At 69.2% G+C, this 56,784-nt stretch carries 50 protein-coding genes and 1 pseudogene (2 of these 51 running past the window's edge); 21 read left to right on the top strand and 30 right to left on the bottom strand.

Annotation, left to right across the window (positions count from 1 at the left end):
- On the top strand, positions 1-374 hold the 3' portion of the coding sequence (locus ASD21_RS17495) for an AmpG family muropeptide MFS transporter (protein WP_056444124.1). Its footprint begins 979 nt before the window's first position; 374 of the gene's 1,353 nt are visible here — the last part of the coding sequence; the start codon falls outside the window, past its left edge; it ends in the stop codon at positions 372-374.
- Here ASD21_RS17495 and ASD21_RS17490 read toward each other — a convergent pair.
- The 4 genes from ASD21_RS17490 to rlmN form a co-directional block, all read right to left on the bottom strand.
- Entirely contained in the window at positions 371-1,210 is an 840-nt protein-coding gene (locus tag ASD21_RS17490; protein ID WP_056444121.1) for a S1 family peptidase, read from the bottom strand. The two genes, ASD21_RS17495 and ASD21_RS17490, sit on opposite strands and share 4 nt — an antisense overlap.
- Before the next feature lie 24 nt (positions 1,211-1,234).
- On the bottom strand, positions 1,235-1,663 hold the full coding sequence (locus ASD21_RS17485) for a DUF350 domain-containing protein (protein ID WP_056444118.1): 429 nt from the start codon (positions 1,661-1,663) through the stop codon (positions 1,235-1,237).
- Between the two features lie 103 nt (positions 1,664-1,766).
- The gene (locus ASD21_RS17480) at positions 1,767-2,180 is read right to left on the bottom strand and encodes a hypothetical protein (protein WP_056444115.1); all 414 of its coding nucleotides are present in this window, start codon (positions 2,178-2,180) and stop codon (positions 1,767-1,769) included.
- A complete protein-coding gene (gene rlmN, locus ASD21_RS17475; protein ID WP_056444112.1) occupies positions 2,181-3,398 on the bottom strand; it encodes a 23S rRNA (adenine(2503)-C(2))-methyltransferase RlmN in 1,218 nt (405 codons plus the stop codon).
- Between the two features lie 208 nt (positions 3,399-3,606).
- Here rlmN and ASD21_RS17470 point away from each other — a divergent pair, with 208 nt between their 5' ends.
- Positions 3,607-5,283 carry a TadE/TadG family type IV pilus assembly protein gene (locus ASD21_RS17470; protein ID WP_235524909.1) on the top strand — a complete coding sequence of 559 codons (1,677 nt, stop codon included), beginning with the start codon at positions 3,607-3,609 and terminating at the stop codon, positions 5,281-5,283.
- A gap of 119 nt (positions 5,284-5,402) precedes the next feature.
- Here the strand turns inward: ASD21_RS17470 and ASD21_RS17465 are convergent, their stop codons facing one another.
- Positions 5,403-6,338 carry an isopenicillin N synthase family dioxygenase gene (locus ASD21_RS17465; protein ID WP_056444106.1) on the bottom strand — a complete coding sequence of 312 codons (936 nt, stop codon included), beginning with the start codon at positions 6,336-6,338 and terminating at the stop codon, positions 5,403-5,405.
- 223 nt (positions 6,339-6,561) lie between these two features.
- On the opposite strand from ASD21_RS17465, the gene ASD21_RS17460 reads away from it, so the two are divergent.
- Both ASD21_RS17460 and ASD21_RS25270 read left to right on the top strand, forming a co-directional pair.
- On the top strand, positions 6,562-7,236 hold the full coding sequence (locus ASD21_RS17460) for an OmpA family protein (protein WP_056444102.1): 675 nt from the start codon (positions 6,562-6,564) through the stop codon (positions 7,234-7,236).
- Between the two features lie 527 nt (positions 7,237-7,763).
- Positions 7,764-7,837, top strand: a pseudogene (locus tag ASD21_RS25270) (hypothetical protein); the annotation flags it as partial.
- A gap of 480 nt (positions 7,838-8,317) precedes the next feature.
- Here ASD21_RS25270 and ASD21_RS17455 read toward each other — a convergent pair.
- Positions 8,318-9,868: a YifB family Mg chelatase-like AAA ATPase gene (locus ASD21_RS17455; protein WP_056444099.1), complete on the bottom strand. Its 1,551-nt coding sequence runs from the start codon at positions 9,866-9,868 to the stop codon at positions 8,318-8,320.
- A gap of 130 nt (positions 9,869-9,998) precedes the next feature.
- The gene (gene gshB, locus ASD21_RS17450) at positions 9,999-10,946 is read right to left on the bottom strand and encodes a glutathione synthase (protein WP_056444096.1); all 948 of its coding nucleotides are present in this window, start codon (positions 10,944-10,946) and stop codon (positions 9,999-10,001) included.
- A 198-nt stretch (positions 10,947-11,144) separates the two neighbouring features.
- Here gshB and ASD21_RS17445 point away from each other — a divergent pair, with 198 nt between their 5' ends.
- The gene (locus ASD21_RS17445) at positions 11,145-12,152 is read left to right on the top strand and encodes a zinc-dependent alcohol dehydrogenase family protein (protein WP_056444093.1); all 1,008 of its coding nucleotides are present in this window, start codon (positions 11,145-11,147) and stop codon (positions 12,150-12,152) included.
- Between the two features lie 3 nt (positions 12,153-12,155).
- Here ASD21_RS17445 and ASD21_RS17440 read toward each other — a convergent pair whose 3' ends face one another.
- The 5 genes from ASD21_RS17440 to rdgB all read right to left on the bottom strand — a co-directional run bounded on the left by ASD21_RS17440 (position 12,156) and on the right by rdgB (position 16,200).
- A complete protein-coding gene (locus ASD21_RS17440; protein ID WP_056444090.1) occupies positions 12,156-12,971 on the bottom strand; it encodes a SirB1 family protein in 816 nt (271 codons plus the stop codon).
- Entirely contained in the window at positions 12,968-13,363 is a 396-nt protein-coding gene (locus tag ASD21_RS17435; RefSeq protein ID WP_056444086.1) for a YraN family protein, read from the bottom strand. Before ASD21_RS17435 ends, ASD21_RS17440 begins: the two co-directional genes overlap by 4 nt.
- Positions 13,360-14,229 (bottom strand): 16S rRNA (cytidine(1402)-2'-O)-methyltransferase, encoded by an 870-nt coding sequence (rsmI, locus tag ASD21_RS17430; protein WP_056444082.1) that lies wholly within the window; start codon positions 14,227-14,229, stop codon positions 13,360-13,362. The genes ASD21_RS17435 and rsmI overlap by 4 nt, the downstream gene beginning before the upstream one ends.
- Positions 14,230-14,313: 84 nt before the next feature.
- Positions 14,314-15,462, bottom strand: a complete 1,149-nt coding sequence (gene hemW / locus ASD21_RS17425; RefSeq protein WP_056444079.1) for a radical SAM family heme chaperone HemW — start codon at positions 15,460-15,462, stop codon at positions 14,314-14,316.
- Between the two features lie 132 nt (positions 15,463-15,594).
- Positions 15,595-16,200 (bottom strand): RdgB/HAM1 family non-canonical purine NTP pyrophosphatase, encoded by a 606-nt coding sequence (gene rdgB, locus ASD21_RS17420; protein WP_056444076.1) that lies wholly within the window; start codon positions 16,198-16,200, stop codon positions 15,595-15,597.
- Between the two features lie 457 nt (positions 16,201-16,657).
- On the opposite strand from rdgB, the gene ASD21_RS17415 reads away from it, so the two are divergent.
- Together ASD21_RS17415 and ASD21_RS17410 are read left to right on the top strand one after the other, a co-directional pair.
- A complete protein-coding gene (locus tag ASD21_RS17415; RefSeq protein ID WP_056444072.1) occupies positions 16,658-17,191 on the top strand; it encodes a DUF2975 domain-containing protein in 534 nt (177 codons plus the stop codon).
- A gap of 22 nt (positions 17,192-17,213) precedes the next feature.
- Entirely contained in the window at positions 17,214-17,444 is a 231-nt protein-coding gene (locus ASD21_RS17410) for a helix-turn-helix domain-containing protein (RefSeq protein ID WP_056444069.1), read from the top strand.
- 24 nt (positions 17,445-17,468) lie between these two features.
- Here the strand turns inward: ASD21_RS17410 and ASD21_RS17405 are convergent, their stop codons facing one another.
- The gene (locus tag ASD21_RS17405; protein WP_056444066.1) at positions 17,469-18,098 is read right to left on the bottom strand and encodes a glutathione S-transferase family protein; all 630 of its coding nucleotides are present in this window, start codon (positions 18,096-18,098) and stop codon (positions 17,469-17,471) included.
- 157 nt (positions 18,099-18,255) lie between these two features.
- Between ASD21_RS17405 and ASD21_RS17400 the strand changes: the two genes are divergently transcribed.
- Positions 18,256-18,756: a winged helix-turn-helix transcriptional regulator gene (locus tag ASD21_RS17400; RefSeq protein ID WP_056444065.1), complete on the top strand. Its 501-nt coding sequence runs from the start codon at positions 18,256-18,258 to the stop codon at positions 18,754-18,756.
- Positions 18,757-18,801: 45 nt separating this feature from the next.
- On the opposite strand, the gene rph is transcribed toward ASD21_RS17400, so the two are convergent.
- Complete coding sequence (gene rph, locus ASD21_RS17395) at positions 18,802-19,518, bottom strand: ribonuclease PH (RefSeq protein WP_056444062.1); 717 nt, start codon at positions 19,516-19,518, stop codon at positions 18,802-18,804.
- Positions 19,519-19,652: 134 nt separating this feature from the next.
- On the opposite strand from rph, the gene hrcA reads away from it, so the two are divergent.
- Together hrcA and grpE are read left to right on the top strand one after the other, a co-directional pair.
- Positions 19,653-20,729, top strand: a complete 1,077-nt coding sequence (hrcA, locus tag ASD21_RS17390; protein WP_056444060.1) for a heat-inducible transcriptional repressor HrcA — start codon at positions 19,653-19,655, stop codon at positions 20,727-20,729.
- 11 nt (positions 20,730-20,740) lie between these two features.
- Positions 20,741-21,361, top strand: a complete 621-nt coding sequence (gene grpE / locus ASD21_RS17385; RefSeq protein ID WP_056444058.1) for a nucleotide exchange factor GrpE — start codon at positions 20,741-20,743, stop codon at positions 21,359-21,361.
- A 169-nt stretch (positions 21,362-21,530) separates the two neighbouring features.
- Here the strand turns inward: grpE and ASD21_RS17380 are convergent, their stop codons facing one another.
- Positions 21,531-22,001, bottom strand: coding sequence for a low molecular weight protein-tyrosine-phosphatase (locus tag ASD21_RS17380; RefSeq protein ID WP_056444055.1), 471 nt, complete (start codon positions 21,999-22,001; stop codon positions 21,531-21,533).
- Between the two features lie 97 nt (positions 22,002-22,098).
- On the opposite strand from ASD21_RS17380, the gene msrA reads away from it, so the two are divergent.
- The 4 genes from msrA (at position 22,099) to ASD21_RS17365 (ending at position 25,986) form a co-directional block, all read left to right on the top strand.
- Positions 22,099-22,617 carry a peptide-methionine (S)-S-oxide reductase MsrA gene (msrA, locus tag ASD21_RS17375; RefSeq protein WP_056444052.1) on the top strand — a complete coding sequence of 173 codons (519 nt, stop codon included), beginning with the start codon at positions 22,099-22,101 and terminating at the stop codon, positions 22,615-22,617.
- Between the two features lie 278 nt (positions 22,618-22,895).
- Complete coding sequence (gene dnaN, locus ASD21_RS17370; RefSeq protein WP_056444050.1) at positions 22,896-24,014, top strand: DNA polymerase III subunit beta; 1,119 nt, start codon at positions 22,896-22,898, stop codon at positions 24,012-24,014.
- A 1,140-nt stretch (positions 24,015-25,154) separates the two neighbouring features.
- The gene (locus ASD21_RS25265) at positions 25,155-25,397 is read left to right on the top strand and encodes a DUF6980 family protein (protein WP_082554827.1); all 243 of its coding nucleotides are present in this window, start codon (positions 25,155-25,157) and stop codon (positions 25,395-25,397) included.
- A gap of 85 nt (positions 25,398-25,482) precedes the next feature.
- Entirely contained in the window at positions 25,483-25,986 is a 504-nt protein-coding gene (locus ASD21_RS17365; RefSeq protein ID WP_235524908.1) for a YcxB family protein, read from the top strand.
- A gap of 74 nt (positions 25,987-26,060) precedes the next feature.
- On the opposite strand, the gene ASD21_RS25075 is transcribed toward ASD21_RS17365, so the two are convergent.
- The gene (locus ASD21_RS25075; protein WP_268760907.1) at positions 26,061-26,189 is read right to left on the bottom strand and encodes a hypothetical protein; all 129 of its coding nucleotides are present in this window, start codon (positions 26,187-26,189) and stop codon (positions 26,061-26,063) included.
- 180 nt (positions 26,190-26,369) lie between these two features.
- On the opposite strand from ASD21_RS25075, the gene ASD21_RS17360 reads away from it, so the two are divergent.
- The 4 genes from ASD21_RS17360 to gyrB all read left to right on the top strand — a co-directional run bounded on the left by ASD21_RS17360 (position 26,370) and on the right by gyrB (position 31,405).
- Positions 26,370-26,726: a VOC family protein gene (locus ASD21_RS17360; RefSeq protein ID WP_056444044.1), complete on the top strand. Its 357-nt coding sequence runs from the start codon at positions 26,370-26,372 to the stop codon at positions 26,724-26,726.
- A 52-nt stretch (positions 26,727-26,778) separates the two neighbouring features.
- Positions 26,779-27,528, top strand: a complete 750-nt coding sequence (locus ASD21_RS17355) for an SDR family NAD(P)-dependent oxidoreductase (protein ID WP_056444041.1) — start codon at positions 26,779-26,781, stop codon at positions 27,526-27,528.
- A gap of 209 nt (positions 27,529-27,737) precedes the next feature.
- Positions 27,738-28,916 (top strand): DNA replication/repair protein RecF, encoded by a 1,179-nt coding sequence (recF, locus tag ASD21_RS17350; protein WP_056444038.1) that lies wholly within the window; start codon positions 27,738-27,740, stop codon positions 28,914-28,916.
- Positions 28,917-28,984: 68 nt separating this feature from the next.
- Entirely contained in the window at positions 28,985-31,405 is a 2,421-nt protein-coding gene (gyrB, locus tag ASD21_RS17345; protein ID WP_056444205.1) for a DNA topoisomerase (ATP-hydrolyzing) subunit B, read from the top strand.
- 150 nt (positions 31,406-31,555) lie between these two features.
- On the opposite strand, the gene ASD21_RS17340 is transcribed toward gyrB, so the two are convergent.
- Together ASD21_RS17340 and ASD21_RS17335 are read right to left on the bottom strand one after the other, a co-directional pair.
- On the bottom strand, positions 31,556-32,572 hold the full coding sequence (locus tag ASD21_RS17340; RefSeq protein WP_056444034.1) for a hypothetical protein: 1,017 nt from the start codon (positions 32,570-32,572) through the stop codon (positions 31,556-31,558).
- Positions 32,573-32,850: 278 nt separating this feature from the next.
- The gene (locus ASD21_RS17335; protein ID WP_056444031.1) at positions 32,851-34,131 is read right to left on the bottom strand and encodes an Nramp family divalent metal transporter; all 1,281 of its coding nucleotides are present in this window, start codon (positions 34,129-34,131) and stop codon (positions 32,851-32,853) included.
- Between the two features lie 167 nt (positions 34,132-34,298).
- Between ASD21_RS17335 and ASD21_RS17330 the strand changes: the two genes are divergently transcribed.
- Positions 34,299-35,261 (top strand): bifunctional helix-turn-helix transcriptional regulator/GNAT family N-acetyltransferase, encoded by a 963-nt coding sequence (locus tag ASD21_RS17330; protein ID WP_056444203.1) that lies wholly within the window; start codon positions 34,299-34,301, stop codon positions 35,259-35,261.
- Here ASD21_RS17330 and ybaK read toward each other — a convergent pair.
- From ybaK to ASD21_RS17290, 8 genes are all read right to left on the bottom strand, one after another.
- A complete protein-coding gene (gene ybaK, locus ASD21_RS17325; protein ID WP_056444028.1) occupies positions 35,258-35,731 on the bottom strand; it encodes a Cys-tRNA(Pro) deacylase in 474 nt (157 codons plus the stop codon). The two genes, ASD21_RS17330 and ybaK, sit on opposite strands and share 4 nt — an antisense overlap.
- A 138-nt stretch (positions 35,732-35,869) precedes the next feature.
- On the bottom strand, positions 35,870-38,365 hold the full coding sequence (locus tag ASD21_RS17320) for a glycoside hydrolase family 3 protein (RefSeq protein ID WP_056444026.1): 2,496 nt from the start codon (positions 38,363-38,365) through the stop codon (positions 35,870-35,872).
- 396 nt (positions 38,366-38,761) lie between these two features.
- Complete coding sequence (locus ASD21_RS17315) at positions 38,762-40,285, bottom strand: tryptophan halogenase family protein (RefSeq protein WP_056444023.1); 1,524 nt, start codon at positions 40,283-40,285, stop codon at positions 38,762-38,764.
- 134 nt (positions 40,286-40,419) lie between these two features.
- Positions 40,420-43,371 carry a TonB-dependent receptor gene (locus ASD21_RS17310; protein ID WP_056444020.1) on the bottom strand — a complete coding sequence of 984 codons (2,952 nt, stop codon included), beginning with the start codon at positions 43,369-43,371 and terminating at the stop codon, positions 40,420-40,422.
- 213 nt (positions 43,372-43,584) lie between these two features.
- Positions 43,585-44,331, bottom strand: coding sequence for an SGNH/GDSL hydrolase family protein (locus tag ASD21_RS17305; protein WP_056444017.1), 747 nt, complete (start codon positions 44,329-44,331; stop codon positions 43,585-43,587).
- Positions 44,331-47,783, bottom strand: a complete 3,453-nt coding sequence (locus ASD21_RS17300) for a glycoside hydrolase family 2 (protein WP_056444015.1) — start codon at positions 47,781-47,783, stop codon at positions 44,331-44,333. The genes ASD21_RS17305 and ASD21_RS17300 overlap by 1 nt, the downstream gene beginning before the upstream one ends.
- A 59-nt stretch (positions 47,784-47,842) precedes the next feature.
- Positions 47,843-49,360, bottom strand: a complete 1,518-nt coding sequence (locus tag ASD21_RS17295; RefSeq protein ID WP_056444012.1) for a carboxylesterase/lipase family protein — start codon at positions 49,358-49,360, stop codon at positions 47,843-47,845.
- Positions 49,347-50,285 (bottom strand): ROK family protein, encoded by a 939-nt coding sequence (locus tag ASD21_RS17290; protein WP_056444010.1) that lies wholly within the window; start codon positions 50,283-50,285, stop codon positions 49,347-49,349. The genes ASD21_RS17295 and ASD21_RS17290 overlap by 14 nt, the downstream gene beginning before the upstream one ends.
- Before the next feature lie 183 nt (positions 50,286-50,468).
- Here ASD21_RS17290 and ASD21_RS17285 point away from each other — a divergent pair, with 183 nt between their 5' ends.
- Positions 50,469-51,692 (top strand): ROK family transcriptional regulator, encoded by a 1,224-nt coding sequence (locus ASD21_RS17285; protein WP_056444007.1) that lies wholly within the window; start codon positions 50,469-50,471, stop codon positions 51,690-51,692.
- Positions 51,693-51,707: 15 nt separating this feature from the next.
- Here ASD21_RS17285 and ASD21_RS17280 read toward each other — a convergent pair whose 3' ends face one another.
- The 3 genes from ASD21_RS17280 to ASD21_RS17270 form a co-directional block, all read right to left on the bottom strand.
- A complete protein-coding gene (locus ASD21_RS17280; RefSeq protein WP_056444004.1) occupies positions 51,708-53,303 on the bottom strand; it encodes a flavin monoamine oxidase family protein in 1,596 nt (531 codons plus the stop codon).
- Between the two features lie 223 nt (positions 53,304-53,526).
- Entirely contained in the window at positions 53,527-54,561 is a 1,035-nt protein-coding gene (locus ASD21_RS17275) for an aldo/keto reductase (protein WP_056444001.1), read from the bottom strand.
- 18 nt (positions 54,562-54,579) lie between these two features.
- On the bottom strand, positions 54,580-55,749 hold the full coding sequence (locus ASD21_RS17270) for an MFS transporter (RefSeq protein ID WP_056443998.1): 1,170 nt from the start codon (positions 55,747-55,749) through the stop codon (positions 54,580-54,582).
- Positions 55,750-55,850: 101 nt separating this feature from the next.
- Between ASD21_RS17270 and ASD21_RS17265 the strand changes: the two genes are divergently transcribed.
- Positions 55,851-56,783, top strand: coding sequence for a LysR family transcriptional regulator (locus tag ASD21_RS17265; protein WP_056443994.1), 933 nt, complete (start codon positions 55,851-55,853; stop codon positions 56,781-56,783).
- On the opposite strand, the gene ASD21_RS17260 is transcribed toward ASD21_RS17265, so the two are convergent.
- Positions 56,767-56,784: the final stretch of a cupin domain-containing protein gene (locus ASD21_RS17260; protein ID WP_056443993.1), read on the bottom strand. The gene runs 465 nt beyond the window's last position; only the last 18 of its 483 coding nucleotides appear in the window; its start codon lies beyond the right edge, outside the window; its stop codon occupies positions 56,767-56,769. The genes ASD21_RS17265 and ASD21_RS17260 overlap by 17 nt on opposite strands.

Below are 56,784 nucleotides of genomic sequence, written 5' to 3'. Positions count from 1 at the left end.
CCGCCTTCGCCCTGTTGACGGTCAGCAAAGGCCATGTGGGCGTATTCAGCGCGGTGATGGCGGCCGACAACTTCGCCATGAGCTTTGCCGGCGTCGCCTTGGTCTCCTACATGTCCAGCCTGACCAGCCTGGGTTATACGGCGACCCAGTACGCCCTGCTGTCCTCGACCTACGCCATGCTGGGCAAGTTCCTGAAGGGATTCTCCGGCGCGGTCGTCGAAAGCCTCAGCGCCAGCCACGGCCTGATGGCGGCCTATGCGATCTTCTTCGTCGGTGCTGGCCTGGTCGGGGTCCCAGCCCTGATTCTGTTCATCATCCTGTCGATGCGCCAGACCGCCTCGGCCAAGCGGGCGGCGGCGGCCGAGAGCGCCTAAAGCTCGGCCTTCAGGCAGACCACCTGCGCCACCCGCAGGTCGCGACGCAGGCCGTCGGCGACGCGGCCGTAGTTCTCGGTGGTGATCGCCTCGCCCAGGGCGAAGCTGGCCGGACGGCGGCGACCCTGCTTGAGCAGGTCCTCGACCGTCTCCTGGGCCGTCGTGTAGATCCGGCCCCGGCGCGGCGACTCCGCGACCGTCACGCCGATCACCCGCCCGGCGCTGTCCAGGGCCGGCGCGCCCGACAGGCCCGACAGCGTGCCCTTCAGGTTGTCGGTGCGGCCGACCTCGGCCCAGACCAGCACCGGCTCGATCCGTGCCCCGCGCCCTCGGATCACCAGGTTCTCGCGGCCCAGCAGACGCGAGGTCACCTCGCCGGGATGGCCCTGCGGGAAGCCCGGATGATAGGCCCGCTCACCGCGCCGGGGCGGCTCGGCCACGGCGCGCAACGGCACGGCCGGGGCCCCGCCCTCGGTGGTCAGGATGGCCGCGTCGCCGGCGGGATCCAGGGTGATGCGGGCCGCCACGCCCCGGCCGTCGGCCACGACGATCGCCGCCTCGCGGCAGCCGTCGACCACGTGCCGGGCGGTCAGCCACGAGCCGCCATCATCGACCGAGAAGGCCGTGCCGCTGCCCGGCTGGCCCTTGTCGGGCACCTGGACGACGATGGACGGGTCGAACGGCGAGGCGGGACCCAGCGGCAGGCCGACATCGCCCGGCACCGGCGGCGGCGGCGGCGGGGCGTCGGAACGCTCCTGCCGGCCGATGGCGACGACCAGCAGGGCGCTGACCACCGCCCCGTAGATCAGCCAGTCCGGGAGTTTGGGGAAATGCACCGGATCCGTCCCCGCTCGCCCGTCTCAGCCCGCCACGGCGGCGGCGAGGATCAGGGCCGTGGCGATCTTGGCCCCGACCAGCAGGGCCGCGGCGGCGACCTCGCCCTCGTTGATGCGCTCGGGCAAGCCCTTGAGCAGCATGTCGGTGATCCGGAAGACCAGCAGCTGGACGGCGATGGTCGAGACGCCCCACAGCACGATCTCCAGCGGCGAGACCGAGGCCGACAGCGAGGTGGCCAGCGGAATGGCCAAGCCGACCATCACCCCGCCCAGCGACAGGGCGGCCGCGGCGTTGCCTTCGCGGATCAGCTTGATCTCCTTGTGCGGGGTCAGCAGGGCGTAGAGCGCGGTGCCTACCACCAGCATCACCAGGGTGATGGCGGCGTGCATCAGGGTGAGCGGCAAGCCGCTGGCGAAGGCCTGGATCTCGGGCGACTGAAGCTGTGGCGGCATGGAAGCGGTAAACCCCGAAACTTGAGGGACGCATTGCTAGCACGGGATCGAGCGCCGTGCGTAGAGGGCTCGTCGGCGAGCGTGGAGGCGTGTGGTCGCAGGGCTATTGAGCGAAGCTCACGACCGACCAGCCGTAGGACCGGATCCGCCAGGCGTCGCCTTCAAGCACCAGCACGAACGACCAGCCGCCGTGCTCGTCGAACCGCTTGCCGTCGCGGACGCCGGTCCAGCGGGTGGGCAGGGAGAAATAGGCGGTGTCACCGGTGCGGACGAAGTCCTGTGGCGGGCCGAAGGTGTGGCGCAGATCGGTGATCGCGCCCACATGCCGGGCCATCAGGCCCCGCCAGTGATCCAGGCCGTCCTGGCCGGTGAACACGTGCGGCGGAAAGTTCTCGAGGATGACCAGATCGCCCGTCGAGAACACGCCGTGCAGGACGCCTTGGTCGGCCGTCTCGAGGAACCGCGCGAGCGTCTCGGGGCCGGCCATCATCGCGGCGTCCGGCGCGACGGCCGACATCTAGGCCGCCGCCTCGTCCTCGTCGTCGTCCAGCACGCCGGCCATGGCCGCCATCGACAGCTTGCGCATCGCCGAGGCGCGGACCTTCTCGCTCTCGCTCTTCAGCTGGCCGCAGGCGGCGAGGATGTCGCGGCCCCGCGGCGTGCGGATCGGCGAGGAGTAGCCGGCGCGGTTGAGGATCGCGGCGAAGCTCTCGATCGCCGCCCAGTCGGAGCACTGATAGTCCGTGCCCGGCCAGGGGTTGAACGGGATCAGGTTGACCTTGGCCGGGATGCCCTTGATCAATTTGACCAGGGCGCGGGCCTCGTCGGGGCTGTCGTTGACGCCCTTCAGCATCACATATTCGAACGTCACCCGGCGGGCGTTGCTGAGACCCGGATAGGCGCGGATCCCGGCCATCAGCTGGTCCAGCGGATACTTCTTGTTCAGCGGCACCAGCACGTCGCGCAGGGCGTCGTTGGTGGCGTGCAGGCTGATCGCCAGCATGGCCTGGGTCTTCTCGCCCAGGGCCTCCAGCTGCGGAACCACGCCCGAGGTCGAGACCGTGATCCGGCGACGCGAGATGGCGATGCCCTCGTTGTCGCTGATGATCTCGATGGCGTCGGCCACCTGGCCCATGTTGTAGAGCGGCTCGCCCATGCCCATGAACACGATGTTGCTCAGCAGGCGGTCTTCCTTGTCGGACGGCCATTCGGCCAGGTCGTCCTTGGCGATCTGCACCTGGGCGACGATCTCGGCGGCCGTCAGGTTGCGGACCAGGGCCTGGGTGCCGGTATGGCAGAAGCTGCAGTTCAGGGTGCAGCCGACCTGGCTGGAGACGCACAGCGCCCCGACCCGTCCAACGGACGGGATGTAGACCGTTTCGACCTCGATGCCCGGGGCCATGCGGATCAGCCACTTGCGGGTGCCGTCCTTGGACACCTGGCGTTCGACCACCTCGGGGCGGGCGATCGTGAACCGTTCGGCCAGCCGAGCGCGGGTCTCCTTGGCCACGTCGCTCATCTGGGCGAAGTCGGTGACGCCGCGATGGTGCACCCAGCGGAAGATCTGGGTGGCGCGCATCTTGGCCTTGCCGTGCTCGACCACGCCGCTCTCGGTCAGGGCGGCGACCATCTGCGGTCGGGTCAGGCCTGACAGGTTGATCGGCGGCTTGGGGGCGTCGGCCCCCTCCCTTGAAGGAGAGTGAGCCATGCGCGACAGGTCGAGGGTGACGCTCAAGGGGCGGTCCGGAGGCAAGACATTTCAGGGATCGAGGCGGGGATATAGCAGCTCTCGCGGCTTTTTCCAAAGAGACCGGGCGTCGCGCCCCCTCGGTCGAGGGCTGGCGGCCATGGATTTCCGGATGCGACGATTAAGCATCGTCGTTTGCGGCCCGTTCACCGTCCTTGGCGATAATGCCCGATCTCTGGGGAGTCGGGCCTTGCTCATGACCATGTGGAAACGCCTTGCGGCGCGTCTTCGCGACGACGAGCGCGGGGCCATCGCCGTGCAGTTCGCGCTACTGATGATCCCCATCGCCATCCTGACCTTCGGCCTGATCGATCTGAGCCGCACCAGCGTCCAGAAGCGCCAGCTGCAGGACGCCCTCGACGCCGCGACCCTGATGGCAGCCCGGTCGACCGCGACCACCGACGCCGCCCTGGACACCGTCGGCGACGCCGCCCTGGCCACCGAGATGGCCGGCCTGGGCGTGCCCCTCACCCGCGCGAACTCGACCTTCGCCCTGGGCCCGAACAACACCGTGGTCGGCGCCATCCAGAACGTCACGATCAAGCCGATCATCTCCAACCTCTGGAGCAGCGGCGACACGCACGTCGCCGCCGGCTCCACCGTGATGCGCTCGGTGAACAAGCTGGAAGTGGCCCTGGTGCTCGACAACACCGGTTCGATGGGCAGCACCCTGGGCTCGGGGACCAAGAAGATCGACGCCCTGATCGACGCCTCCAAGTCGCTGGTCGACGTGCTGGCCGCCGCCGCGGCCCGGGCCACCGAGACCGACGCGGTGAAGATCAGCGTCGTGCCGTTTTCGATGACCGTGAACGTCGGCTCGACCTATCAGAACCAGACCAGCTGGCTGGCTGGCAAGATGCCGACCACCGGCTACGGCGCGGATGTGTTCGCGACCAACCAGAACCGCTTCACCCTGCTGTCGAACCTGGGCCTGACCTGGGCCGGGTGCGTCGAAAGCCGACCCGCGCCCTACGATGTCACCGACGACGCGCCCAACACCTCGGCGCCCGCCTCGATGTTCGTGCCGTTCTTCGCGCCGGACGAACCCGACGACAATACGGTCGGCGTCAACCAGTCCAGCACGAACCGCTATCGCGACGCCCGGACCGTCAGCAATCCCGGCAACCCGATCATGAACAACTGGCTGCCGGACGGGGTCTCGCCCAGCGGCACCCTGGCGACCGCCTGGGCCACCCGTTCGACTCCGATCGCCAAGTACGGCGCGAGCAACAAGAGCAAGGTGCTCAGCCAGGCCAAAACCGGCACCACCTACGGCCCCAACGCCGGCTGCGGCCTGACCAGCCTGATGCGCCTGACCAATGTCCGCGCCACCACCCAGCGCGACGCCGTCAAGACCAAGCTCGGTCAGATGATCGCCAACGGCAACACCAACGTCGCCATGGGCCTGGCCTGGGGCTGGCACACCCTGTCGAACAACGCGCCCTTCGCCGACGGCGTCAATCCGACCACCACCGACGGCAAGAAGACCACCAAGGTGATCGTGCTGCTGACCGACGGCGACAACACCAACGACACCTACGCCAACCCCAACAACTCGATCTATACGGGCTATGGCTATATCGCTCAGGGCCGCCTGAAGAACGCCAGCGGGACGGCCCTGACGGCCGGCTCCACGGCCACCAACCGCCGAGACGCGATCGACTACCGCGAAAAGCTGCTGTGCGAAAACGCCAAGGCCGAAGGGGTGGTGATCTACGCCATCGGGGTGGGCGTCTCCAGCCACTCCAAGGCCATCCTGCAGGCGTGCGCCACCAAGCTCGACATGTATTACGACGTGAACGACGCCGACGAGCTGACCTCGGTCTTCAACACCATCGCCGGCTCGATCCAGAACCTGAGGATCACGAAATAGAAAGGCCCGGAGCGCTGCTCCGGGCCTTTCCATGTCTAATTTCCTTCTGACGGCGCCTCGCCGCTGGCTCGTCCCGGAGCGGATGGAGGTCCAGGGCGCCGTCGACGGTCGGCCGCCGGCTAGGCCAGCTTGATCTCCCGCAGACGCTGCTGGAGGAAGGCGTCGGCGGTGATCGGTTCGGGATAGCGGTCCGGATTCTCGTCCGTGATGCAGCTGGGCAGGGTCTTGATCAAATAGTCCGACGCGAAGTGCAGGAAGAACGGCGTCGAATAGCGCGGCACGCCGCGACGTTCCGGCGGCGGATTGACCACCCGGTGGATCGTCGAGGGCAGGACGTGGTTGGTCAGGCGCTCGAGCATGTCGCCGATGTTGCAGACCACGCAGCCGGGCGGCGGGTTGATCGGCAGCCAGTCGCCGTTGCGGTCCAGCAGTTCCAGTCCGCCTTCCTCGGCCCCCATCAGGAGGGTGATGGTGTTGATGTCGCCGTGGGCCCCGGCCCGCACGCCGGTGGCGTCCTTGGGGATCGGCGGATAGTGCAGCAGGCGCAGCACGCTGTTGCCGTCCTTGACCGTCGGATCGAAGAAGTCGCGGCCCAGGTTCAGATAGGTGGCGATGGCCTTGAGCACCCGCACGCCCAGGCTGTCGAGCGCGCCGTACAGCCAGCCGACATTGTGGTGGAAGCTGGGGATCTCGGCCGGCCAGACGTTGTCGGCCATGGTGGCGCGGAACGGATGGCCCGGCGGCAGGTCGCGGCCGACGTGCCAGAATTCCTTCAGGTCGTAGTGGGTCGCGCCCTTGGCGGTCTCGATGCCGAACGGGATGTAGCCGCGCGCCCCGCCCTTGCCGAGCGCGTACTGCTTCTTGGTCTCCTCGGGCAGGGCGAAGAAGGCCTTGGCGTCGGCGATGGCCGCGTCGATGCGCGCCTGGGGCATGTCGTGGTCCGAGATCACCGCGAACCCGTAGCGCTGGAACGACGCGCCCAGCTCGTGGGCGAACCTGTCGAAATCCTTCGAATACAGGGTGAACGAGACGGGTTCGATAGCGGATGCGGACACGGGCTGGAGCCTCGACGTTAGCCAGATGGGAAATTAGTAAGACCGGACTTACTACACCGCCCAGGACCAAAGCGCCAAGAGCGGGTGCGAAGCCTCTGTTCATCGCCGGGTCATCGGCCGTATTGGAACTTGACCATGGACGGGGCGTTCTGCCGGCCAAGGATCGCACGCGATGGTGTGGGATCAAGATCACCTGAACGGGTTCGCGAGGAAATAACCGACCATGATTAAGAAGACCGCCGCCAGCGTCGCCGTGATGGCCGCCCTGGCCTTGGCCGCCTGCACCACCACCGATCCCAACACCGGCATGCCCGTCCGCAACAACACCGGCACGGGGGCCCTGGCGGGCGCCGGCGTCGGGGCGGTGCTCGGCTATCTGACCAACACCAACAAGGGCGAACAGGGCCGCAAGAACGCCCTGATCGGCGCGGGCGTCGGCGCCCTGGCCGGCGGCGCCGTGGGCAATTACATGGACCGTCAGCAGGCCGACTTCCGCCGCGGCCTGGAAGGCTCGGGCGTGATGATCCGCCGCGACGGCGACCAGATCGTGCTGATCATGCCCAGCGACGTGACCTTCGCGGTCGACAAGTCCGAGGTCCAGCCGCAGTTCACCCGCGTGCTCGACGACGTGGCCCGCACGCTGAACGCCTATCCCCAGACGACCATCGACGTGGTCGGCCACGCCGACGCCAGCGGCCCGGACGACTACAACCAAACCCTGTCGGAGCGCCGCGCCAGCGCGGTGGCCGGCTATCTGACCGGTCCCGGCAAGGTGCTGGCTGACCGCGTCTTCGTCGCCGGCCAGGGCGAGCGTCAGCCGATCGCCTCCAACGACACCGCCGAAGGCCGCGCCCAGAACCGCCGGGTGGAGATCATCCTGCGGCCGCTGACGAAGTAGGATGCCTCGGCCCTCCCTCGCGGGGGAGGGCCGAGTTGCGGCGATCGCTTGCCCCCTACGGACCGCTTCGCGGTCGTCTTCCCCCACAGGGGGAAGAGGTGCGCGGTGCGGCGTCCTCCGCCCCCTATGGGGGCGGACAGACCGCGAAGCGGTCAGGTGGGGGCAAGTGTTCGCGGGCACGGCTTCGCAGGCTCATGCGATCTCTCGCTGAGCTATCGGAAAGGGTCGCGGAGCGCCGGACGACGTCCGGAGTTTGAAAAACAATACCGTTTCGACGAAGCCCGATCGCTCCGCGCCATCGTTATCCGGAAGCCCGCGACGCTGAGCCCTGTTAGGGCCTCGCCGCCTTGAAGCCTCCGACGGGCGGGCCAGGTCAACGACACCCGGTCCCGGACCGCGAACGTGTCACCGTCCGCCTGCGGCGCCATCGACCCCCGCGCCCGACCGTTTTCGTGTTCCGGGCTCGGCGAGCATCTCGCGAACGCGAGGTTTGGCCTGTCCCTACACACGCGGACAGCCCATCGATGACGCGACCCGCTCGATCGCCCCCCGCCGCCGCATCGGTCGCTGGCCATGCGCCCTTTCCCTGCGACGAGGTGGGACAAGGATACGGGCGGTTTGGAGGGTGAGGACCAAATCGGGTCGAGGCCATGCGCCCTTTCCCTGCGACGAGGTGGGACAAGGATACGGGCGGTTTGGAGGGTGAGGACCAAATCGGGTCGAGAAAGTTCAGGGCGTTGAAATCGCTGGGGTTTGTTGGCTGAACGCAGAGCGTAGACGGCTCAGCCGGGGACATGCTCCCACGGCAAGGTCTCGGCCAATCGCCCTCGGAGCGCGGGATGAGTGCGTGTCCCCAACGACATCCACGGCGTCAAGCCGCGATCCTGGACAAACCAAGCTCAGCGGATCGGTTGGGGACACGCACTCACCCCGAGCGCTCCACGAACCTGCCGAGGTCTTGCCGTGAGAGCATGTCCCCGACTGTAGTGCGCCCCCGCGCGAAATCGGACAGGGCGTCACCCCTCTCCCTCCCACGCCTACGGCGCGGGTCCCTCCCTCTCCCCTCCGGGAGAGGGTTTCTCTAGAACGCCCCCTCGCCCGTCGCCGCGCCCAGCGCGTTGGTCCGCCGATGGGCCAGCGCCTCGGCGACGTGCACCCGGCGGACGTTGGCCGCGCCCTCCAGGTCGGCGATGGTGCGGGCCAGGCGCAGCACGCGGGTCCAGCCGCGGGCGCTGATCTGGCCGGCCTCGGCGGCGCGGGCCAGCAGGCCGCGTCCGGCCTCGTCGAGATCGGCGATCTTCTCCAGATAGCGGCCCTCGGCGCGGCCGTTCAGGGCCTCGGCCCCGATCGGCGCGCCCTCGATCGCCTCCGCCCGCTCGACCTGCAGCCGACGGGCCCGCGCCACCCGGGCAGCGGCCTCGGCGGTGCCTTCGGACGGCGGCGGCAGGGCCAGGTCGGCGGCGGTGACGGCGGGCATGTCGACGGCCAGGTCGATGCGGTCCATCAGCGGCCCGCTGACCCGGCCCTGATAGTCGCGGAGGCAGCGCGGGGCCTTGCCGCAGGCCCCGCGCCCGGCCCCGCCATGGCCGCAGCGGCAGGGGTTCATCGCCGCCACCAGCTGCACCCGGGCCGGATAGCGGACATGGGCGTTGGCCCGGGCCACCATCACCTCGCCGGTCTCCAGCGGCCCGCGCAGGCTGTCCAGCGCCTGGACCCCGAACTCGGGCAGTTCGTCCAGGAACAGCACGCCGTTGTGGGCCAACGACACCTCGCCCGGCTTGGCCTTCAGCCCGCCGCCGGTCAGGGCGGCCATCGAGGCGCTGTGGTGCGGGGCGCGATAGGGCCGGGCCCGGGTCAGGGTGCCCTTGGCGATCAGCCCCGCCACCGAATGGACCATCGAGGTCTCCAGCAGTTCGTGCGAGCTCAAGGGCGGCAAGAGCCCCGGCAGGCGCTGGGCCAGCATCGACTTGCCCGAGCCCGGCGGGCCGCAGAACAGCAGGTTGTGCGAGCCGGCGGCGGCGATCTCCAGGGCCCGCTTGGCGTGTTCCTGGCCCTTGACGTCGCGCAGGTCGCGGACCGCCTCGCCCTCGATCACCGGGCCGGGCGCGGGCGCCGACAGGATCTGGCCGCCCCGGAAGTGGTTGATCAACGCCACCAGCGAGCGCGGCGCCAGGATCCGCGTGCCGCCGGCCCAGGCCGCCTCGGGCCCGCAGGCCTCGGGGCAGATCAGGCCCAGGTCCATCGCCCCGGCGGCCATGGCGGCGGGCAGGGCCCCGGCGCAGGCCGCGATCCGTCCGTCCAAGGACAATTCGCCCATCGCCGCCCAGCCGTCGAGGGCGTCGATCGGAATCACGCCCATCGCGGCCATCACCGCCAGGGCGATGGGCAGATCGTAATGGCTGCCCTCCTTGGGCATGTCGGCCGGAGCCAGGTTGGCGACGATGCGCCTTGGCGGCAGGGCCAGGCCCATGCCGGCGAATGCTCCGCGCACCCGCTCCTTGCTCTCGGCCACGGCCTTGTCGCCCAGGCCGACGATGACCATCACCTGCTGACCGCCCGTCAGCTGGACCTCGACGTCGACGCGCCGCGCCTCCACGCCCTCGAACGCCACCGTGACGACCTTTGCGGCCATTGGGTTTTCGCCCCTTTGCCCCACTGTTTTATCCACAAGCCAAGCATGGCCGTTGGAGCGGAGCAAGAACGAAAAACGAACATTTCAGGAAAGTGTGACGATTCAGTCGTCTACAGGTAGGTCCTAATCCTCAGGTGGAACTGAGCTCGGCGATCCGATCCCAGAGGATCTCGGCGGCGTCCGCGCCCCCGAAACGCTTGAGCTGCTGGGCCCCGGTCGGCGAGGTGACGTTGATCTCGGTCAGGTATTCTCCGATCACATCGATGCCGACGAACAGCAGACCGCGCTTCTTCAGTTCCGGGCCGATGATCGCGCAGAGCTCCAGATCGCGCTTGGTCAGCTCCACGGCCTCGGCGCGCCCCCCCACGCGGAGGTTGGAGCGCACCTGGCCGGCGGCCGGCACGCGGTTGACCGCGCCCACCGGCTCGCCGTGGACCAGCAGGATGCGCTTGTCGCCCTTGCTCACGGCCGGGACGAATTTCTGGGCGATCACCTGCTCGCGGCCGATCATGGCGTGCAGTTCCAAAAGGGCGTCCAGATTGGGATCGTCGGCCAGCAGCCGCGCCACCCCCGAACCGCCGCCGCCGTAGAGCGGCTTGAGCACGATGTCGCCGTGCTTGGCCCGGAAGTCGTAGATCGCCTGGTGGTCGCTGGTGATCAGGGTCGGCGGCTGGACGCCCGGGAAATCGGTGACGAACAGCTTCTCGGGCGCGTTGCGCACCTCGGCCGGATTGTTCACGACCAGGGTGTGGGGGTGAACCTTCTCCAGGAAGTGGGTGGCGGTGATGTAGGCCATGTCGAACGGCGGATCCTGGCGCATCAGCACCACGTCGACGTCGTCCTTCATGTCCAGCAGCACGCTCTCGCCCAGCTCGGCGTGGGCGCCCTGGGTCTTGGTCAGCGTCAGGGGCTGGGCGCGGGCGAACACCCGGCCGTCCTCCATCGACAGCTTGTCGGGGGTGTAGAACCACAGCTTGTGGCCCCGGGTCTGGGCTTCCCACATCATCAGGAAGGTGGTGTCGGTTTCGATGTTGATCCCCAGGACGGGATCCATCTGGACGGCGACTCTCAGCGACATGGGGACTCCGGATCGGCTTGGGCGGGGGTCCCGCACGCGATTGCCTAGTTAAGGCGGCGGAGCCCCGAATGCGAGAGGCGACTTGCCCCGTCGACGGGTTGACGTCGCGGCGTCCTTGAAAGGCCGGGCGGCTTCACCCAGGCTCGCTCGCACGAAGATTTCCGGCGCGGACGCAACCGCCCAAGGGAGGCCAAGCCCATGAAAGCCATCCAGATCGCGGCGCCCGCCGGTCTCGACGCCCTGCGGTTTGTCGACCTGCCCGATCCGGGACCGCCGGGGCCAGGCGAGATCCTGGTCCGCCTTCGCGCCAGCTCGCTGAACTATCACGACTATCTGGTGGCGATCGGCGGCATTCCCACCGCCGACGGCCGCATCCCGATGTCCGACGGGGCCGGCGAGGTGCTGGCGGTCGGGGAGGGCGTCAAGGACTTCGCCGTCGGCGACCTGGCGGTCTCGACCTTCTTTCCGCTCTGGCAGGACGGCGACGCGCCGGACGACGGCTTCACGGGCGTGCCGGGCGACGGCGCCGACGGCTACGCCCGGGAGATGGTTGTGGCGCCGGCCACGGCGTTCACCCGGGCGCCCAGGGGCTGGGACGCCGCCGAGGCCGCGACGATCACCTGCGCGGGCGTGACCGCCTGGCGGGGCCTGGTCGGGGACGGCGCGCTCAAGGGCGGCGAGACCGTGCTGGTGCAGGGCACGGGCGGGGTGTCGATCTACGGCCTGCAGATCGCCAAGGCCTTTGGGTGCACGGTGATCGCCACCTCGTCGTCCGACGAAAAGCTGGAGCGGCTCAAGGCGCTGGGGGCCGACAGCCTGATCAACTACAAATCCGAACCCGAATGGGGCAAGGCCGTCCGCAAGCTGACCGACGGTCGCGGCGTGGATCACATCCTGGAGATCGGCGGCGCGGGCACCCTGCCCCAGTCCATCGTCGCGGCGCGCAACGGCGGCCATATCGCCCTGATCGGGGTCCTGGCCGGCGTCGCGGGGCCCGTGCCGACCGTGGCGATCATGGGCAAGCAATTGAAGGTCATCGGCCTGACCGTCGGCAGCCGCCGCCACCAGCTCGACATGATCCGGGCGATCGACGTGGCGGGCTACCGGCCGGTCCTCGACAAGCGTTTCCCGCTCGAACACCTGGCCGACGCCTTCCGCCACCAGGCGTCAAACCGCCATTTCGGCAAGATCGTCGTCGATATCTGACGGTCAGTTGAGTCTGAGCCGCATCCGCTCCCGGGCCGCCCGGGCCGCGATGGTCGCGCCGCCGTCCAGGACCTGGGCGCGCGACAGGGCCTGCAGGGCCCCCGCCAGCGCCCCCTGCCCCTCGCGGGCGGCGGCGACGTCCAGCCAGGGATGGTGGTCGGTGGGATCGAGCAGGGCGCGGCGCAGGGCCGAGCGCTCGGCCCGGGCCCAGTCGCGGGCCTGCTGGGCGCGGGCGAAGATGTTGTTCTGCAGGCGGATCAGCACGGCCCGGTCGGTGATCGGGCTCATCAGCACGTCCAGCTTGGCGGCGACGTCGGGCATCAGGCCGGTGCGCAGGGCCCGGCGCGACAGCTCGGACGGCAGCACGACCCGCCCCTCGCTGAACGGGTCCAGGGCCAGCGGCCCCTCCTCGGTCTCGATGCGCAGCAGGAAGTGGCCCGGGAAGTCGACGCCGTACAGGTCCAGGCCACAGGCGCGGCCGGCGTGCAGGTAGAACACGCCCAGGGTGACGGGCAGGCCCTTGCGCCGCTCGGCCACGGCGATCACGTCGGCGTTGTCGGGATGGTCGTAGGTGATCAGGTCGCCCGACAGCCGCAGGTCGCCGGCCATGGTCTCGGCCAGGGCCTCCTCGGGCGACTCGGCCTTCAGGCGCTCGGTCAGACGGTCGATGGAGGTCTTGGCCATGTCGAGCACGGGGGCCAGGTCACGGTCCGGGTCGTCGTGCACGGCGCAGGCCAGGGCGGCCTCGAACAGCGGAAAGGTCTTGTCCGGACATTCGCCGGCCTCGGTCAGCAGGGCTTCGGCCTCCTCCCGCGTCATTGGCCGTCCACCCAGGCGTTGGGAACGTGACGCGGACGGCGGCCGGGGGCGAGGGCGATCAGGTCCAGGCGGACCACCGCGTCGCGCAGGCCCGCGCGGTGGGCGGCGATGTGCGCGCCGGCGCGACGCAGACGGGCCCGCTGTTCGTAGGTCACCGCTTCCAGCGCGGCCTCCAGACTGGTCCTGCTCTTGACCTCGACAACGGCCAGCACGCCGCCGCGTTGCGCCAGCAGGTCGATCTCGCCCAGCGGCGTGGCCAGGCGGAAGCCGAGAATCCGATAGCCCTTGGCCATCAGCCACAGGGCCGCCACCACCTCGGCGCGGCGTCCCGACAGGCGGGCGGCGATCCCGCGAGCCCGCCTCTCCGGGCGAATGGGGCGGACGACGCTCATCCGGCCTCCTTCATCGCAAGGGCCTGGCGATAGAGGTCCTTGCGCGACAGGCCCAGGGCCTTGGCGACCTCCGAGGCGGCCTCGCCCAGCGGCAGGCGGGTCATGGCGTCGCGCAGGGCGGTCTCGGCGTCGGCGGCGCTGGCGACCTCGTCCTCGCCGGGGCCGACCAGGATGACGATCTCGCCCTTGGGAGCCTCGAAGCGGGGATCGGCGGCCAGCGCGTCCAGGGGCCCGCGGATGCAGGTCTCGTAGAGCTTGGTCAGTTCGCGGGCCACCGCGCCGGGCCGCGGACCGAACACGGCGGCCATGTCGGCCAGGCTGTCGGCCACCCGCGAGGCGCCCTCGTAGAAGATCAGGGTGGCGCGGACATTGGCCAGGTCCTGGAAGAAGGTCCGGCGCGCGGCGGTCTTGGTCGGCGGAAAGCCGGCGAACAGGAAGCGGTCGGTGGGCAGGCCGGCCAGGGTCAGGGCCGCCAGGGCCGCCGAGGCGCCGGGGATCGGGAACACCGGATGGCCGGCCGCGATCGCCGCCTGGGCCAAGCGCAGGCCGGGGTCGGAGACCATCGGCGTGCCGGCGTCCGAGACCAGGGCGATCCGCTCGCCGGCCTCCAGCCGCTCCAGGATGCGCGGCGTCTCGCGGTCGGCGACGTGCTCGTCATAGCGCTGCAGCCGCTTGGAGATGGCGTAGGCGGCCAGAAGCTTTCCGGAAACCCGGGTGTCCTCGGCCAGCAGGACGTCGCAGCCGGCCAGAACGTCCAGGGCCCGCAGGGTGATGTCGCGCAGGTTCCCGATCGGCGTGGCCACCAGGTAAAGCCCGGGGGCCAGCGGCGCGTCGGACAGGGCGGGCGGGGCAAGCTGGCGGCTCAAGGGCTTACACTTTCCGGCGGACTGGGCCGACACGAACTAGGGCGCCGACGACGCGGTTACGCAATTCTGTTGCCGACAGGGTTATCAGGTCGCGAGCGTTCCTGTCAGCCGGTCCAGTACGAGACGCCCCGATCGGGTGGCGCGAAGCCGAATCCTATCGTCGACGAGAAGATCCGCCTCGACCAGTGTTTTCACCTTGGGCGTGTCCGGCGACAGGCCCAGGGCGGCGATCTCGGCGAAGCTCACGCCGTCGTCGATGCGCAGGCCAAGCAGCAATCGCTCCTCGGCCGCCTCCAGCGGGGTGAGGGCCTCGCGCTCGAAGCCGACGCCGGTTTCGGCCACCGCGCGGATGTAGTCGGCGATCCCGCGCCGAGCCGCGGCGGCCAGCTTTCCGCCCTCCAGGCTCAGGCGCCCATGCGCGCCCGGACCGACGCCGACATAGTCGTGGCCGCGCCAGTAGACCAGGTTGTGGCGCGAGCGGGCGGCCTCGCCCCGGGCGTGGTTGGAGACCTCGTAGGCGTCGAAGCCGGCGGCCTCCAGCACGCTCTGGGTGGTCTCGAACAGGGCGGCGGCCAGGTCCTCGTCGGGCACGACCAGCGTCCCGCGTCCCACGGCGCGGTCGAAGGCGGTGCCCGCTTCGATGGTCAGCTGATAGGGCGAGACGTGCTCGGGCCCGTAGGCCAGCAGGTCGGAGAGCTCGGCCGCCCAGGCCTCCGCCGTCTGGCCGGGCCGGGCATAGATCAGGTCGGCCGACAGGCGCGGGAAGGCCTTGGCCGCCACGGCGATCGCCCGCCGGGCCGAGCCGGCGTCGTGATTGCGGCCCAGCAGCTTCAACGCCGCGTCGTCCAGCGCCTGGACCCCCAGCGACAGCCGCGCCACGCCCGCCGCGGCCAGGGCCGCGAAGCGGTCGGTCTCGGCGTCGGTCGGATTGGCCTCGAGGCTGATCTCCAGATCGTCGGCCGGGGTCCACAGCGCCTTGGCGGTCTCGATCACCCGGGCGACCTCCCCGGGATCCATCAGCGAAGGCGTGCCGCCGCCGAAGAAGATCGACAGCAGGTCGCGCGGGCCGGTCAGGGCGCGCTGGGCCTTCAGGTCGGCGACGATGGCGTCGGCCAGCGCCGCCTGCTCGTTGGTCCGCCCCCGGTCGCGCACGACGTTGAAGTCGCAATAGGGGCAGATCCTGGCGCAGTAGGGCCAGTGGACGTAGACGCCGAGGGGAGGAGGCTGGGTCACTTTCCCTCTCCGCTGTCATCCCGGGCGTAGCGGAGCGAAGACCCGGGACCGCCAGAAGCGCATGCGTTCACGCGTCGGTCCCGGATCGGCGCGCTGCGCGCTTGTCCGGGATGACAACGAAATATGGAGAGGTCACTCAAACAGCGCCGCCTTGAGCTTCTCGAACGCCACGGCGCGGTGGCTCATGGCGTCCTTGGCGGCCGGCTCCAGCTCGCCGAAGGTCTGGTCGAAACCGTTCGGGATGAAGATCGGGTCGTAGCCGAACCCCCGGTCGCCGCGTGGCGGGAAGGTCAGGGTCCCGTGGACCTCGCCCTGCACCACCACCGCCGGACCGCCGTTCGGCCAGGCCACGGCCAGGGCGCAGGTGAACCAGGCGGAACGATCCTCGGAAGCCGCCTCTTCGATCCGCTCGGCGACCTTGTCCATGGCCACGGCGAAGTCCTTGGTCGGCCCCGCCCAGCGGGCCGAATAGATGCCCGGCGCGCCGTCCAGCGCGGCGACCGACAGGCCCGAATCGTCGGCCAAGGCGATCTGCCCTGACAGGTCGGCGGCGTGGCGGGCCTTGAGCAGGGCGTTGCCGACGAAAGTCGTCTCGGTCTCGTCCGGCTCGGGCAGGCCCAGCGTCCCGGCCGCCAGCACCTCGAAGCGCCCATCCAGCAGGGCGGCCAGTTCCTTGGCCTTGCCGGGGTTGTGCGTCGCCGCGACGAGCCTCGCGCCAGCTTCCAGCTTCAGCGTCATCGCCTCTCTCCTCTCGGACAATCCCAAATGCGGCTTCTCTACTCCTCCAAGTCGCCCCCCGCCCGCAAGGTTCGCGTGGCGAACCCGCGATGGTGGCCGCGGCGCCACACCCGGGATAATCCGTTCGGTGAGCGCGATCATTACAGAGGTTTAATATCGTTTATCGATAAGCAACATTGGCGCTTCCGAATTCGCTCCCTATGTTCGCGTCATGGGAGACGCGCCATGTCGGCGCGGTTCCGCACTCGACCCGAAGGCCCGCCATGTCCGCCGCCAGACTGTTCCGCATCGTCGACGCCGTCGCCACCCGCCTGGCCACGCTGACGCTGATCGTCGGTCTGCCGCTCGCCGCCGTGACCTTCGCGATCAAGACGTTCTGACCCGGGGTCATGCTCGCCTTTGACCCGCCCCGATCCGCCGGGGCATGGTCGGCGTTTCTGCGTGAGGGGATGAGCGGATGCGCGCCTTGGGGCCTGGCTCGGTATCGAGTTTCCTGAAGATCATTCTCGATGTGATCTATGTGGGTCTGTGGGTCTGGGTCAGCCTGTTGGCGATCTTCACGGTCGCGGTGCTGCTGCTCAGCTTCAATCCCGAACTGATCACCTCGAAACTGCATATCGGCAGCTCGGTCGACGAGCTGATCACCAAGGGGCCGCTGTTCGCGGGCGCCTTGGGCGCCTGGGCGCTGCTCTCGGGAGGCTGGATGGTGATCGTCGAGCGCCTGCGGCGGGTGTTCTCCACCCTGACCGCCGGCGATCCGTTCCATCCCGACAACGTCCGCCGCCTGCGGGTGGTGGGTCTGGTCCTGGCCGCCCTGGAGATCGGCCACTACATCTTCGCCGCTCTGGCCAAGTGGCTGGCGCCGGACACCAAGATCGTCGACGGCTCGTTCAGCCTGAGCGCCTGGTTCCCGGTCCTGGTGGTGTTCGTTCTGGCCGAGGTCTTCCGCGAGGGTGCCCGCCTTCGACGGGAGGCCGAACTGACAATCTGACGACGCGGAGACGAAGAACCCCATGGCCATCCGCGTGCAACTGGACCGCATCCTTCTGGAGCGACGAATGTCGCTGACCGAGCTGTCGGACCGCGTCGGCGTGACGATCGCCAACCTGTCGATCCTCAAGACCGGCAAGGCCCGCGCCGTGCGCTTCACCACGCTGGACGCCCTGTGCCGCGAGCTGGACTGCCAGCCGGGGGACCTGATGACCTATGAGCCCGGGCCGGGGGACGTGCACGAAGAGGACTGAACCTCCTCCTTCCCCCGCGATGCTCTAGCCCCACCATCCCTTTGTAGCCTGGCATGTCTCGAGGGCCCGCTGGAAACCCCCGCGCTCGCGCAGCCGCGTCATGTAGGCCCGCTCTACGTCGCCAAACACGACCCCGACGTTCTTCCGCGCCATCTCCAGCGCATAGCCCACCGAAATGTCCGCCGCGGTGAAGGCGTCCCCAGCCAAATACGGCCCGCGCTCCAGCGCCCGCGTCACCAGGGTCAACCGGGTCGTGAACACGTCCATCGCCTGGCGCGCGCTCCAATTGTCGCGCTCGCTTTCCGGCGCGATGTTCCGGGCGCCCGAAACGAAATAGATCGAGGCGGCGAGCCCGGCTTCACCGAGGTGCAGAAACTGCTGGTAGGCGGGAAAGGCCGCGTCCCGCGCGCCCGGCGCCAGCGCCGTCGGCCCGTAGCGCGCCAGGAGGTACTCCATGATCGCGACGGACTCGACCATCGTGACGTCGCCGTCGCGGAGCGCGGGGATGAATCCGGCGGGATTGATCGCGAGGAACTCGGGGTCGTTCTCGACTCCGGCCAACAGGTCGACGCCCCGCAGCCGGTACGGCAGACCCATCTCCTCCAGCAGCCAAACGACCCGAAAGCCCCTGCCTTCGCCGAAGACTGTGATCATGGCGGACTTCCTTTCAGGCCCCGGCGCGCCCGTGAAAACGGCTCCGACGACCTAGCCGATCCAAGGGGCAAGGCTCGAGGACAGACCGCTTGCACATTGCAAGCGGTTGGAGATTGACCGGCCTGGTCCTAGTTTGCAAGCAGTTAGGAGTCGGTCATTGAGCGAGACGCATCGATCGGGTTGCCCCATCAATCTGACCCTCGAGCTGCTTGGGGACCGATGGAGCCTCATCGTCATCCGCGACATCATGTTCGGCGATCGCCGCCGCTATCGCGAACTCCTCATGCGTTCGGAGGAGGGCATAGCGTCGAACGTCCTGGCCGATCGCCTGAAGCGGCTCCTGGCGGCGGGCCTGCTCACCAAGGCCCGTGATCCCGGCCACCGCCAAAGCGGGCTCTACACCCTGACGGAGCCCGCGATCCAGTTGTTGCCGGTGCTGGCCCAGATGGGGGCCTGGGGCCGCCGGCATGCGCCGGCCTCCAGGGAGCTTTCGATCAGAGCCCAGCTTCTTGAGGAGGGCGGCCCCGCGATGTGGGAGGCGGTGATGACCGAGTTGCGGGCCGCCCATCTGGGCGGCCCGCCGGCAAAGACCTCCGCGCTCCTGCAGCTTCAGGCGGCGTTCGAGGCGATCATGGCCGAAGGCGCGGCCCCTGGCTGATCAGCCCGAAGAGGCGGGCGTCAAGGAGCCGGGGTCGCCGCGGGACTATTTGGAGACCGCTTCGCGCTGCTTCACGAACAGCTCGCCGATCCCCTTTTCCGCCAGGGCGAACAGCTGGTCGAACTCGCCGCGGGTGAAGCCGCGCTTCTCGCCGGTGGCCTGGACCTCGACGATGTCGCCGGCGTCGGTCAGCACGAAGTTGCTGTCGGCCTCGGCGCTGGAGTCCTCCTCGTAGTCGAGGTCGAGCACCGGGGTGTCCTTGAACACGCCGCAGGAAACGGCCGCCACCTGGCCCAGGATCGGGTCGGTCTTCAGCACGCCTTCCTCGATCAGGTAGTTGACCGCGATGCGCAGGGCGACCCAGGCGCCGGTGATGGCGGCGGTGCGGGTGCCGCCGTCGGCCTGGATGACGTCGCAGTCCAGGCTGATCTGGCGTTCGCCCAGGGCCTTCATGTCCACCACGGCCCGCATGGAGCGGCCGATCAGGCGCTGGATTTCCTGGGTGCGGCCGCTCTGCTTGCCCAGGGCGGCCTCGCGCCGGCCGCGGGTGTGGGTGGCGCGGGGCAGCATGCCGTACTCGGCCGTGACCCAGCCGGCGCCCTTGTTGCGCATCCAGCCGGGGACGCTTTCCTCGACCGTGGCGGTGACCAGCACCTTGGTGTGGCCGAAGCTGACCAGGCACGAGCCCTCGGCGTAGCGGTTGACGCCCGTTTCCAGCGTGACTTCGCGCGTTTGGTCTGGGGCGCGTTCGGACGGACGCATGGAAAACTCCGGGGCTTTGCGTGATAGGATGGGGCCGCTTATCCTAGTTAGGACGGTCGTCCAATCCCGTCGAAACCCGAGGGACCTTCCCGAGGGGGCCCTCAGAGACTTGGGCGGGCGCGTTCGAAGGCTAAATGACACAGCTCTTTTCGGGATTTTCCGCGCAGACTCCCAGTCTCACCGACCTGGACGCCCGCGCCCGCGACATCTTCCGACGGGTGGTCGAATCCTATCTGGAAACCGGCGAACCGGTCGGATCGCGGACCATTTCGCGCGGCGGGATGCAGCTGTCGCCGGCTTCGATCCGCAACACCATGCAGGACCTGGCCCAGCTGGGCCTGCTGGACGCCCCCCACACCAGCGCCGGCCGCATCCCGACCCATGCGGGCCTGCGGATGTTCGTCGACGGCCTGCTGGAGGTGGGCGACATCGGCGAGGAGGAGCGGCGGACCATCGAGGCCCGCCTGTTCGCCCACGGCCGCTCGTTCGAGGAGGCGATGGGCGAGGCCAGCGCCATCCTGTCGGGCCTGGCCGGCGGGGCCGGCGTGGTGGTCGCCCCGGTCCGCGAGGGCGGGGTCAAGCACGTGGAGTTCGTGGCCCTGGGCGCTGACCAGGCCTTGGCGATCATGGTGTTCGACGACGGCACGGTCGAGAACCGGTTGATGCGGCGCTCGGCCGGCGTCACCCCCGCCTCGCTGCAGGAGGCCTCCAACTTTCTCAACGCCCGCCTGCGCGGCCGCACCCTGCAAGAGGCCAAGGTCGAGATGGCGGCCGAGCTGGACACCGCCCGGCGTGAACTGGACGCCACGGCGGCGCGTTTGGTCGAGGACGGCCTGGCGGCCTGGAGCGGCGGCGACGGCGACGAGCGCGCCCTGATCGTCCGGGGCCGGGCCAACCTGCTGGCCGACGCCAGCGCCCGGGAAGATCTGGAGCGCGTGCGGCGGCTGTTCGACGACCTGGAGCAGAAGGGCCAGCTGATCGGCCTGCTGGACGACGTTCGCGGCGCCGAGGGCGTGCGCATTTTCATCGGGGCCGAAACGCGACTCTTTTCGCTTTCGGGTTCCTCCTTGATCGCGGCGCCCTATATGACGGGCCGACAGAAGGTGCTGGGAGCGATCGGCGTGATCGGCCCCACCCGCTTAAACTATGCCCGGGTGATCCCGCTGGTGGACTATACCGCCCGCGTGCTCGGCCGGATGATGGACGGATGAGGACTTAAGAGATGACCGACGAACAAACGCCGGCCGAGGACGTGGCCTTCGAGGCCGATGACGCTTCGCAGGAAATCGAGGCGCTGAAGCTGGAAGTGGCGGCCCTGAAGGATCAGGCGCTGCGCTACGCGGCCGAGGCCGAGAACACCAAGCGCCGGGCCGAGCGCGAGTCGAACGACGCGCGCGCCTACGCCATCCAGAAGTTCGCCCGCGACCTGCTGGGCGTGGCCGACAACCTGTCGCGCGCCACGGCCCTGAGCCCGCGCGACTCGCAGGACCCGGCGGTGACCAACTACATCATCGGCGTCGAGATGACCGAGAAGGAGCTGGTGGCGGCCTTCGAACGCAACGGTCTGAAGAAGATCGACCCGAGCAAGGGCGAGAAGTTCGACCCCCACCTGCACCAGGCGGTGATGGAGCAGCCCTCGGACGAGGTCGCCGCCGGCGGCGTCATCCAGGTGCTGCAGGCCGGCTACGAGCTGATGGGCCGCCTGGTCCGTCCCGCCATGGTCGCCGTGGCCGCCAAGGGCTCGACGGGCCCGGGCGCGCCGGCGGAACCCGCCGCGGCGGGACAGAACCCGTACGCCAGCAACGGCGCGGACACCGGCGGTTCGTTCGACACCAAGGCCTAGGGCTCCACCCCAACTTACCAGCCGTCATCCCGGGCCTTGTGCCCGGGACCCCTGGTTCAGCCCGCGCGTGAAGTGCAAGCGGTTCGCCAGCGAACCGCCCCCTCCGCACCTGCGGCGGACAGAGGGGTCCCGGGCACAAGGCCCGGGATGACGATCTGATAGAGAGTGCTCAACCCCCTCCCGCGATCAGATCCGCCAACCCTCGCGCGCCGGCCACGGCGTCCGCCCAGGCGAGGTCGAAGTCCGCGTCGTCGCCGTAGTACGGATCGGCCACGGACTTGCCCCGGCGGCCCTCGACGGCGTCCAGCAGCAACAGCAGCTCGGCCATCGCGTCGGACGGCCGGATCCGCTTCAAGTCGGCCAGGTTGTCCCGATCCAGCGCGACCACGTGCGTGAAGCGGTGGAAATCCTCGGGCCTCACCTGCCGGCCGCGATAGGCCGAGATCTCGACGCCGTGCCGGCGGGCCACCGCCTGGGCCCGGCGGTCGGGCGGATCGCCGACGTGCCAGCCGCCGGTGCCGGCCGAATCGATCTCGACCTCCAGGCCGCGCCGCTCGGCCTCCCGGCGGAAGGCGGCCTCGGCCAGGGGCGAGCGACAGATGTTGCCCAGGCAGACGAACAGGACGGCGACGCGCTTCACGAACAGCCTTTCGACAACGGGCCGCGCCGCTTGCGCGCGCGCCGGACAGGCCCAACATGTAGCCTCGCCCATTCCCCTGACGAAAGGCCGTCTTCCCATGACCACCGAAACCGCGATCCTCGCCGGCGGCTGCTTCTGGGGCGTCCAGGACCTGCTGCGCCGCTATCCGGGCGTGCTGAAGACCCGTGTCGGCTATTCCGGCGGCGACGTGCCCAACGCCACCTACCGCAACCACGGGACCCACGCCGAGGCGATCGAGATCGTCTTCGATCCGGCCGTGATCAGCTATCGCCAGATCCTGGAGTTCTTCTTCCAGATCCACGATCCGACCACCCTGAACCGCCAGGGCAACGACATCGGCCTCAGCTACCGCTCGGCGATCTTCTATGCGGACGAGGCGCAGAAGCGGGTCGCCGAGGAGACGATCCAGGACGTCGACGCCTCGAACCTGTGGCCCGGCAAGGTGGTGACCGAGCTGGCCCCGGTCGGCCCGTTCTGGGAGGCCGAGCCCGAGCACCAGGACTATCTGGAGCGGATCCCCAACGGCTACACCTGCCACTTCATCCGCCCGGGCTGGAAGCTGCCGACCCGCGCCGACCGCGCCGCGGCCGGCTAAGGGCCCGAAAAAACCTCGTCCTTCGACAGGCTCTGGATGGGGTTTTTCCACTGAACCGTCGCCAGATGCAGCCCTCATCCCGAGCTTGTCGAAGGACGAGGGCGGCCCCACGGACGGGCGGCGGCAAATGATCGGCGGCCGGGGCGCCATTTCGTCGCACCCCGTCGCGCGCCCCCTCTTCCCCAGCGGCGCGATTACGCTAATGTCGCAAGTCCATTCATTGCGGGGCCGCGGGGGATTCTCTCTGTCGGCGGCGGCCCTGGGACCTGGACCGAGATATGAAGCTTACCATCGAGCGGGCGGCGCTGCTGAAGGCGCTGGGTCACGTGCAGAGCGTCGTCGAACGCCGCAACACCATCCCGATCCTGTCGAACATCCTGCTGTCGGCCGATCGCGACACCTTGTCGTTCTCGGCCACCGACCTGGACATGGAGATCATCGACGAGGGCCTGGCCCAGATCGACGGGCCCGGCCAGATCACGGCCCCGGCCCACACCCTGTATGAAATCGTCCGCAAGCTGCCCGACGGTTCGGACGTTTCGCTCAGCTTCAGCGGCGACGACCCCCGCCTGGTGATCCAGGCCGGCCGCTCGCGCTTCAACCTGCCGGTCCTGCCGGCCGGCGACTTCCCGGTGATGAGCAGCGACGGCCTGTCGGGCCGCATCTCGGTCGACACCAACGACCTGATGCGGCTGATCGACAAGACCCGTTTCGCGATCTCGACCGAAGAGACCCGCTACTATCTGAACGGCCTCTATCTCCACACCGTCAACGACGGCGGCGTGACCAAGCTGCGCGCCGTGGCCACCGACGGCCACCGCCTGGCCCTGGCCGAGATGGACGCGCCGGAAGGCTCGGCCGGTCTGCCGGGCGTGATCGTGCCGCGCAAGACCATCCAGGAGGCTCGCCGCCTGATGGAATCGGCCGGCGAGCAGGTCGACCTGCAGATCAGCGCCCAGAAGATCCGCTTCGAGTTCGGCCGCGCGGCCCTGACCTCCAAGGTCATCGACGGCGCCTTCCCGGACTATCTGCGCGTCATCCCGCGCGACAACGCCAAGATCCTGACCCTGGACAACGACCTGTTCGCCAAGGCCGTCGACCGCGTGGCCACCATCTCGGCCGAGAAGAGCCGCTCGGTGAAGCTGGCCGTCGAGCCGGGCCGCATCACCCTGACCGTGCGCAACATGGAAGCCGGCCAGGCCGTCGAAGAGGTCGAGGTCGATTACGACGGCGAAGCCTTCGAGATCGGCTTCAACGCCCGCTACCTGCTGGACGTCTGCGGCCAGATCGGCGGCCCGATCGCCGAGTTCCGCTTCGCCGACCCGGCCAGCCCGACCCTGGTGGTCGATCCGACCGACCCTGGCGTCAAATACGTGCTGATGCCGCTGCGGGTGTAGGAGCTCCAGGCTTCGATCCTTTCGACGAAACGGGCGCCCCTCCGCCCCCTCTGGGGCGGACAGACCGCTTCGCGGTCAGGTGGGGGCAAGTGCTCACCGGCACGACCTCTCGTCCTCACGCGGAAACCCGCTGAGCGAATGGGGAGGGTGCGAAGCGCCCGGGCCTCGCCCGGAGGATTGGCAGTTTTGATTACCGTTTCGACGAAGTTCAGGCGCTTCGCGTGGAACCGTTATCCGGAAGCCTTCGGATCGCGGATTTTTAACCCGCTCCGATGGAGGCCCCCGACGGGCGGAGAGTTGGCGCTCTCCGGACCGCCTGGGCGATCCGATGCCTTCACCTACACGGCGCATGACGCCTATGGCGGGGTGTCGGGTTCGGATCGCGGATTTTTAACCCGCTCCGATGGAGGCCCCCGACGGGCGGAGAGTTGGCGCTCTCCGGACCGCCTGGGCGATTTCAGCCCAGGCCTGCCACGTCCGTCGATCCCTCGCCGCCTGGGTTTCGTCCTGTGTTGCAAGGAACCTGCCCAGGACCGTCGCGAAGGCTGTCACTGAAGACCACCGACAAACGCTTCCCGCTCGACCACTCCCGAAAGCCGCATCGGTCGCCGTACGTGCGCCCTCCCCGTGCCTTCAGGTGAGGTCATTATGCGGGCGGTTTGAAAGGTGAGGACCAAATCGGGTCGAGAAAGTTCAGGGCGTTGAAATCGCTGGGGTTCGTTCGCTATGTGCCGAGCATCAACATCGCGAAACCCTCTCCCATGGGGAGAGGGCGGGGCCCGCCGCGTAGCGGTGGGAGGGTGAGGGGGTTCTGAGCCAACCGGCGTGCCGGCAGGGCGCTGAAAACGCGGCGATGTGTGAAACCGGACAAGGCGTCACCCCTCTCCCTCCCACGCCTGCGGCGCGGATCCCTCCCTCTCCCCTCCGGGAGACAATGACCGGCCTCCGGCCGGCCGCCCCGCGGCGGCCCTTCGGGCCGTCATTGACACGGCCAGACGACAGAGCTCCGATCCACCAAGGCTTTAAGGCGCGGCCCCATCCGGGGCGGATGCGGGCTTGCGCCAAGCGGACGTTCCAAACGTCCGAGAAGGGTGGGGAGCGGTCATTGACGTCGGATCGTTTTGGCGATCTTGAAGGGTGATGTCTTGCTGCGACCGAATGGCTTTCGACCTCAACCAAGTATGTGAGTTGCACCGCGATCGCGCAGCGTGCCCGGACGCCATGATCGCCGAGGTTCGTGGTGGCTACGGCCTATATGTTCGGACGGGCGAGAACGGCTACGGTTCAAGTGTCATCGAAATCGGCTTTTGCCCATGGTGCGGAACGGCGTTGGCTCCGATCGGAGAGATCGACCTATCGCTCTTGGCTTCTGACGACGACTAGGCAGTCGTTCGGCGCAAGACCGATCTTAAAAGGGGGATAAATGGAAGCGACAGGGGTTCTCGCCGTCGGGGAAAGCACGGCCGCCATGGCCTACATCAAGGCTCGGTGGGGCGTGTCGCCGCGTCAGATGAAATTCATTCTCGTGGTCTGCATGTTGGCCATCGGCATCCCTGTAGGGGCCTGGGCGTCGGGGTCATGGTCGGCGGCCGCCATGTCGGTCGAGTTCGCCGTTGTCGGCCTGGGCGTGGGCCTAGTGGCGATCCAGTGGCTGGTGGGACCTTCGATGCGAAAGGCCCTCGCCGCGCGCGGACAGCCCTACGAACAGTCGCTGACGCTGCGCGTGACGGCTGAGGCTCTGGTCTATGACTTGGCGGACCTGACGCTGACCGCTCGCTGGCCCTGCGTCACGGACCTCTACCAAACCCGCAAGTACTGGGTTTTCCTGGTGCAAAGCAGCGCCATGGTCCTCCCGCGACGCTTCTTCACAACTCCCGACGCCGAACGCGATTTCATTGCCGAAGCCGCGTCGCGGATGACCGAGGCTGCACGTGCGAGAAGCCCGGACGCGACAAGGCTTGTCGGCGGGTAGCGGAAAGTTCGCCAAAGTCCACAACGGGTCGAAAGCGGCCAAAGCTTTCCGCCGCGAACCTTCCCAGCCCCGCCTCAGGCGACGCCGAGGGCTCGCACGATCAGCCAGAGCACGCCGCAGATGACCGCCCAGCCGGTGGCGATGCCGAGTTCCGGGTGGTTCTGCCACCATTGGCGCTGAGCGCCCAAGGTCTTGAGTCGCATGTGCCCCCTCCCCAGGGTTTTGTTACCGCTATTCATCACCGACGCCGCGAGTCGCGCAAGCAACCTGCGGTGTCACGATATCGTCGCGTGACGGCTTCCCGGCCCTTGCCGACCTCCCCGCGCGTGCTAGCCTCCGTTTCATAAGAAAACGGGAGGAAGCGCGTGGTGAGAGTGAACTACATGACGGTGGGGTCCAACAAACTGGAGGCGGCCAAGGTCTTCTACGACGCCCTGCTGGGATCGATCGGCATGGCGGGGGTCTACGAGCATCCGTCGGGCGGGCGGCTGTATCGCGGCAAGGGCACGGGGCTGTTCGGCGTGCTGGGTCCCCATGACGGCCAACCGGCCTGCGTCGGCAACGGCATGATGGGCGGCTTCGACTTCGAAAGCCGCGAGGAGGTCGACGCCTTCCACGCCAAGGCCATGGAACTGGGCGGGACCTGCGAGGGTCCTCCGGGCGAGCGGATGCCCGGCGCCTATTTCGCCTATTTCCGCGATCTGGATGGCAACAAACTCTGCGGCTACAAGTTCGGCTGAGGCGTCCCCATATCCTCGCCGGACGCGATCGGCGCCGGCGAGGAGATTTCCCATGAGCACGGACATGAACGGCCGCGTGGCCCTGGTCACCGGGGCGTCGTCGGGTTTCGGCGAGGCCGTGGCCCTGGGCTTGGCGCGCGCCGGCGCCAAGGTCGCCCTGGCCGCCCGGCGCGAGGATCGCCTGCGCGACCTGGCCCGGCGCATCACCGCCGAGGGCGGCGAGGCCCACGTCATCGTCGCCGACTTCACCGACGAGCACGCCGCCCAGCGGGCGGTCCGCGAGACCGAGGCGGCGTTCGGCCGGCTCGACATCCTGATCAACAACGCCGGCGTCATGTATCTGGAGCCGGTGGCCACGGCCGATCTCGGCCGCTGGCGGTCGATGCTGGAGCTGAACCTGCTGGGCCTGATCGCCGCCACCCAGGCCGCCCTGCCCGGCATGACCGCCCGCAAGGACGGCCACATCGTCAACATCGCCTCGACCGCCGGCCACGTCTCCAACCCGCTGGCGGCGGCCTATTCGGCCACCAAGTTCGGGGTGGTGGGCTTCTCGGAGTCGCTGCGCAAGGAGGTCCACAAGGACAATATCCGCGTCACGGTGATCTCGCCCGGCATGGCGGCCACCGAACTGCGCGACCATATCGCCGTCGAGGCCATCCAGACCACGCTCAACAAGAACGCCGCCGCCATGCGCCAGCTGACCGCCGAGGACGTCGCCGACGCCATCCTCTACGCCGTCTCGCGCCCGCCCCACGTGACGATCAACGAAATCCTGATGCGCTCGACCGACCAGGAGCGGTAGGGGGCAGCGACCTCGGCGCCCCACATCGTTGTCATCCCGGAAAGCGCGCAGCGCTTGTCCGGGACCCAGGTGAACCGCACCGCATCCGCCCAGCCCCCTGGGTCCCGGACAGCCTCCGCGAGGCTTCCGGGATGACAACCCTCGGGGATCGAAGGGAAGATCGGCCCTCCAGATTTAGACCTGGCCCGCGAATAGGCTAGAACCCCCCGGTGAGCCGCGCCGCCCTGCTTTCCCTGACCCTGACCGACTTCCGCTCGTACGAGCGCGCGACCCTGCGTCCGGAGGGCGCCAGCGTCTATCTGTTCGGGGCCAACGGGGCGGGCAAGACCAACCTGCTGGAGGCCATCAGTCTGCTGTCGCCGGGCAAGGGCCTGCGCGGGGCCAGCCTGACCGAGGTGGGTCGTCGCCAGCCGGGCGAGACGACCGGCCGCGCCTGGGCCGTGGCCGCCGAGGCCCAATCCCCTTCAAGCATGGGCGCCGATGACGAGCCGATCCGGCTGGGCACCGGCGTCGAACTGGCCGGCGCGGCCCGCCGAATCGTCCGCATCGAGGGCGAGACCGTCCCGCCCGGACGCCTGGCCGACCACCTTCGCCCGATCTGGCTGACCCCGGCCCAGGACCGCCTGTTCCTCGAGGCGGCCGGCGAGCGCCGCAAGTTCTTCGACCGCCTGGTGTTCGCCGGCGAGCCCGACCACGCCCGCCACGCCAACGCCTACGACAAGGCCCAGCGCGAGCGCATGCGCCTGCTGACCGACGCCGCCGAAAGCGGCCAGCCGGCCGACACCGTGTGGCTGACCGCGCTGGAGGCCCAGCTGGGCCAGGCCGGCGCCCTGATGTCCGGGGCCCGGGCCCGCACCCTGACGGTTCTGCAGGCCGAGATCGACAGCCGCGGCGACCGCCCCTTCCCGCGCGCCCGCCTGGCCCTGACCGGCGAGTGGGAGAAGATGGCGCTGGAGGGGGTCGAGCCCGCCGAGATCGAGGCCCGGCTCGCCGCCGCCCTGGCCGCCGCCCGGCTCCGTGACGGGGCCGCCGGACGGGCCCTGACCGGTCCGCACCGGGGCGATCTGGCCATCCATCACGTCGACAAGGACCGTCCCGCCGCGGAATGTTCGACCGGCGAGCAGAAAGCGCTGATTCTGAACCTGGTTTTGGCCCAGGCGGCGCGACTTTCGCGTGCGAAAGACGCGCCGAATCCTATATTGTTGCTCGACGAAGTCGCCGCGCATCTCGACCTGAAAAGGCGAGCCGCCTTGGCCGACGAAATCACGGCGCTCGGACTCCAGGCCTTTCTCACGGGCACGGACCAGTCGCTGTTCGACCACCTGAAAGGTCGGGCTCTCGGCGTTCGCGTCAGCGAACTCGGCCTGACCGCATTGGAAGACGTATGACCGAAGAGACCAAGGGCCCCGAGGCCGACAACACCGGCGATCGCCTGACCACCGCGGACGGCTCGGAAATGTCGGCGCCTGAAGTGATGCAGGGCGAGTACAGCGCCGACTCGATCAAGGTGCTCAAGGGCCTGGACGCGGTGCGCAAGCGCCCCGGCATGTACATCGGCGACACGGATGACGGCTCGGGCCTGCACCACATGGTCTACGAGGTGGTCGACAACGCCATCGACGAGGCCCTGGCCGGCCACGCCACCAAGGTCGAGGTGATCCTCAACGCCGACGGCTCGGTGACGGTCACCGACGACGGGCGCGGGATCCCGGTCGACATCCACGAGGGCGAGGGCGTCAGCGCGGCCGAGGTCATCATGACCCAGCTGCACGCGGGCGGTAAGTTCGACCAGAACAGCTACAAGGTCTCGGGCGGCCTGCACGGCGTGGGCGTCTCGGTGGTCAACGCGCTCAGCGACTGGCTGGAGCTGAAGATCCACCGCAACGGCCACAGCTACCAGATGCGCTTCGAGCGCGGCGACGCGGTGACCTCGCTGGCCCAGACCGGCGATTCGCCCGTCCGCGCCGACGGTCCCAAGGCCGGCGAGACCCTGACCGGCACGGAAGTGACCTTCTTCCCGTCGCTGGAAACCTTCGCCTTCATCGAATTCGACCGGAAAACGCTCGAGCACCGGCTGCGCGAACTGGCCTTCCTGAACTCGGGCGTGACGATCTATTTCCGCGATCTGCGCGACGCCGAGCCGTGGGAGGAAAAGCTGCACTACGAGGGCGGCATCGAGGCCTTCGTGCGCCACCTCGACAAGGCCAAGACCCCGCTCCTGAAAACCCCGATCGTCATCCGGGGCAAGAAGGACAAGGTCGAGGTCGACCTGGCCCTGTGGTGGAACGACAGCTACCACGAGCACATGCTGTGCTTCACCAACAACATCCCGCAGCGGGATGGCGGCACGCACTTGTCGGCCTTCCGGGGCGCCCTGACCCGGATCATCACCAACTACGCCGAGAGCTCGGGCATCACGAAGAAGGAAAAGGTCAATGTCGGGGGCGAGGACGCCCGCGAAGGCCTGACCTGCGTGCTGTCGGTCAAGGTGCCGGATCCCAAGTTCAGCTCACAGACCAAGGACAAGCTGGTTTCGTCCGAAGTCCGCCCGGCCGTCGAGGGCCTGGTGCAGGAAGGCCTGGCCACCTGGTTCGAGGAGCATCCGAACGAGGCGAAAGCCATCGTCTCCAAGATCGCCGAGGCCGCCGCCGCCCGTGAGGCCGCGCGCAAGGCCCGCGAACTGACCCGCCGCAAGAGCGCGCTCGACATCACCTCGTTGCCGGGCAAGCTCGCCGACTGCTCCGAGCGTGACCCGGCCAAGTCCGAGATCTTCATCGTCGAGGGCGACTCGGCCGGCGGCTCGGCCAAGCAGGCCCGCAACCGCGACAACCAGGCCGTCCTGCCCCTGCGCGGCAAGATCCTCAACGTCGAGCGGGCGCGGTTCGACAAGATGCTGTCGTCCGACCAGATCGGCACGCTGATCACCGCCCTGGGGGCCGGCATCGGCCGCGACGACTTCAACCCGGACAAGGTGCGCTACCACAAGATCGTGCTGATGACCGACGCCGACGTCGACGGCGCCCACATCCGCACCCTGCTGCTGACCTTCTTCTATCGTCAGATGCCGGAGCTGATCGAGCGCGGCTACATCTACATCGCCCAGCCGCCGCTCTACAAAGCCGCCAAGGGCAAGTCGTCGCGCTACCTGAAGGACGACTTCGAGATGGACGCCTTCCTGGTCGACGAGGGCGTCGAGGGCGCCGAACTCGACCTGCCGTCGGGCGAGCGCCGCACCGGCCAGGACCTGCTGGCCCTGGTCCAGCTGTGCCGCCAGGCCAAGGGCAACATCGACCGCCTGGCCCAGCGCGCGCCGGCCTTCGCCATCGAACAGGGGGCCCTGGCCGGCCTGTTCGGCGAAAACCCCGACATCGCCGCCGCCGCCAAGCGTCTTGATCTGTATGCGGAAGAAGGCGACGGCCCGTGGTCGGGCGAGCGCGGCGACACCGCCTATGTGTTCAAGCGCATCCGCCGCGGCGTCACCGAGAGCGTGGTGCTGGACGACGGCCTGCTGCACGCCGCCGACGCCCGCCGCCTGGCCGAACGGGCCGGCGCCCTGGCCGACGTGTTCTCCGGCGCGGCGATCTTCCGCCGCAAGGACAAGTCGACCACCGTGCGCGGTCCGCTCGACCTGCTGGGCGCGGTGCTCGACGCCGGCCGCAAGGGCCTGTCGATCCAGCGCTACAAGGGCCTGGGCGAGATGAACCCCGACCAGCTGTGGGAGACCACCCTGGACGTGGAAGCCCGCACCCTGCTGCAGGTGCGCGTCAACCACGCCGACGACGCCGACGACATGTTCAGCCGCCTGATGGGCGACCTGGTCGAACCCCGCCGCGAGTTCATCCAGGAAAACGCCCTGGACGCCGAGGTGGACGTTTAACGTTCCTTTTTGATCCGCTCATCCCGGCGAAGGCCGGGACCCAGATGGAATGGCTTTGAGGCTGACGCCAAGAACTCAGAGTCCTTCCAGCCGACCACACCGCTATGGGATCTGGGTCCCGGCCTTCGCCGGGATGAGCGGATTTTATGATCAGTCATCCGTGAAATAGTCGGCGATCGCCGCGTCCACGGACTCCAGCTCGAAGTTCGGCGAGCCGGCGCGTTCCAGGGCGTGGCGGATCTGCCAGGCGCTGCGGCCGACATGGATGCCCATGCCGCGCAGCTCCTCGACGATCGCCGCGCGGGTGGCGTCGTCGACCGACTTGTTGTTCTCCAGCCGCGCCTGGTCCAGCCGCCAGCCGAAATAGCTGTCGGGCGTCAGCTCGATCACCGCGCCCGGGGCCGGCAGCCATTCGTAGATCGCGCAGCGGCGGTCCACGGCCGCGTCGACATAGTTGGCCAGGCAGTTGCGGTAGCGCCGCGCGGCGTCGCGGATCGCCGCCACGCTCTCCAGCGGCCGCAGACGCTCCGTCCCCGGATGGGGCGGCTTGGGCAGCTCGCGGCGGAAGTCGTCGGCCACCAGGTTGAACAGCGTCTTGGCGTTCGGGGCGCGGGTCCAGACGGCGATCCGCTGGGCCAGGACCGCCTCCGGCAGGCGGCGGGCGAGCAGGGCGTGCGCCTCGGCCAGCAGCTTGGCCTGGGCGGCGCTGACCCGCACGGCGACCCCGCCGGCGTCGCGCAGCGGACGCGGCAGGGCGCCCAGGGTCCGCACCTGCAGCGGGTCGATCTGGGCCGCGTGACGCAGGGTCTTGGCCGGCTTGGGATCGGCCAGCAGGGCGACCAGGACGCGATAGTCCTCGGGCGTCCAGGCGATCTCGCCCAGCCGCTCCAACGCCCGGGCCAGACCTTCCGGGGCCGGATCCAGCACCAGCCGCACGGCCTTGCGCAGCGGCGCCTCCAGCAGCAGATCGACGTCGACCGCGGCGTGACGATCGGTTTCCATCGCCAGCATCAGGCAGATCAGGTGCCGCCGCGCGGTCGGGGCGGTGACGAACGGGGTGTGCGGCGCGGGCCACAGGGCGGCCAGCACGTCCGCATAGGCGGGCGCGATCAGGCGCAGCAGGGGCGAGGCGGACTCGGTCGCCTTGGCCAGAACGAGGGTGGTCATCGATAGCTCCCGGCGACAGCCGGGGCGGGCCGTCGCTAGCGGTTGTGTTGGAGACGAAGCGGGCGCGGCTCGCACGACGCGCGCCATCGCACCGGGATCGGTGGCTTGTATGGCTGGGCGGCGTTCAAGGTCATGCGGCGGCGGCTTCTTCCGGAGCGTGGATCGGGAGACGCTGATCTCATGATCCCCCGCCGTCGACAAGGTCGTCGCGACCCGGGAGACGACTTGGCGGCGACCTTGTTGCCGTCACGACACGGTTCGGCGAACGCCGTACGCGCTCAGGCCATGGCCACGAACATCGCCGCCGCGGCGATCGCCATCACCGCCGTGGCCAGCCAGCCGAACAGCTTCAGGGCCGGGCCGGCGACGAAGCGGCCCATCTGGTCGCGGCGCGAGGCGACCAGCATCATCACCACCATCATCGGCACGGCGATCACGCCGTTGATCACCGCGCTCAAGAACAGGGCCTGGATCGGATCGATCTTCATCAGGTCCAGACCGACGCCCAGCAGGGTGGCCGCGCCGATCACCGCATAGAAGCCGACCGCCTCCCAGGGCTTGTTGTCGAGACCGCAGGTCCAGCCCCGGCTCTCGCCCACCGCATAGGCGGCGGATCCGGCCAGGACCGGGATCGACAGCAGGCCGGTGCCGACAATGCCCAGGGTGAACAGCAGGAAGGCGAACCGGCCCGCCGCCGGCTCCAGGGCCTTGGCCGCGTCGGCGGCCGTGGCGATCTCGGTCTTGCCGGCGGCGTGCAGGGTGGCCGCGGTGGCGATCATGATGGCCAGGGCGATCAGGTTCGAGACCGCCATGCCGACGAAGGTGTCCATCCGTATGCGGCGCATCTCGCGCTTGGCCTGCTCGGGCGCCTCGGTCAGGGGGCGGGCCTGGTCGTCGTGATCGACCTCCTCGACCTCCTGGGCGGTCTGCCAGAAGAACAGGTAGGGGCTGATCGTCGTGCCGAAAACGGCGACGATGGTGGTGATCGCCTCCTTGGAGCCCAGCAGCTTCAGATCCGGCAGGAACAGGCCCCGCGCGACCTGCCCCCAGTCGAGCTTCACGACCAGGACCACGGCGACATAGGCGAACAGCACCAGGGTCAGCCATTTGAGGAAGCGGACATAGCGCTTGTACGGAACGAACATCTGCAGCAGCAGCGACACGACCGCGAAGCCGATCGTGAACAGATGCGCGCCGCCGCCCGCCAGCAGCCGAGCGGCCGCCCCCATGGCGGCCAGGTCGGCGCCGATATTGACGGTGTTGGCCGCGAACAGAAGGACGACCAGACCCGTCACGGCGCCGCTGGGGATCACCTCGCCCATGTTGCGAGCCAAGCCCTTGCCGGTGACCCGGCCGATCTCGCCGCTGACCAGCTGGATGGCGCTCATCAACGGATAGGTCAGCAGCAGGGTCCACAGCAGGCCGTAGCCGAACCGCGCCCCGGTCTGGGAATAGGTGGCGATGCCGGACGGATCGTCGTCGGCCGCGCCGGTGACTAGGCCGGGCCCCAACTGCTCGAACAGGGCGATTGACCGGACGCGACGGAGCAACGAGGTCATGGTGCGTCTCTTGCCCATTCACCGGCCTGGGGAGTGGGCTGAAACACCGGCCGGGGCGCTTGGTTCCTGTGTCGCCTGTGGGACGAAGCCCAAAATTCCAGCTTGCCAAACCAGATACATAGCTATGTATATATCTCGACATGTTTGTGACCCCCGAGAGCTCGATCATGACCCCCGACACCCTCGCCGACCTGGGCGTGACCTTCCTGGGCAGCCGGATGAAGCGCCTGGCCGACCGGCTGCAGACCGACGCCGCCGCCACGCTCCAGGCCATGAACCTGCCGATCCAGCCGGCCCAGCAACCGTTCATGGCCGTGCTGCGCCAGCAGGGTCCGCAGACCGTGGGCGGCGTCGCCCAGCATCTGCGGATCAGCCAGCCGACCGCCACCCGCGCCGTCCAGGCCTTGATGGAGCAGGGCCTGATCGACGCCAGCCGCGAGGGGCGGGACCAGCGCCAGAAGCTGCTGTCGCTGAGCGCGGCCGGCGAAGCCTTGATGGACCGGCTGGAGCGCGACCTGTGGCCCAAGGTCGAGGCCGCCGCCGTATCGCTGTGCGGCGGCCGCCACGCCGCCCTGCTGGAGGAGATCACGATGATCGAGACCGAACTTGACCGCCGCTCGCTGGTGGACCGGATCATGGCCCCCGCCGCGGCGCCGGCGATGACCATCCGCGACTTCTCCGACGACCTGGCGCGGGCGTTCCACGACATCAACGCCGCCTGGATCGCGCAGATGTTCGCCCTCGAGGAGAACGACATCACGCTGCTGGAGAACCCGCGCGAACTGATCGTCGACAAGGGCGGGGCGGTGCTGTTCGCGCAGACGCCGGACCTGGGGGTGGTGGGGACCTGCGCCATCATGCGGATGAAGGACGGCTGGTTCGAGCTGACCAAGATGGGCGTCCTGGAGGCCGCGCGCGGCCGCAAGGTGGGCGAGTTCCTGCTGGCGGCGGCGCTGGAGCGGGCCAAGGCCATGGGCGTCGCCGACCGGCTCTACCTGCTGACCAACAGGAAGTGCGGGCCGGCCATCCATCTCTACGAGAAGCTGGGCTTCCAGCACGACGCCGAGATCATGGCGCTGTTCGGCAGCCGGTATGAGCGGTGCGACGTGGCGATGCGGTATCGGGGTTAGGAAGACACCTGAGCCGCGACCGCCTTCAGCACCTCGCGCGCCGCGTTCGGGTCCAGCCGCACCTGCAGGCCGCGCTGGCCGCCGTTGATGTAGACGCGATCGTGGGCCAGGGCGTCGGCCTCGATCACCGCCGGCAGCGGCTTGCGCTGGCCGAACGGGCTGATGCCGCCGACCTTGTAGCCGCTGATCCGCTCGGCGTCGGCGGGCTTCATCATCTGAGCCGACTTGCCGCCGACCGCCGCCGCCAGCTTCTTCATCGCCACCTCGCGGTCGGAGGGCGCGATGACCAGAACCGGCTTGCCGTCGACCAGCGCCATCAGGGTCTTGAGCACCCGGCCAGGATCCTCGCCCAGGGCCGCGGCGGCGGCCAGGCCGATGCTGTCGGCGTCCGGATCGTAGTCGTAGGCGTGGACCGTGAAATCGACCCCGGCCTTGGTCAGGGCGAGGGTGGCGGGCGTGGTGCGGGACATGGCGTCACTATAGCCAAGCCCGCCCGAAAACCTCGCCCTTCGACAGGCTCAGGATGAGGTTTTCTTCTCTTCGGCCTGCGGAATGGTCCTCATCCTGAGCTTGTCGAAGGACGAGGACCACGCACTGGGCTGATCGACCTATTTCGGGCAGATCGCGTCGCCCTCGTTCGAGGCCAGCCGCACCTCGGTCAGCGACAGCGAGAACGGCCCGCTGGTGCTGACCACGAACGGCGCGGTGACATGGTCCATCTTCGCCCCGGCCGTCTGGAAGCAGGATAGCTTGATCTTGGTGCTGCCCCACTCGCCGGGCTTGGCGCCCCTCAGCAGGCTCGAGACATCCACCGCGCCGCCGCACGAGGCGTCGTCGCTGCAGCCGATGCTCATCGTCACCGGGGCGGTCGGGGCGGCGTCGATCCGATAGCGGACCATCACCGCCATGTCGCCGGTGGTCTGGCGCGACAGGTCGACCGGCGGCCCGTGGATGGCCAGCATGCCCTGGCCGGTCCAGGCCGCCTGGCGGGCGTTCTCCTGGGCCCCGGCGTCGATCGACTTGACCGAGCCCGCCCCCAGGAAGTCCATCCGCCACGGCGCGGGCAGGCGGCCTTCCACGAAATAGCGGTCGACGCTGCCGGCGGCGGCGGCCTTGCCCGGATCTTCCGACAGGACGCCGACCTCGCCGCCGTGGGCGTAGGACAGGCCATAGCCATAGGCGAATTGCGGATCATAGCCCGGCTGGCCGCGGTTCAGCGGGCCCTGGTCGGCGCGCTTGGGCCAGGAGAAGCCCAGCTTGCCCTGGAAGTCGCGCTTGGACTTGCCGTCCTTGCCCGCCACCAGCACGTCGGCGACGCCGCCGCCCTCGCTGCCCGGCAGCCAGGCCGCCACGAAGGCGTCCGAGGCGTTGATCTCCGGGTTCACCCACAGGGGGCGGCCCGACAGGAACACCGACACGACCGGAATCCCTTGCGCCTTCAGGCGCTTGAGCAATGCCAGGTCGGCCTTGTCGCCCAGCTGGTAGCCCAGGTTGGCGACGTCGCCCTGGAACTCGGCATAGGGGTCCTCGCCGAACACCACGATGGCCACGTCGGGCTTGGTCTTGAACTGGCCGCCGGGCGCCAGCTCGGCTTGGCCGCCGGCCGCCTTCACCGCCTGCTCGATCCCGCCCCAGATCGACTGGCCGTGCGGGAAGTCGCTGTTCTTGTTGCCGGTGCCCTGCCAGGTCAGGGTCCAGCCGCCCGAGGCCTTGCCGATGTCGTCGGCCGCGCCGGCCACCAGCACCCTGGCGCCCGGCTTGACCGGCAGCACGCCGTCGTTCTTCAGCAGCACCAGCGACTTGGCCACCGCCTCGCGGGCGATCGCGCGGTGCTCCTCCGCGCCCAGCCGCTCGAGCTGTCCCTGGACGGACGGGGCGACGCGCTCGAACAGTCCGGCCTTGACCTTGACCCGCAGGATGCGCCGCACGGCGTCGTCCAGCCGCGCCATCGGGATCTCGCCCGCCTTCACCTGGGCCAGGGTGTTGTCGTAGAGCGGCTTCCAGCTGTCGGGCGCCATGTACATGTCGAGCCCGGCGTTCATCGCCTGCGGGCAGCTGGCGTTGGTGCAGCCGGCGACCTGCCCGTGAGCGTTCCAATCGCTGACCACGAAGCCCTGGAAGCCCATCCGGCCCTTCAGCACGTCGGTCAGCAGGGTCTTGTTGCCGGTCATCTTCTGGCCGTTCCAGCTGGAGAACGAGACCATCACCGTCAGGATGCCGGCGTCGATGCTGGGCGGGTAGCCCTGGGCGTGGATCGCGACCAGTTCGGCCTCGGAGATCCTGGCGTCGCCCTGGTCCTTGCCGTCCTCGGTGCCGCCGTCGGCCAGGAAGTGCTTGGCCGAGCCGGCGATATGGCCGACGCCAAGGCTCGCGCCGGGCTTGAGCTCGCCCTGCAGGCCTAGGGTCATGGGTCCCGAATAGGATTTCACGACCTCGGGATCCTCGGCATAGCCCTCGTAGCTGCGGCCCCAGCGGTCGTCGCGGGGCACGGCCACGGTGGGACCGAAGGTCCAGTCGCCGCCGACCGCCGCCACCTCTTCGGCGGTGGCCTGGCCGATGCGGCGGATCAGGGCCGGGTCGCGCATGGCGCCCAGACCGACATTGTGCGGGAAGATCGTCGCCCCGACGATGTTGTTGTGGCCGTGCACGGCGTCGATGCCGAACATGATCGGGATCGGCGTGTGGCCCGGCCGCGCGGCCAGGGCCTGCTTGCGGTAGGCGTCGACCAGGTCGATCCAGGCCTTGGGCGGAGCACGGTCGTCGCCGCCCGGCGCCGAGTTGCCGCCGGCCAGGATCGAGCCCAGCGGATACTTCTCCAGATCGGCCGGGGTCATCGAGGCGATGTCGCCCTGGATGGTCTGGCCGACCTTCTCTTCCACGCTCATCTTGGCCATCAGCTGGGTGATGAAGGCCTCGGTCTTGGCGTCGGTGATCGCCGCCGGGCTGGCCGCCGCGGGCCATTGGGCCGGATGGGCGATGGCCGATTGCGCCGACGCGGCCGGGTCTGATTGGGCGAAGGCCGGCGCGCCCGCCAGACCCGTCGAGGCGATGCCGGTCGAGGCGACGAGGGCCGAAATCAGAAGGCGACGGGAGCGGACGGTCATTCAACACCTTCAAGAAGCGGCCCAGGCGACTGAGGCGCGGGCGGTCATTGCGCGGCAAAAAACCGGCGCGACGGGGAGAACATCGTCGCGCCGGAGTTTGGAGAGCCCCCGATGAAGGGGATCCAGTCACGCCGCCGTCGGAGGGGTCTGACGAAGGCGCGTCGTCCCCGCCGACGAATCGGCGCTGGAACGGGACGGATAGGAATTTCGTGGACGCCGCTCGCCTCTATTGGGCGCGCGGGCGCGGTGTGGGTGTTCCCTTCCCTGAAGCGGGGGCTGGCGCCCCTCTTGACGGTCCTGACTGCACCATGAATTGACAGCGCTGTCCAGAGGCTTGATAGCGGTACCTTGCTGAACCTCCGTGGATGTCGGGGAGAGGCCGGGCGCCGCGGGGCGTCAGGCCACCATGGCCTCCGCGGCCCACATGCCGTGGCGTTTCATGTAGTCGGCGTGGCCGGGCATGGCGTCGACCCGACGGGCGATCAACGCCTTCATGTTCCGGAAGCCGTCAGCGATCGCCCGGCTGTCCTGGTCCGCCACCAGCGGCGAGTAACCCTGGGGCTGCACACCCTGTCCCAGCAGCACGGCCAGCCAGGAGGTGGGGGTGAACATCTCGTCGGGATGGATGACCAGCTGGCCGCGCTCGTGGAACAGCTCGATCCGGTCGGCCAGCGAGTCCGGGATCGGCATCTGGCGCACATAGGACCACAGGGCCGCGTCGTCGCGGGTGGTGGATTTGTAGTGCAGGATCAGGAAGTCGCGGATCGTCTCCATGTCGACCGCGATGCGCCGATTATAGGCCTCGCGGTTGGCGGGCGAGAACCGGCGGTCGGGGAAGTGTTGCAGCAGCTTGTTGATGCTGGCCTGGATCAGATGGATGCTGGTGGACTCCAGGGGCTCCATGAACCCGCTGGACAGGCCGATGGCGACGACGTTCTTGTCCCACATCTTCCGGCGGCGGCCGGTGGCGAACCGCAGCAGGCGCGCGTCGGCCAGAGGCTCGGTCTCGAGATTGCCCATCAGCGTCGAAACGGCGTCTTCGTCCGAGATGAAGCGGCTGGAATAGACATAGCCGTTGCCGACCCGGTGCTGCAGCGGGATGCGCCATTGCCAGCCGGCCTCGCGGGCCGTCGAGGTGGTGTACGGCGACAGGGGGCCGCGCAGGGCGCAGGGCACGGCGGCCGCCCGGTCCATCGGCAGGTAGGCCGACCAGTCCTCGTAGCCGGCCTTGAGCGTCTGCTCGATCAGCAGGCCCTTGAAGCCCGAACAGTCGATGAACAGATCGCCCTCGACGCTGGCGCCGGATTTCAGCCGCAGGGCGGTGACGAAGCCGGTTTCGGAATCCTGGTCGACCTGGACGACCTCGCCCTCGATCCGCGCGACGCCCAGGCCCTGGGCGAAGCGGCGCAGGTACTGGCCGTAGAGAATGGTGTCGAAATGATAGGCGAAGCCGAAGGTCGACATCGGATCGCGCGGGTCGTCGCTCTGACGGTCGAACCGGCCGGCCTTGGCCGCCTGGGCGCACAGCGAATAGTCGGCCAGGGCGAGGCTTCCCCCCTCGTGGTTCAGCTTCAGCCAGTACTGGAAGAAATGGCCCATCTCGGCGTTGAGGCCGTAGACGCCGAACGGGTGGAAATAGGATTGGCCCAGGCCGCCCCAGTCGCGGAACTCGATGCCTAGCTTGTAGGTCGCCCGGGTCTCGCGCATGAACTCGGCCTCGTCCAGGCCCAGCATGGCGTTGAACAGCCGGATCGGCGGGATCGTCGCCTCGCCGACGCCGACCACCCCGATGTCCTGGGACTCGACCACCTGGATCCGGTAGCGGCGATCAAGACCGCGCGCCAGGGCCGCGGCGGTCATCCATCCGGCGCTTCCGCCGCCGACGATGACGATGTTCTGGATCCAAGTTCCGTCCGACATGTCGCCGTTCCTTCCCGGCCTGGTGACGCCTCGCCGCCCAGGGATCGTGCGTCCGATCCTCCGCCTGACGACGGCGACGCTCAAGAAAAATGGCCATGGCTCGCCAGGAGCCATGGCCATCCCGTGCCTAGGCCCTAGCGGCCGAAGCGGTAGCGCAGACCGAACGAGACGCGCCGGTCGCCCGACACGAAACGCAGGGGCAGTTCGGAGAACTGCAGGTAGGCCTTGTTGTCTTCCTTGGTCAGGTTGGAAGCCTCCAGCGTCACCTTCAGATCCTGGGTGATGTCGTAGGCCACCTGGCCGTCCAGCTGGCCGTAGGCTTCGTTGTAGATGCCCAGGTTGTGGACGTCGGCGCCGGAGCCGAAGCCGTAGTTGCCCTGGTAGGCCTTGTCACGCCAGGCATAGGACAGGCGGGTCGAGAACGGACCGCTCTCGAAATAGCCCTGGACGTTGAAGGCGTGCTTGGACACGCCCGGGATCGGCAGGTTGTCGGAGAAGTCGTTGGCGTAGGGCGACTTGGAGTCCGAGTAGGTGTAGTTGGCCGTGAAGCCCAGGCCGTTCTCGAACGCGTACTGCGCCTGAGCCTCCAGACCCTTGATCTCGCCGCCCTCGCCGTTGACCACCGAGGTGAACGTCCCGGTCGAAGCGCCGGCCACCGACTGGTCCTTCACCGTCACCGGGAAGGTGTTCTGGACGATGAACGAGTCGACGGTCTTGTAGAACACGCCGGCCGAGATCAGGCCCTGGCTGCCGAAATAGTGCTCCCAGGCCAGGTCGAACTGCGACGCGCGGAACGGGTCGAGGTTGGGGTTGCCGCCGCTGCCGTTGGTGTAGAGGAACTTGTCGAAGTTCGGCCCCGGGGTCGACGAGCGGGTGAAGTTGTACGACGCGCCCTGACCCAGGTCGAACAGGTTCTGGGCGGCGACGACGCGGGCGCCGGTCGCCCGGACCTTGTCCTGTTCGGTGACGTTGAACACCGCGTTGATGCTGGGCAGGACGTCGGTGTACTCGCGCACCGTGCGGGCCGAATCCGGGTTCTTCAGGATCCCGTTCCAGCTGTCGGTGCCCCACCACAGCGGGGTCACCGGCGTGTTGGACGAGTCGATGGTCAGCTTGGTGTGCACCACGCGGACGCCGGCGTTGATGTGGTAACCCTCGTCTCCCAGGTCGGCCATCACGTAGCCCGAGGTCGTGGCGTCCTTGATTTTGAAGGACTCGATCGGGTCGCGGTAGAAGGCGAACTTGGTCGACGGATACAGGGCCTGGATCCAGTTCACCGGGTTCTTCATCTGCCCGTAGTCCTGGAAGATCGCGTTCACGCCGTGAACGTTGTCGGTGACCGCGCGGCTGGGGGCCGAGGCGGCGGTCTGGTAGGGCGTGACCACCGCGGGCGAATTGCCGAAGCGGCCGCAGCCGTAGAAGGCGATGTCGCACTTCTTCAGGCCGATCGCGCCGTCCTGGAAGTAGCCCAGCGGGGTCCAGTCGACGAACACGCCGTGGTCGGTCGTGCCCTGGGCGCTGGCCGGCAGTTCGCCCTTGGCCGAGTAGTCGGCCAGGTAGCGGCCATAGTCCGAGGTGACCTTGTTTTCCGAGTAACGCAGGCCGCCCGTGAGCACCATGTTGGCGCCCTCGCCGAACTCGGGGCGATAGCTGAGATCCCCGGTGATGGCCTTGTCGTCCAGCTTGGACTTGTCGCCGAACGCCCAGTGCGACTTGAAGAACACCGAGCTGGGCGTGGTCATGGCGGTGGCCAGGTTGGCCGCCGGCGTGAACATCGGGTAGTCGCCGTTGGTGAAGCCGTAGGTCGCCGTCAGCGGGGCGGTGGCGTTCGGGGCGAAGCCCGCGCCGCCGTCACGCACCGTGTACTGGGTGTAGCGCGTGTCGACCTGGCCCGAGGTCGAGGCGTAGTCGGTCTTGGACCAGGCGGCGCGGACCTTGCCGCTCAGGCGCTCCGTGCCGTTCCAGTCGAGGGCGAACTGCACGTTGTCGGTCTTGGCCTTGGCGTTCTTGGCGAAGGTGTCGCCTTCCGACGAGTTGGCGGTGACCATGCCCGACTGCAGGACGTCGTTGCTGCTCTTGGTCAGGCCCTGCGAATTGTACATCGCGTTTTCGTTGGCGTAGGCCCACTTCAGCGAGTGCTCGCCGGTGAAGATCTTCAGGTCGGAGTGGAACCAGTCCGCCCGCAGGGTCACCGTGTCCGAGACGTCCCAGTCGGCGTTCAGCGAGAAGGCGGTGCGCTTGCGCTCCTGGTGGCGGTTGTTGCTGTAGCGATATTCCGGCGACCAGAGGTTGGTCGTGCCCGTCTGGACCTGGTTGTTGCCGGTCGCGGTGGGCCGGTTCAGGTAGGCCCAGCCGCCGCGGTTCTCGCCGCTGAGCACCTCGGTGTCGATCCAGTTTTCGTCGTAGGTGAAACTGCCCAGCAGGCCGAAGTTGTCGGTGAACTTGTAGCCGACCACCGCCGAGAGATTCGGCTTCAGCTTGCCGTCGGTCGAGCCCTGGTTGCCGGCGACGTCGAGCGCCAGGGTCAGGTCGTTGGTCATGTCCAGCGCGTTGCGGGTCTTCAGGTTGACGGTGCCGCCCAGGGCGCCTTCGATCTGGTCGGCCTGCGGCGACTTGATGACGTCCACGCCCGCCAGCAGGTTGGAGGGGATGCCCTCCAGCGAGTTGGTCTGCTTGGCGTTGCCTTCGCCCAGGCGGAAGGCTTCCAGGCCCGACAAGAAGGTGTCGCTGTTGAGCAGGGTGACGTTCTGGTCGAGGCCGCGGATGCGGACCTTGGTGCCCTGGCCGTTCTCCCGGTCGATCTGCACGCCCGGCAGGCGCTGCAGCGACTCGGCGATGTTCTGGTCGGGGAACTTGCCCATGTCCTCGGCGGTGATCGACTCGATGATCTGGTCCGAGTTCTTCTTCAGGCTGAGGGCGTTGGCGAGCGAAGCGCGGAAGCCGGTGACGACGACTTCATCAACCTGGGATGGTTGGTCGTTTTGAGCCGGCGCGGCCTGGGCGATGGCCTGGCTGGCGCTCAGCAGCACCATGGCCGAGGCGGCGCCGAGCAGAGCCGTGCGTGATCGATAAGACGTTGTGGTCATTATGCATTCCCCTGATGTGCGGCAGCAGTTCTCAGTCTCGATCAGCGGAGCCGAACGAGCCAAGACGCGGAAGTTTGAGGGATGCGTGCGCATCCTCCCGTGGAGTTCCGGCTTTTTTTGGAGTGCCGGTAGGTTCAACCTATGGAGAACCGACAGCGCTGTCAACTTTGGACAGGATATTTCGAAAACGATTTTGGTTATGCGACTTTCAAGTCACGTCCGGGCCAGGGCCAGGCCGATCGCCGCCAGGGCCACGGGCTCCATGACGGCATAGCCTTCGCGGGTCGGATGGACGCCGTCATAGGCCAGACCCGGCCTCATGCCGCCCGCCCCGTCGTCCAGCACCCCGGTGTAGTCGGCCAGCACCGCGCCGCGCTCGGCCGCCCAGGTCCGCAGCCAGGCGTTCAGCGCCGCCACCTTGGCGGTGGGACCCAGGCCCGGCCTCCAGGGAAACTCGGCGACCGGGGTGATCGTGGCCAGGATCACGGCGATCCCGCTGGCCTGGGCCAGCGCGGTCATGGCCTGGAGGTCGGCCCGGGTGGCGGCCGGGTCGTAGGGGCCGGCGTTCTGGGCGATGTCGTTGACCCCGGCCAGGATGTGCACGGCCGCCGGCTTCAGCGCGACCACGTCGGGCCAGAACCGCACCAGCATCTGGGCCGTCACCTGGCCGCCGATCCCCCGTCCCAGCAGGCCGTTGTCGGCGAAGAACGCCGGATGGAAGTCGCGCCAGCCCTGGGTGATCGAGTCGCCTATGAACACCACCCGGCGACGTTCGGGCGGGAGCTCGCGGTCGACCGCGTTCTCGGCGGCGTAGCGCTGCAGGAACGGCCAGTCGGCGCGCAGCCGCTCCTCCTCCGAGGGCCATTGCGGCGGGGCGGCAGTCTGGGCCAGGGCGAAGCCCGGGACGGTCCATCCCGACGAGGCAAGCCCGGCCGCCAGCAGGGCGCGACGATCCAGCATCAGCGCACCTCCGTCTTGGCCGGAACCACGTTCCAGCCCCGCAGCTCGACCTTGGCGCCGGCCCTCGCCTCGCCCGGATAGCGGATCTCGACGGTCCGTCGCTCGCCGGGCAGCAGCGAGACATAGTTGTCGGCGTAGTAGGCCGGCAGGATCCGCGCGCCCTTGGCGTCGACCAGGGTCAGCTTGCTGTTCAGGGCCGGGGCCGATCCGGTGTTGGCCAGGGCCACCGTGACCACCGTCTCAGCGCCGGCAACGGTCGAAGCGGCCGCGATCGACACCGGCTGGGCCGCCATGGCCGACAGCTTGCGCTCGCCCTCGGCGTCGCGCGCCACCCAGTAGAGGTTGCTCGACAAAGGCGCGCCGTCGGCGGCCGCCAGGTCCAGGCGGACCACCACCGCGCCCTGCGTCAGCGGACCGGACAGGTCCAGCGTCTCGCCCAGCGCCGTGCTGTCGGCGGCCGCGTCGATCCGCGAGGTCCGGTCGGCCAGCACCGCGCCGTCCAGTCCCACGACACGAGCCCGCAGGCTCGCGCCGGTGATCGGCGTCAGGCCGTTATTGACCAGGGCCAGCCGGTGGTCGGGCTGGCTCATCTGCACGTGGACGATCTCCGAGCCCTTCTGGGTCCCGTAGTACGAGGCGTGGGTGTCGTAGTCGTGGCTGAGGATCTGCCACATGGTCGAGGGCCAGGCGGGCTGGGTCATCCACAGCAGACGGCCCGACGACCTGGTCCACAGCTCCTGGTTCATGCCCTCGAAGATCGCGCGATGCGTCTCGTAGTTCATCAGCTGGGCCTTGCGCTCGAAGTCCTCGAGGCTGGTCGGCGCGCCCAGCTTGGCGGTCATGGCGTCGATGAAGGTCTTGGTCGCGCCGTTCCCGGTCGGATGCCAGTCGTGATAGGCCCAGACGTCGCTGATCGGCCAGCGGTCGGGGGCCGGAACGGCCGCCTCGAACGCCTCCAGGGTCGGGAACGACGGCGTGCCCACCTCGACCGAGAAGCCCTTGGCGTGCTCGGTGAAATAGGTCTCGGGCTCGCGATAGTTATAGGGCCCGCTGTTCTGCAGGTTCACCCGGTTGGAGCTGCCGGTGTACCAGCGCGTGCCGTCCAGGTCGTGGACCAGCGCCTCCAGCCCCTCGTTGAGGATCGGCTGCGGGACGCCCTCGTTGCGGCCGAACCACAGGGCGATCGAGGGGTGGTTGCGATAGCGGCTGATCACGTCGGCGGCGTTCTTCAGGAACAGCGGCACGTCCTGCGGCTCCAGCTGGTAGTCCTGGGTCGAGGCCCAGAAGTCGTTCAGCACCAGCAGGCCGTACTCGTCGGCCAGATCGTAGAAGACGTCCTCGGTGTTCTGCCCCACCCAGTTGCGGATGGTGTTGAGGTGGGCGTCCTTGTGCAGGCGGAAATAGGGCTCCAGCCGCTCGCGCGACACGCGCTTGCGCCAGTCGTCCGTGCCCCAGTTGCCGCCGCGCGCGGCGATCTTCACGCCGTTGACCTTGATGACCAGATAGGGCGTCAGGCCGGTGTCGGGCACGTCTTTCGCCGCCGGCGAGGTCTCGCCCGCCTTGGTCAGCGAGGTGGCCCAGCCGTCGGCGACCTTGCGGACGCCCTCGTGGCTGCCGTCGGTGACGTCCTGGCCCAACTGACGGGCCTTGGAATAATCGACCTCGACCCGGCGCAGCTCGCCCTTGGAATCCATCAGCGACAACTCGTAGGTCATCTGGCGCAGGCCGATGCGGCTGTCCTTCTGGTCGGACGGCTTGCCGTCGACCGAGGCCAACAGGCGCAGCCCATACAGGGTCTGGGCGCCGTAGCCGTTGGGCCACCAGAGCTTGGGATTCTTGACCGACAGCTGCGGGAAGTCGGCCGGGCTGAACACCACCCTGCCCTTGCCGGGGGCGAGGATGATGGTCGTCTCGACGGCGACGTCGTCGAAGGCGGCGCGCACGGTCGTCTTGACCGCCGCGCCCGTCAGGTTCTCGACCGGCACGGTGATCTCGACGTCGGCGACGCTGTTGTCGGCCTTCGGCAGGGTGGTGACCACATGGCTGTCGCCGATCCGCACCGGCCCGGTCGAGCGCAGCACCACGTCCTGCCAGAGGCCGGTGTTGCGGTCGCGGACGCTGGGGATCCAGTCCCAGCCCTCGCTGGCGATGAAGGTCGGGCCGTCCAGGGCCTGCATCCCGCCGTTCTCGCCGACCCCGGCGGTCAGGGACTCCTCATGGGCCAGGCCCGGATGCGGCGGCGGCGAGACCTTGACCGCGACGGCGTTGGCGACGCCGGGCTTCAGCCTGCCGGTCACATCGAACTGACCGCGGATGAAGGCGCCCTTCAGGTCGCCGAGCTTCTCGCCGTTCAGCCAGATCTCGGCGGCGTAGTTGATCCCCTTGAAGACCAGTTGCTGATGGCGGCCGTCCTGGCCGCCATCCTCGCCTCGGGGCGCGACGAACTCGGCGCGATACCAGTAGTCCTGCTTGTTCAAGCTCTCGGGAATGGCGGTGTTGTTCAGCCCGAAGTCCGGATCGGGATAGACGCCGCGATCGACCAGGGTGGTCAGCACCGTGCCGGGCACGGTGGCCGCGTACCAGGCCTTGGCGTCGTAGCCGGGCCTCGACAGCGCTGTCCCGCCATCACCGACTTTCGGCGCCTCGACCAGCGACCAGCGCTTCAGGGTCCAGGCGTCGGCGCCTTCGGTGGGGGGAGCGGCGACCAGGGCCGGGCCGGCATAGGGGGCGACGGCGACCGGCTTGGAGAACGGCGCCTTGCTCCTGGGCCGCGTCCAGGCGTCCTGCGGCGTGACCTGGCCGTACATCTGGCGCACCTGCACCGGCCAGCTCGGGCTGCCGGGTTCGTACACGGTCAGGGCCGGGTCGGGCTTGGCCGCCGCCAGGGTCTTGAGTTCGGCCGGGGTCAGCGCCGCCGCCTGGGCCGTGAAGCCGGCGATCCTGCCGCCGAACGGCGCGGTTCCGGCCGGCTTGCGCGGGCCCAGCTGCACGGTCGAGGCCGAGGCGACCGGCGACGCCGCCCCCTCCCCGACCTTGGCTCCGTCGACATAGAGCGTGACCTTCGCCCCGTCCGACACCGCCGCCACGTGGGTCCAGGCGCCCGGCTTCAGCGCGCCCGAGCCCTTCACGGTCGTCGAGCCGATCGAGACCGCCGGCGCGCCGTCCTCGAGCACGATGAAGCGCCCGCCGCCGGCGGGGTCGCCCACCCCGGCCACGACCACGCGCCCGGCCGACACGGTCGTCGGCGAAATCCAGCCCTGCAGCGACCAGGGCCCCTGGGCCGGCAGGGGACTTCCCGCCAGCGGCTTGGCCAGACCGTCGCCGCCGCGCGGCAGGTCGGCGTTGTAGGGCCCTTGGACGGACGATGTCTGGGCGCCGGCCGAGGCCGCGACCAGCAGGGCGCAGGAGGCCAGCAGCGACAGGCGCGAAATCCGGCGGATCTGGTGGCTCATCATGTTTCCTCCTCGGTGGGACGGCCTCTGCGGGCCGCTTCATCAGTGTCAGGTCGACGTCAGGGTCGCGGCAGCAGGCGGCAGAGCGCCTCGTGGCCGCCTCGGGCCGGGACAGGGCCCGACGGGGTGAAATCCAGCGCGCGCCCCGTCGCGTCGGCGGTCGGCCAGGGCGTCAGTCCCGGGCCGTTCGGATCGCCGGCGCGCGCGAAATTGGCCCAGTAGGCTTGAAGGCGCGGCCAGGTCGCCGGGCTGGATGCCGCGGGCGGCGTGTCGAAGACGAAAGGCAGTTCCGACCCGTGGCGCACGGGTCCCGATCCCGGCGCGGCCACGCCGAGCTCGTAGCGCCAGACGCCCGCGCCGGTCTCGACCTGGCGCGCGGCGACCCAGATCGCCGGGCAGCGGAAGCCGGTGTCGGCGGCGATCTGGCCGGCGGTCCGATCGGAGACCGGGGCCTCGTCCTCGACCTCGTAGAACGCCAGGGCGCGGCCGGCGTCGCCGCCGTAGTTGGTGGTGATCCAATTGCGGGCATTGGCCGCCCCGCCGTACAGGGACAATTCGCTGGCGCTGCTACCGACGATCAGAGGAACCCGAGCCTGACGGCCGGCGGCCAGGGTCTTGACCGGGGCCTCGCGGATCACCGCCCCGTCGACCACCGCCTGCAGCCAGATGAAGCCGTCGTCGGGGATCGGCGGCTTCAGGCGATCGGCGGCGTCGAGCAAAGCCGGGCCGGAGGCGGCGCGCAGTCCCGCCAGGTCCGGAGCGCCGACCGCGCGGGCCAGGTCCTCGCCGAGCTTCTCGTTCTGGGCCAGCGACCGCGGCGGCAGACCGAAGCCCGCCGTGCCGCTCTGCTCAATCGCCTTGTGGAACAGGCCGCGGGCTTCCGGGGCCAGCATCAGCAGGCCCACGTCCTGGCCGCCGGCCGAGTGGCCGAAGAGGGTCACATTGCCCGGGTCGCCGCCGAACCGGGCGATGTTGCCCTTCACCCAGCGCAGGGCGGCGATCTGATCCATCAGGGCGTAGTTGCCCGACGCCCCGCCGCCCTCGGCGGTCAGGCCGGGATGCGACAGGAAGCCGAAGGCCCCCAGCCGATACTGGATCGACACCAGCACCACGCCCTGCTCGACCAGGCTCGACTCGACCGTGCCTCGCGCCGAGCCGGCGCGGTTGGCCCCGCCGTGGATCCAGACCATGACCGGCAGGGGCGCGGCGGACTTCAGGGCCGGGGTGCGGATGTCGAGATAGAGGCAGTCCTCGCGGCTGTCGGCGGCATCCTTGGCGTTCCAGCCGTAGGACCGCTGCAGGCAGGGCGCGCCCGAGACGCTGGCGTCGCGGGTTCCGGTCCAGGGCTGGATCGGCCCCGGCGGTTTCCAGCGCCGCTCGCCGACCGGCGGCGCGGCGAAGGGCACGCCGCGAAACACCGCCTCGACGCCGCGCGCCTCGCCCCGGATCGCGCCGCCGCTGACCGCGACGGTGACGGGCGGACCGTCATCGGCGAAGGCGGCTCCCGCGGCCCCGAAGGCCAGCGAGGCGGCCCAGAGGACCATGGGGACGAGGGCGCGGCGGTCAGGCCGCGGCATGGCCGGCGGCCTCGGCCGGGGTCCACAGGCGCGCGGCGCCGCGCACCCCCGAGGAGTCGCCCCACTGGGCCGGGGCCAGCCGCGCCCGCCAGCCGTCGGAGAACACGTGCGGCTCGATGAAGGCCGGCAGGCGCTCGTAAAGCTCGGCGACGTTCGACAGCCCGCCGCCGAACACGAAGGCGTCGGGGTCGACGATGTCGCAGATCACCGCCAGGCCTCGGCCCAGGCGGTCGAGATAGCGGTCAAAGCTGGCTTGAGCCTCGGCGTCGCCGGCCCGGGCGGCGGCGATGATCGCCTCGCCGGCCAGGGCCTGGCCGGTGCGTTCGGCGTGGTCGCGGCGAAAGCCCGTGCCGGAAATCCAGGTCTCCAGGCAGCCATGTCGGCCGCACCAGCAGGCCGGGCCCGGCGATTCTTCCGGCCTGGGCCAGGGCAGGGGCGTGTGGCCCCACTCGCCGGCCACGCCGTTGGCGCCCTCGACCAGCTTGCCGTCGATCGCCAGGCCGCCGCCGCAGCCGGTGCCGATGATCACCGCGAAGACCCCGGCCAGCCCCGCCGCCGCGCCGTCGACCGCCTCGGACAGGGCCAGGCAGTTGGCGTCGTTGGCCAGCCGCACGGGCCGGCCCAGCCCCGCTTCCAGGTCCTCGCGGAACCGGCGGCCGTTCAGCCAGGTGGAGTTGGCGTTGCGCATCACGCCCGTGCGCGGCGACACCGAACCGGGCGCGCCGACGCCGATCGAGCCCCTTCCAATCGCATTTTGGCCGCCGGCCTGCTGCTCGGCCTGGGCGATCAGGTCGCGGACCGTGGCGATGGCGGCGTCGTAGGATCCCGGATTGGGCGCGCGTACACGGGCCAGGAACCGTCCGTCCGGCGCCAGGGCGGCGGCCTCGATCTTCGTGCCGCCAAAATCCACGCCCACTTGCATCAAGCCCGCTTTCCTCCAGCCGCCCGTTCGCTGCTTGTCGGCGCGCGCTTCGGCGCGCTTCCAGCTGCCTCAATAGTCAGCAAGCCGGAATAAAGAAAGCAATTTAAGTAATTCGCGGACGACGGCGACGCTCTCGCCACCACCCGCGCCACGGTGCTACTAGGGCGTCTGGTCGAAGGATATCGAATGCCGTCCTTGGAAGTCCCGCGCAAATCGAACCGGAAGCGCACCGCCGGCGCCAGCCTGTCGGGCGCCAATCTCGAGCGGGTCGGCGACCACAATCAGCGGGTCATCCTGCAGGCCATCCGGGTGGGCGGCCCGATCACCCGCGTGATTCTGGCCCAGATCACCGGCCTGACGCCGCCGGCCGTGGCCAACATCACCAAGCGCCTGCTGGACGACGGCCTGATCCTGGAGGCTGGCCGCGTGCAGGGCGCGCGCGGCCAGCCGGCCATGAACCTGACCATCAATCCCGACGGCTGCCTGTCGATCGGCGTCAATATCGACCGCGACCACATCACGATCGTCATGCTGGACCTGCTGGGCGCGGTGCGGGCCCGCGCCAGCCAGGAGATCGACTTCCCGCTGCCCGCCGACGTGGCCAAGTTCTGCAAGGTCCAGATCCGCAAGATGCTGGGCGCGTGGAAGGGCGAGCCGCCGCGCCTGTCGGGCATCGGCGTCGCCCTGCCCGACGACCTGGGCCGGGTGGACTTGCCGCATCGGCCCGAGAACTACGACGTCTGGAGCACGGCCGACATCGGCAAGCTGATGGCCGACATCCTGCCCCTGCCGGTGTTCCTGGAAAACGACGCCGCCGCCGCCGCCCTGGGCGAGCTGCAGTTCGGCCACGGCCTGCGCCGGCCGAGCTTCTTCTACGTCCTGGTCTCGTCGGGCCTGGGCGGCGGCCTGGTGATCGAGGGCGACTATTTCCGCGGGGCCCAGGGGCGCAGCGGCGAGATCGGCTTCCTGCCGGTCAACTCGTCCAGGACCCAGGCCCGGTCGCTGCAGGAGATCGTCTCGCTGTCGGCGCTCTACGCCCATCTCGAGGCCGGCGGGATCATGCTGACCCGCCCCGACCAGTTGAGCGACCTGTCGCCCGAGGGCCAGGCCCTGGTCGAGGACTGGATCGCCCTGGCGGCCAAGCTGCTGGTCGAGCCGTTCGTGTCGATCAGCTGCCTGGTCAATCCGGAAGCCATCTATGTGGGCGGACGGCTGCCCACCGCGCTGCTGGATCGCCTGGTCGCGGCGGTCAACGCCCACCTGGCGCGGATCGAGGACGTGCCGGCCCTGGCCCGGGTCGAGCGGGCCGCCACCTCGGCCGACGGACCGGCGGTCGGCGCGGCTTTGCTGCCCTTCATGGCCCAGGTGCTGCCGTCCCGCGCCGCCCTGATGAAGACCGGCGCGAGATAGCCGTCAGTCCACGGATCAGATGATCCGCTGAGCCGTCACCGCCTGACCCTCGCGGTGCTGGGCGTCGAGCATGACGATGGCGCGGTGGGCGGCGCGGATCGCCCCCTCCTGCCAGGCGCCGACATGGCTGAGATATTCGCCGGCGAAGTGGATCGGTCCGTCAGGCTGGCCCAGCAGGCGGTAGTCCGGCTCGTCGTCGCTGGCCCAGCCCACCCCGATGCCGAGATTGTAGGGCACGGCGGCCCACTGCACCTGCAGGGGCTTTTCCAACAGCTTGCCGCAGCCGGGATGCATGGCCTCGATGACCTTGCGGGTGTGCTCGATCTGGTCGGCGCGGGACATCTTGGCCAGTTGGTCCGCCGCCCGGCCGCCGGCATAGGCCCCCAGGATCACCCCGGTCTTCGAATGCAGGCCGTAGCTGGGGTACCAGACCATGTTGCTGGGTCCCTTCACGAACGAGAGGCCGCCATAGATCTGGTACTTGGGCCCCTCCCAGAAACGCGGGGCCTGCCAGGCGATCTTGATGCTGTCGCGATAGGGCGTGCGGGCGATCGCCGCCTTGTAGGCCGGGCTGAAATCGGCGTCGATCCTGGCCAGCACCGGCAGCGGGATGGTCGAGATGCAGTAGTCGGCCTCGATCGCCAGGTCCTTGTTCGCGACCTTGTCGTGGTAGGCGATCCTCACGCCCTTGCCCGTCTTGCGGATCTGGCGGACCTCGCACTGGCGCTTGATGATCCTGGGGCCCAGGGCCTTGGCGAAGGCGTGCGGGATGGCGTCCATGCCGCCCTTGGGCTGGAACATGGTGGCCTGCATGTCGATGGTCTCCTCGAACAGCACGCCGTTCCAGAGATCTTCGTCGAGCAGGGCCTTCAGGCTGATCGGGTCGTAGGGCGTGGCGCGTTCGTCGCCGGCGCCAGGCTCGATCTTGAGGCCGGCCCGCTGCGAGCCCTTGTAGAAGAGGTCCGGCGACAGGTCGCCGTAGGTCTTCAGGAAGGCGACCATCCGCGCCTTGTCCTCGGCGGTCAGGTCCGCGTCGAGCGCGCCCTTGTTGATCGCCTTGGCCAGCAGTTCGGAGACGTGGCCGCGGGTGTCGTTGATCGCCGTGCGCATCTGGATCGGCTTGCCGCCGTTGGCCTCGGGATTGAGCAGCAGGGCGCTGCGGCTGGAATTGACCTCGACCTCCAACTCCACGCCCAGCTCGCGGCAATAGCCCAGCACGATCTGGTGGTGGCTGGGCAGGCGCGCGGCGCCGGCGTTCATGTACTGGCCGTCGTCGAAGTCGCAGACCTGGCGCGAGCCGTCGGTCATCTCGATCCTGTCGCCCCGGCGCACCGTCCAGACCCGGCCGCCGGTGCGGGCCCGGGCCTCCAGGATCGTGCAGTCGTAGCCGGCCTTGCCCAGCTCCCACGCCGCCGCCATGCCCGCCACGCCGGCGCCGAGGATCACCACCTTGGCGCCCTTGCCGCCCCCGCCCTGGGCCAGGTCCGGCGGGGCGCCGGCGAACGCCGTGGACGGGGCCAGCAGGCCCAGGGCCTGCATGGCGGTGAAGGCGGCGCCGTAGCCGCCGGCCGCGCCGATGGCGTGAATGAAATGACGACGACTGACCGGCATGCCTGCCCCCCTTGCACAATGACCCCTGGGACCCCTGGCTCAGGGGTTCGAGGGCTATGCGAGACGGCCGCTTCCGACGGGTCAATCAAACACGACGGCGCCGCGCGTTTGCCCGCGCGGCGCCGCTGGAGCTTGCGGACGGCGCCGCATTTCGCGGCGCTGGACGCGCGTCCATCCATGCTCGCGCCCGCATTGGAACGCGTACGGACAAACGACTCGAATCTCAGACCGGCGGCGGATTGACCATCTTGAAGCCGCCTTCGCGCCAGTAGGGATAGTGCGGATAGGCCGGGGTCACGGCGCTGGCGGCGTCCAGGCGGGCCACCTGCTCGGGCGTCAGGCTCCAGCCGACCGCGCCGAGGTTCTGGCGCAGCTGCGCCTCGTCGCGGGCCCCGACGATCACGCTGGACACCGTCGGCCGGCGCAGCAGCCAGTTGATGGCGATCTGCGGCAGGGTCTTGCCGGTTTCGGCGGCGATTTCGTCCAGGGCGTCGATCACCGCATAGAGCCGTTCGTCGTCGACCGGTGGGCCGGCGTCGGCGGTCTCGTGCAGACGGCTGACCGCCGGCAGCGGCTGGCCGCGACGGATCTTGCCAGTCAGCCGGCCCCAGCCCAGCGGGCTCCAGACCATGGCCCCGACGCCCTGGTCGATCCCGAGCGGCATCAGCTCGTGCTCGTAGTCGCGGCCGATCAGCGAGTAGTAGGTTTGGTTGGCGACGTAGCGCGGCCAGCCGTGCTGGTCGGCGATCGCCAGCGACTTCATCAGCTGCCAGCCGGAGAAGTTGGAGGCGCCGACATGCAGCACCTTGCCGGCCCGCACCAGGTCGTCCAGGGCCGACAGCACCTCCTCGATCGGCGTGAAGGCGTCGAACGCGTGCAGCTGCAGCAGGTCGATGCGGTCGGTGCGCAGGCGCTTGAGCGCCGCCTCGACGCCCCGAACCAGCCGCGGACGCGAGGTCCCGCGGTCAAGCGGGCCGTCGCCGGTCGGCAGGCCGATCTTGGTCGAGATCAGGGCCTGGTCACGCAGCCCCTCGAGGGCCGCGCCGAGGATCTCTTCCGAGGCGCCGTTCGAATAGACGTCGGCGGTGTCGAACAGGGTCACCCCGGCTTCGAGGCAGATCTCGATGATCCGACGGGCCTGGGCGGCGTCGGTGTCGCCCCAGGCGCTGAACAGCGGCCCCTGGCCGCCGAAGGTGCCGGCGCCGAAGCTGAGGGCCGGAACCTTCAGGTCCGATTTTCCGAGTTGGCGGTATTCCATGATCCGACGTCCTTGCGGTCAGAGGGCGGCGACGCGCAGGGCGCGACGCTCAAGAGAGAGACTGAAGGCGGCCAGGGCAAGGGCCGACAAAGGCACGGCGGCGGCGATCAGGGGAACCGAAGCCAGACCCGGGCCGTGGGCGATCACCGCCCCGCCCAGCCAGGCGCCGAACGCGTTGCCCAGGTTGAAGGCGGCGATGTTCAGGCTGGAGGCCAGGCCCTGGCCCGCGCCGCCGGCCTGCGACAGCACCCGCATCTGCAGCGGCGCGACGGTGGCGAAGGCGGCGGCGCCCAGGCCGAAGGCGGCGACCACCGCCCCGATCCGGTCATGGAAGCCGAACGCCGAGGCGACCAGCACCAGGGTCAGGACAGCCAGGCTGCCCAGCAGGGCCGGGGCCAGGGCCTTGTCGGCCCAGCGGCCGCCGACCAGGTTGCCGCCGACCAGGCCCGCGCCGAACACCAGCAGGATCGGCGAGACGGCCGCCTTCGAATAGCCGGCCAGTTCGGTCAGGATCGGCTGGATGTAGGTGAACACCGCGAACACCCCGCCGAAGCCCAGCACGGTCATGGCCAAGCCCATCTGCACCTGCGGCCGGGCCAGGACGGCGAACTCCTCGCGCAGCGGGGCCAGGTCGGCGGCCTGCTTTTCGCGGGGGACCAGGGCGGCCAGCACCGCGAAGGCGACCAGGCCGATCGCGCCGACGGCCCAGAACGTCGAGCGCCAGCCGAAGGCCAGGCCCAGCCACGCGCCGAACGGCACGCCCAGCAGGGTGGCCAGGGTCAGGCCTGTGAACATGATGGCGATGGCCGAGGCCTTGCGTTGCGGCGGAACCAGGCTGACGGCGACCAATGAGCCGACGCCGAAGAAGGTTCCGTGGGCCAGGGCGGTGACGATCCGCGCGGCCATCAGCAGGCCGTAGGTCGGGGCCAGGGCGGCGGCGGCATTGCCGATCGTGAAGATGGCCATCAGCACCAGCAGGGTGGTCTTGCGCGGCAGGCGGCGGGTGGCGATCGTCAGGATCGGCGCGCCGACGAACACGCCCAGGGCGTAGCCGGTCATCAGCAGGCCGGCCCGCGGGATGGTGACCCCCAGATCGGCCGAGACCTGCATCAGCAGGCCCATGATGACGAATTCAGTGACGCCGATCCCGAAGGCGCCGACGGTCAGGGCGTAGAGGGCGAGAGGCACGGTCAGGGGCTCCGAAGCGATTTCGAGCCGCTGAGGTAGTCCCTCTCCGCTCTATGAATTAGACTGTCGGAAAGACAGACATCTGTGAGTTCAAATCAAAGATGGCCAGGCTGGAGATCAACCGCTCGGGCGAGATGGAGGTGTTCGCCAGGGCCGTGGAGCTGGGCGGCTTCTCGCCGGCGGCGCGCGCGCTGAGGATGACGCCCTCGGCGGTCAGCAAGCTGATCAGCCGGATGGAGGCGCGGCTGGGCGCGCGGCTGATCAACCGCTCGACCCGCAAGCTGACCCTGACCGCCGAGGGCCAGCTGTTCCACGAACGCACCCTGCGGGTGCTGGCCGATCTGGACGAGGCCGAGAGCGCCGTGGCCGCCAGCATCAGCCCGCGCGGCCGGGTGCGGATCAATTCCAACGTGCCGTTCGGCCTGCATCATCTGTTGCCCCTGGTTCCGCGGTTCTCGGCGCTTTATCCGAAGGTGATCCTCGACATCGTGCTGAACGACACCGTCGTCGACCTGATGGACGCCCGCACCGACGTCGCCATCCGCACCGGGCCCATGCGGGCCTCGCAGCTGATGGCCCGCAAGCTGGGCGAGAGCCCGATGGCCGTGGTGGCCTCGCCCGCCTATCTGGCCCGCCACGGCGTCCCCAAGACGCCGGGCGACCTGGCCGCCCACAACTGCATCGGCTTCAACTTCACCCGCCATTGCGACAAGTGGCCGTTCGTCGACGGCGGCGAGCGGGTGTGGCTGCCGATCCACGGCGACGCCACGTCCGGCGACGGCGAGACCTCGCGCCAGCTGGCCCTGGTCGGCCAGGGCCTGGCCCGGCTGGCCCATTTCCACATCGGCGGCGACCTAGCCGCCGGGCGGCTGGTTCCGGTGCTGGAAGCCTACAATCCCGGCGACCTTGAGGAGCTGCACGCCGTCTATGTCGGCCACGGCGGCCAATTGCCTAGCCGGGTGCGGGCGCTGATCGATTTCCTGGTCGCGGAGGTCGATCTGCGCTCCGCCCCCGAGCCTAGGGCTTGGGTTTAGG

This window comes from Caulobacter sp. Root1455 (genome assembly GCF_001426905.1).
Lineage (GTDB): Bacteria > Pseudomonadota > Alphaproteobacteria > Caulobacterales > Caulobacteraceae > Caulobacter.
Note: the sequence above shows the minus strand (reverse complement) of the source record. Positions and strands in the feature narration are given on the sequence as shown.

Coding starts and splice junctions, on each gene's coding strand:
- ASD21_RS17405 (WP_056444066.1), bottom strand. CDS start 18,098: ATGATCACAGTCTTCGGCGAAGGCAGGGGCTTTCGGGTCGTTTGGCTG.
- gyrB (WP_056444205.1), top strand. CDS start 28,985: ATGTCGGCGCCTGAAGTGATGCAGGGCGAGTACAGCGCCGACTCGATC.
- ASD21_RS17480 (WP_056444115.1), bottom strand. CDS start 2,180: ATGTCGGCCGTCGCGCCGGACGCCGCGATGATGGCCGGCCCCGAGACG.
- ASD21_RS17410 (WP_056444069.1), top strand. CDS start 17,214: ATGGCCATCCGCGTGCAACTGGACCGCATCCTTCTGGAGCGACGAATG.
- ASD21_RS17335 (WP_056444031.1), bottom strand. CDS start 34,131: ATGACCTCGTTGCTCCGTCGCGTCCGGTCAATCGCCCTGTTCGAGCAG.
- rdgB (WP_056444076.1), bottom strand. CDS start 16,200: ATGACGCTGAAGCTGGAAGCTGGCGCGAGGCTCGTCGCGGCGACGCAC.
- ASD21_RS17280 (WP_056444004.1), bottom strand. CDS start 53,303: ATGCCGGTCAGTCGTCGTCATTTCATTCACGCCATCGGCGCGGCCGGC.
- ASD21_RS17435 (WP_056444086.1), bottom strand. CDS start 13,363: ATGAGCGTCGTCCGCCCCATTCGCCCGGAGAGGCGGGCTCGCGGGATC.
- ASD21_RS17285 (WP_056444007.1), top strand. CDS start 50,469: ATGCCGTCCTTGGAAGTCCCGCGCAAATCGAACCGGAAGCGCACCGCC.
- grpE (WP_056444058.1), top strand. CDS start 20,741: ATGACCGACGAACAAACGCCGGCCGAGGACGTGGCCTTCGAGGCCGAT.
- ASD21_RS17470 (WP_235524909.1), top strand. CDS start 3,607: ATGACCATGTGGAAACGCCTTGCGGCGCGTCTTCGCGACGACGAGCGC.
- ASD21_RS17295 (WP_056444012.1), bottom strand. CDS start 49,360: ATGCCGCGGCCTGACCGCCGCGCCCTCGTCCCCATGGTCCTCTGGGCC.
- ASD21_RS17355 (WP_056444041.1), top strand. CDS start 26,779: ATGAGCACGGACATGAACGGCCGCGTGGCCCTGGTCACCGGGGCGTCG.
- ASD21_RS25075 (WP_268760907.1), bottom strand. CDS start 26,189: ATGCGACTCAAGACCTTGGGCGCTCAGCGCCAATGGTGGCAGAACCAC.
- hrcA (WP_056444060.1), top strand. CDS start 19,653: ATGACACAGCTCTTTTCGGGATTTTCCGCGCAGACTCCCAGTCTCACC.
- ASD21_RS17320 (WP_056444026.1), bottom strand. CDS start 38,365: ATGACCGTCCGCTCCCGTCGCCTTCTGATTTCGGCCCTCGTCGCCTCG.
- ASD21_RS17455 (WP_056444099.1), bottom strand. CDS start 9,868: ATGGCCGCAAAGGTCGTCACGGTGGCGTTCGAGGGCGTGGAGGCGCGG.
- ybaK (WP_056444028.1), bottom strand. CDS start 35,731: ATGTCCCGCACCACGCCCGCCACCCTCGCCCTGACCAAGGCCGGGGTC.
- ASD21_RS17310 (WP_056444020.1), bottom strand. CDS start 43,371: ATGACCACAACGTCTTATCGATCACGCACGGCTCTGCTCGGCGCCGCC.
- ASD21_RS17485 (WP_056444118.1), bottom strand. CDS start 1,663: ATGCCGCCACAGCTTCAGTCGCCCGAGATCCAGGCCTTCGCCAGCGGC.
- ASD21_RS17300 (WP_056444015.1), bottom strand. CDS start 47,783: ATGAGCCACCAGATCCGCCGGATTTCGCGCCTGTCGCTGCTGGCCTCC.
- dnaN (WP_056444050.1), top strand. CDS start 22,896: ATGAAGCTTACCATCGAGCGGGCGGCGCTGCTGAAGGCGCTGGGTCAC.
- ASD21_RS17415 (WP_056444072.1), top strand. CDS start 16,658: ATGCGCGCCTTGGGGCCTGGCTCGGTATCGAGTTTCCTGAAGATCATT.
- ASD21_RS17440 (WP_056444090.1), bottom strand. CDS start 12,971: ATGACGCGGGAGGAGGCCGAAGCCCTGCTGACCGAGGCCGGCGAATGT.
- ASD21_RS17360 (WP_056444044.1), top strand. CDS start 26,370: ATGACGGTGGGGTCCAACAAACTGGAGGCGGCCAAGGTCTTCTACGAC.
- msrA (WP_056444052.1), top strand. CDS start 22,099: ATGACCACCGAAACCGCGATCCTCGCCGGCGGCTGCTTCTGGGGCGTC.
- ASD21_RS25265 (WP_082554827.1), top strand. CDS start 25,155: ATGTCTTGCTGCGACCGAATGGCTTTCGACCTCAACCAAGTATGTGAG.
- ASD21_RS17305 (WP_056444017.1), bottom strand. CDS start 44,331: ATGCTGGATCGTCGCGCCCTGCTGGCGGCCGGGCTTGCCTCGTCGGGA.
- ASD21_RS17445 (WP_056444093.1), top strand. CDS start 11,145: ATGAAAGCCATCCAGATCGCGGCGCCCGCCGGTCTCGACGCCCTGCGG.
- ASD21_RS17460 (WP_056444102.1), top strand. CDS start 6,562: ATGATTAAGAAGACCGCCGCCAGCGTCGCCGTGATGGCCGCCCTGGCC.
- ASD21_RS17340 (WP_056444034.1), bottom strand. CDS start 32,572: ATGACCACCCTCGTTCTGGCCAAGGCGACCGAGTCCGCCTCGCCCCTG.
- ASD21_RS17365 (WP_235524908.1), top strand. CDS start 25,483: ATGGCCTACATCAAGGCTCGGTGGGGCGTGTCGCCGCGTCAGATGAAA.
- ASD21_RS17265 (WP_056443994.1), top strand. CDS start 55,851: ATGGCCAGGCTGGAGATCAACCGCTCGGGCGAGATGGAGGTGTTCGCC.
- gshB (WP_056444096.1), bottom strand. CDS start 10,946: ATGTCGCTGAGAGTCGCCGTCCAGATGGATCCCGTCCTGGGGATCAAC.
- ASD21_RS17330 (WP_056444203.1), top strand. CDS start 34,299: ATGACCCCCGACACCCTCGCCGACCTGGGCGTGACCTTCCTGGGCAGC.
- ASD21_RS17275 (WP_056444001.1), bottom strand. CDS start 54,561: ATGGAATACCGCCAACTCGGAAAATCGGACCTGAAGGTTCCGGCCCTC.
- rph (WP_056444062.1), bottom strand. CDS start 19,518: ATGCGTCCGTCCGAACGCGCCCCAGACCAAACGCGCGAAGTCACGCTG.
- ASD21_RS17315 (WP_056444023.1), bottom strand. CDS start 40,285: ATGTCGGACGGAACTTGGATCCAGAACATCGTCATCGTCGGCGGCGGA.